Below are 54,382 nucleotides of genomic sequence, written 5' to 3' on the forward strand. Positions count from 1 at the left end.
GCTGGTGGCTGGCGCCAATGCCGGTGCTGCCGCCGCCGCCGCTGCGCAAATCGCCGGTGTGGCCAAGGTACTGCATGCCGATGGCGACGCCTTCGCCCATGGCCTGGCCGAAAACGTGGCCGCCCAAGTGCTGGCCGTGGCCGGCAACTACAGCCACATCCTGTTTGCTGCTACCGCATCGGGCAAGAACATCGCCCCCCGCGTGGCTGCCAAGCTGGACGTGGGCCAGATCTCCGACATCACCAAGGTGGACAGCGCCGACACGTTCGAGCGCCCCATCTACGCCGGCAACGCCATCGCCACCGTGCAAAGCGCCGAAGCCACCAAGGTGCTGACCGTGCGTACCACCGGTTTCGACCCCGCTGCTGCCACTGGCGGTAGCGCTGCCGTGGAAACACTGACAGCCGTTGGCGCCAGTGCCAAGGCCACTTTCGTCGGCTCTGAAATTGCCAAGAACGACCGCCCCGAACTGACCGCTGCCAAGATCATCGTCTCCGGTGGCCGCGCTCTGGGTTCCAGCGAAAAGTTCATGGACGTCATGACCCCGCTGGCCGACAAGCTGGGCGCCGCACTGGGTGCATCCCGCGCGGCCGTGGACGCAGGCTATGCGCCCAATGACTGGCAAGTGGGCCAGACCGGCAAGATCGTCGCGCCCCAGCTGTACATCGCCGCCGGCATCAGCGGCGCCATCCAGCACTTGGCCGGCATGAAGGACAGCAAGGTCATCGTCGCCATCAACAAGGACCCCGAAGCGCCCATCTTCAGCGTGGCCGACTACGGTCTGGAGGCGGACCTCTTCGTCGCCGTGCCGGAGTTGACAGCGGCGCTGTAAGCGCGAAGCTGCTGAAAAGGGCATCCGAAGTGATGCCCTTTTTTTGTCTTGTTGTGTTTGTTTTTTCTGTTTGAAGTAATCCCCGGAGTACCCCATGAGCTACGTCGCGCCCGTCAAGGACATGCTGTTCAACATTCAGCATTTGGCCAAGATCGACCAGATCGCACAAATCCCCGGCTTTGAAGACGCCGGCTTTGACACCGCGCAGGCCGTAGTGGAAGAGGCGGCCAAGTTCAACGAAGGCGTGCTGGCACCGCTGAACCGCGCCGGCGACCTCAACCCCTCCAGCTGGAAAGACGGTGTCGTCACCGCCACGCCTGGCTTCAAGGAGGCCTTCAAGCAATTCACCGAAGGCGGCTGGCAGGGTCTGCAGCACCCCACCGACTTCGGCGGCCAGGGCCTGCCCAAGACCATTGGCTCCGTCTGCGGCGAGATGCAGAACTCCGCTAACATGAGCTTCGCGCTGTGCCCGCTGTTGAGCGATGGCGCGATTGAAGCGCTGCTGACCGCTGGCTCCGATGAACTCAAGGCCACCTACCTGGAGAAGCTGGTCAGTGGCCAGTGGACCGGCACCATGAACCTGACCGAGCCCCAGGCCGGCAGCGACCTGGCCGCCGTGCGCACCCGCGCCGAGCCCCAGCCCGACGGCAGCTACAAGATTTTCGGTACCAAGATCTTCATCACCTGGGGTGAGCATGACATGGCCGAGAACATCATCCACCTGGTGTTGGCCCGCGTGCAGGGCGCTCCCGAAGGCGTGAAGGGCATCAGCCTGTTTGTGGTGCCCAAGTTCATGGTCGGCGCCGATGGCGCACTGGGCGCGCGCAACGATGTGCACTGCGTCAGCATCGAACACAAGCTGGGCATCAAGGCCAGCCCCACCGCTGTGTTGCAGTTCGGCGACCACGGCGGTGCTGTGGGTTACCTGGTTGGTGAAGAAAACCGCGGCCTGGAATACATGTTCATCATGATGAACGCCGCCCGCTACGGCGTGGGCGTGCAGGGCATTGCCACGGCCGAGCTGGCCTACCAGACCGCGGTGCGCTTTTCGCGCGAACGCGTGCAAAGCCGCCCCGTGGATGGCTCGGTCAAGGCCGCAGCGCCCATCATCCACCACCCCGATGTGCGCCGCATGCTGATGACGATGCGCGCTTACGTGGAAGGCTGCCGCGCCATGGCCAGCGTCGCTGCATCGGCGTACGACGCCGCCCACCACCACCCCGACGCGGACGTGCGCCAGGTCAACCAGACCTTCTACGAATTCATGGTGCCCCTGGTCAAGGGCTACAGCACCGAGATGAGCTTGGAAGTGACATCGCTGGCCGTGCAGGTGCACGGCGGCATGGGCTTCATCGAAGAAACCGGCGTGGCCCAGTTCTATCGCGACGCGAAGATCCTGACCATCTACGAAGGCACAACCGCCATCCAGGCCAATGACCTGGTGGGCCGCAAGACATCGCGCGACGGCGGCCAGACCGCCAAGGCCATCGCCACCCAGATCGAGACGACTGAGGCCGAATTGCTGAAGAGCGGAACCGCCGACGCGACCGCCGTGGCCAAGCGCCTGAAGGCTGCGCGCGAGGCGCTGATCGACGTCGTCAACTTTGTCGCGGGCAACACCAAGGCCAGCCCCAACGCCGTGTTCGCAGGCAGCGTGCCCTACCTGATGCTGGCCGGCAATGTGATGGCGGGCTGGCAGCTGGCCCGTGCGCTGTTGGTGGCGCAGGAGCAGATCGCCGCTGGCAATGACGTGGCCTTCATGCAGGCCAAGATCACGACCGCGCGCTTCTACGCGGACCACCTGCTGGTCAAGGCCGGCGGCCTGCGTGACAGCATTGTCGAAGGCGCGGATTGCGTCACCGCGCTGCCGCTGGACGCGTTCTAAGCACCGCACGCACCAGTACCTCCATGGCGTAGCACCTCCCGTTTCTGGCACCCAGGTGACAGGGGCTGGCGGTGCTTTTGCTTTAGCCTCATTGCTCCACAACAGGAATATCCGAATGTCCAAACTGCCTGGCGCCTTGGCGCACGTTCCGTTTCCCGTCATCGGCTCGCCGCTGTTCATCATCAGCAACCCCAAGCTGGTTATTGCCCAGTGCATCGCCGGTATCGTAGGCTCCATGCCCGCGCTCAATGCGCGCCCGGCCGAGCAACTGGAAGAGTGGCTGATCGAGATCACAGAAGGCCTGGCGGCCTACAACGCCGCCAACCCGCACAAGCCCGCCGCGCCCTTTGCCATCAACCAGATCGTGCACAAGAGCAACGACCGGCTGGAGCACGACATGGCCCTGTGCGTGAAGTACAAGGTGCCGATCATCATCACCAGCTTGGGCGCGCGCGAAGACATCAACGCCGCGGCCCACAGCTATGGTGGTGTGGTGCTGCACGACATCATCAACAACAAGTTCGCCCGCAAGGCGATCGAGAAAGGTGCCGACGGCCTGATCGCCGTGGCCGCGGGTGCGGGGGGCCACGCGGGCGTCAAGAGCCCGTTTGCGCTGGTGCAGGAGATTCGCCAGTGGTTCGACGGCCCCTTGGCCCTGTCCGGCTCCATCTCCACCGGCGACGCAGTGCTGGCCGCCCTGGCGCTGGGCGCGGACTTCGCCTACATCGGCTCGGCCTTCATCGCCACCGAAGAGGCCCGCGCGGCCGAGGCCTACAAACAGGCCATCGTGGACGGCAGCTCGGACGACATCGTCTACAGCAACCTCTTCACCGGCGTGCATGGCAACTACCTGGCACCCAGCATCCGCGCCGCTGGCCTGGACCCCGAAAACCTGCCGGTCAGCGACCCCAGCAAGATGAACTTCGGCGGCGCCGGCTCAGCCAAGGCCTGGAAAGAAATCTGGGGCTGCGGTCAGGGCATCGGCGTCATCAACAAGGTCCAAGGCGCGGCCGAGTTTGTAGAGCAGCTGAAGCGCGAATACACACAGGCCCGGGCGCGCCTAGCGCTGTAGGGTGATGGCACGCGGTGCTCGTTTCGGATGACTGTGTGCTATCAAAGTAATAGCGAGTTACTTAGATTTGGCGAGGGCTAGAGGCTGTTTTTCTTTGTGATGTGCCACAATAAACCCGTTTTGGGTATTTTTTGAGCTCTTTTTTAAGCCAAAGGCGAGCTACCCAGCGCGTCCAAGTCGTCCTGGCACCAGCTGCGCTCGTCTTCAGGCACCAACTGCCACTGCGCCAGTGCGGCCGCATGGCTGTGGGCAAAGGCCTCGGTCTGGCCGGCAGCCCGCTGGGCCAAGCCCAGCACGGCGTGGGCAAAGAAGAGCTCAAAGGCGGGGGCAGCGTTGCGCGTGCAGACGTCCACGCAGCGCTGAGCGGCTTCCACCGCGGCATCGGCCAGGCCGGCCTGCAGGCGGCTGCGGGCCAGGCGGTATTCGGCGCGCTCCTCTTCTAGCCAGGTGCCGGCCCGCTTCCAGTATTTCAGGCCGGCCTCGGCGCAGGTCAGCATGGCCTGGGTTTCGGCGGGCTGGCGGTGGGCCATGCCTTCCAGCGTCATGGCCAAATTGTTGCCGGCAATGGCCAGCGCGCGGATGGCGGGCGAGCCGTCGGGCAGGCCGGCTTCGGCTATCTGCAATGCCTCGGTGAATGCGGTGATAGCGCGGGCAGTTTCGCCACGGCCCGCCAGTGCAGCAGTGGCCGTGGCCAGTGCGGATATGCGTTGTGCGGGCTCCAGGCCCTGCAATGCCTGCGCGGTATCGTGGCCGCTGGCATAGCGCAGGCTGGCCACGCTCTGCAACAGGGTGATGTGGGCCGCTTCGCTGGGGCCCTCTGCGGGCAGTTGTTGGCCCAGGCGGGTCAGCAGATCGACGCCCTGCTGCCATTGGCCAAGGTGCTCGCCGTAGACGTGCACCAGCAGGCGTGCAAAGGGGATGGCCTGCTCGGGGGTCTCGACGCGCGGGCAGGCGGCCATCAATTGGTCGGCCACGGCCTGGGGTGCATCGCCGTGGTCGCGCCAGCCGGCCTTGATCAGCTCATCCAGGTCCATAGCGACGGCCCCTACGCAGAATAATTTTCGGGGTAGAAGTGGCGTTCGATCAGCTCGATCAGGATGTGCAGTACCTTGATGTGCAGCTCCTGCACGCGGTCGGCAAAGCTGCCACCGGGTGTGTTCACGTAGACGGTGCTCAGCGCTTCCAGCACGGGGCTGGGCCGGCCGCTGAGGATGATGACCTGCATGCCCAATTCTTTGGCCGCTTCGGCCGCGCGGATGATGTTCTTGCTGGTGCCGCTGGTGCTCAGGGCCACCAGGCAATCACCGGGGCGGCCGTGGGCCTCGACGTAGCGGGAGAACACCTCTTCGTAGCCCAGGTCATTACCCACGCAGGTCAGGTGGCCAGCGTCACTGATGGCGGTGGCGGGCAGGGCGGCGCGGTCTTTGCGGTAGCGGCCGGTCAGCTCTTCGGCAAAGTGCATGGCGTCGCACATCGATCCGCCGTTGCCGCAGGCATAGACGCGGCCCTTGGCGGTGAAGGTGGCGATCAGCGTGGCGGCGGCTTGTTCGACGGCGCCAAGGGCGGTGGGGTTGGAGAGCAACGCGTCCAGCGCGGTCTGGGCTTCGCGCAGGCTTGATTCGATGTGGTGCTTCACGGGATGGGATCCAGTCTGTGGGGAGGGGTGGTAATGTGCAGCAGCCTGCATTGTCCGGCAAAGCCGCGTGCGCGGCGGCGGTGGGGGTATGGGCTTGGTGGATGGTGTCTGTCAGGCTTTAACATCGTGGGCATGAAAACCAGCTATATCTTTGCCGCCATCCTCGCCAGCAACATCATCGGAATCCTGGTGGGAGGCCGCCCGGCCAAGACCGGGCTGTTTGTCATATCGGGCGTCTTGGCCGCCTATGGCGTATTCCGCCTGCTGGGCTGAGCCGCTACCGGAGCGCACGCCACGTTGTCAGAGCAGGTCTTCGTCGGACACCCAGGCCTCGGCCGCGGCACCCAGGTTACCAATGATCTGCTGCCAGTCGTAGTCCGCGTGGGACTCCAGGTATTCGAAGAAGCTGGACGTGGGGTCGTTCAGCAGCACGGCGACCGCATAGCCATCGGTGTTGTCGCCCAGCTTGAGCATGGCGTCGTACTTGGTGCCGGTGGCCAGCGCATCGTCCACCACCACGGGGGCGGGGTCAAAGTAGACCTTGGCCAGCTTGTAGGCCAGGCCGACGCCGAAGTCGTCGACAAAGGCCGTCTTGGCGGCGATCAGCGTGCGAATTTCGGAGTGGAAACCATAGGGTTGGATTTCAAAATAGTCCCGCAGCGGCGGGGCTATGCCGCGCTCTTGCGCGCCTTCAAACGCGGCCTCTACGGCCAGCCGTTCGCCCTTCTTGAGCCGCAGGCGCACCAGCAGGGCCTCGGTGATGCCGGGAAAGCCCTCGGCCTGGAAGTGGCGCACAACGCGTTCGGCCGTGGCATCCGCGGGGAGGGTGTTGGAAATGACCGCCATGGTGAAAAAGCTTCTTTCGCAAAAAGAGTGGGGCGCAGCGCAGGGAAGATGGGGCGCCTGAACCATCTAGGTTAGCACCGGATTGCGCTTATCCTCGGTGCTTCGCCTGCTAAATTTTTTCAGCTTTTTTCTCTGCGCGCGCACCTGTGTCCAGCCACCTTCACCAACTGATCGCCTACTTGGCTCACCCTCTGGCGCAAATTGGCGTCTTCATGGTGGCTTCCGCGTTGATGATCTGGCGGTTACAAGCCATAGAAAGCAAGGGTTTTGAGGGCACGGTGCTGGGCACGCTGATCATGCCTTACTGTTCGGGCTTTGCGAACCTGGTCTTTGCCTTCGTGATGGCCCGCGCCGGCGGCAAGGGCAGCACGGTGATGGAGAACTGCATTGTCAACAACGTCACCAACTTGACGCTGATTCTGGGGCTCAGCACGCTGTGCTTTGGGGCCGCCGTGGCAGGTGGCAAGAAGGCGAAAGTGCCGGTGCAGTCCGAACGCCTGAACCGGCTGGACTTGCTGTTCACGTTGGTGGCGCTGTTTCTGTTCACCGGCACCCTGTGGGCGCTGGCCAAAGATGGTGTGCTGGACCGTTATGACGGCCTGGTGCTGGTGGGGCTGTTCCTGTTTTGGCAGGTCTTGCATGTGTTTGAGATTTTGAAAAACAACGTGCGCAAGAACCGAGGCTTCCATTGGTCTATCTTGCTGGACCTGGTGCTGATTGGCATCAGCGCCTATGGCGTCTACTACAGCGTGGACTACCTGGTGGACTGGTTGACCCATGTGAAAAGCCCCTACATCGGCGCCAAGGACCTGGGGTGGCTGAGCGGCGCGCTGATGGTGGTGCCCAATGCCTTCATCGCGCTGTACTACGGCTTCAAGGGGCGGCAGGACATTGTCGTCAGCTCCCAGGTGGGTGATGGGCATATCTGTATTCCCATGTGCATCGGGCTGTTTGCGCTGTTTGACAAGATCACGGTGCCCAGCTTTTTTCAGATTGGTGTTTACACGATTGCGGCCGCCGCGGCGCTGCACTTTTTGTTTATTCTGTTGATGGGCCGATTGCCGCGCTGGCTGGGTGTGGTGCTGCTGGCGGGCTATGGGGTGTTCATCTACACGGGTGTGGTGCAGTCGTAGGGCGTGGTTAAAAAGTGAGGCGGCGTGCGAATCCAATGGCTGACTCGCCGCCTCTTGTGTGCTGGGAATGTTCCCATGCAACCTGCACACAGCAACCATGTCACCCTACCAGCAAGACCTCGCCCTCGCCCCCGAACTGATGCGCCTGGCGCCTGCAGAGGCCCGAGCCTTTCTCAACCTCAAGGCCACGGCCGAGCGCAAGGACGGCGCCATCCCCGACAAGTACCGCGAGTTGATGTCCATCGCAGTGGCGCTGACCACGCAGTGCGGCTACTGCGTTGAGGCCCACACCAAGAACGCGGTGGCCGCGGGCGCCACGAAAGAGGAGCTGGCCGAGACCGTGTTCATCGCCTCTGCGCTGCGCGCTGGTGCGGCGGTGGGGCATGGCCTGATGGCTTTGCGGATGTTTGGGGAGTTTGAGGCCCAAGCCGTCTAGGCTTTGACCTTCAGCTTGGCCAAGGCTTTGATGGCCGCGCGTATCTCGTCGGGCTGCAGGGCCGCAAAGCCCAGCAGCCAGCCGTCGGATGTGCTGTTGTCGCGCTGCGCTTGCAGGTACAGCGCGCTGAGGCTGGGCGTTGCAATGCCGCAGGCGGCGGCCTGGCGGCTCAGGTCTGCCTCACTGCCACGGGGTAGCGCCGCACCGATTTGCAGGCCACCGGAGCTGTCCAGTGCCTGTGCCCACGGCAGGTGGCGTTGCAGTAGCTCCAGCAACAAGTCTCGGCGACTGCGGTACAGCTGACGCATCAGCCGCAGGTGGGCGGCAAAGTGGCCCTGGGTCATGAAGTCGGTCGTGACGGCCTGCGCCAATTGCGCCACGTGTCCGTCGTAGACCGTGCGCACTGTCACCATGGGCGCGACCAGGGATGGGGGCAACACCGCGTAAGCCATGCGCAGCGAGGGAAACAGCGCCTTCGAAAACGTGCCGATGTAGACCACGCGTTCGCCATGGTCCAGGCCCTGCAGGCTGGGCGTGGGGCGGCCGTCGTAGATGAATTCGCTGTCGTAGTCGTCCTCCACCAGCCAGGTGCCGTGGCGCTGTGCGTAGGCAATCAGGGCCATGCGCCGTGCCAGACTCAGGGTGTGTCCGGTGGGATATTGGTGTGACGGCGTCAGGTAGATCAGGCGCGGGGGTGCTGCTGCGGGGTTCTTATCGAGCAGGTCCACCTGCATGCCCTGGGCATCCACTGGCACGGGAAGAATATGCGCACGGCTGGCCGCGAAGGCGGTGCGCGCGCCACGGTAGCCGGGGTCTTCCATGCACACGGTGTCCGCGGGGTCCAGCAGCAGCGTGGCCAACAGTTGAAGCGCCTGCTGCGAGCTGGTCAGCACCAGCACCTGCTCGGGCGTGCAGCGCACACCGCGCGCATGCACCAGGTAGTGGGCGATGGCGGTGCGCAAGTCCAGCCGGCCTTGCGGGTCTCCGTAGCGCATCAGCGCGTCGGGCTGCTGGCGCAGGCGTCGGCTGGTCAATTGCCGCCACAGTGCGTGCGGAAAAGCCCGCAGATCCGGGCTGCCCGCGGCAAAGGCCTGCAGGCGCAGCGGCTCCTGGCAGCCGCCCGTGTCCACCATGCTCTGGCCGCGTTGGGACAAGCGGGCGGGTTGCTGCAGCCGCGCAGAATGGTGCGCGGTGGGCCGCTTGCCGCCGGGCTCGACAGATGTTGGTGCTACTGCCATATCAATGGCGACAAAGCTGCCCTGGCCGGTGTGGCGCACCACGTAGCCCTCGGTCTCTAGTTGAGCGTAGGCAGCCTCCACCGTGACGCGGGACAGGGCCAGGTCTTGCGCCAGCACCCGCGTGGCCGGCAGGCGCGCACCATGGGCCAGGCTGCCATCGCGAATGGCCTGGCGCAGAGCCGCGCACAGGCGTTCGCGCAGGCCCAGCCCCAAGCTGGCACTGGCGTCGAACAGGTTCAGCCACAGGCTGGACTGGGTCGTTGGCATGATTGGTCTTATTGGAATGTGATTATTGGTATTAATGATAAGTCCGCCGGGTTTTAAACTTCCATTCAATGCAGTGATGCACCCGCACCGTACCCAAGCCACTTACGAAAGGATTTCTCCCCATGTCCGAGCCAACAACCTCTTCCGCTGCTGCGGCCGCTGCCTCGCAAGTGCTGGCCTTCCCACCCGCCAGCCCCGCACAGACCAGCGACTTCTTCCTGCACAAGCTGAGCTACCACACTGATGCCTGGGACGTGGCCGAGGACCTGCGCAACGGCGTGACCAGCATCGTGGTCATCGACACCCGTAGCGAAGCCTTGTATGCGCAGGGCCATGTGCCCGGGGCCATCAACTTCCCGCACCGCCAGATGGATGCGGCCAGCACCGCCAAACTGGACCGCAGCAAGGTCTATATCACCTACTGCGACGGCATCGGCTGCAACGGCTCCACCAAGGGCGCCTACAAGCTGGCCAAGCTGGGTTTCACCGTCAAAGAGATGCTGGGTGGCCTGGACTTCTGGCGGCGTGATGAACAACCCATAGCCACCGGCAGCGAGCCCGGCGTCATGCCGTCCACGGCCATGGGCATTGAATGCGCGTGCTAGAGCTGTTTGCGCCGGTGCGTAGCGTGGTGCGCCCCGCCAAGCCCGAGGATGCGGCTGCTCTGGCCGCGCTGTGCGAGGAGCACGCCGCCTACGAACGCCTGGACTATACGGCCCAGGGCCATGCAACGAGGCTGCGGCAGGCGTTGGAAGCCAACCGTTTGCGGGGCTGGTTGGCGGAGCAGGCCGGGCAGGCCGTGGGCTATGCCAGCGTGACGCTGGACTTTGCAACCCTGAGCGCGCAGCCCTATGCCCACATGGACTGCCTCTACTTGCAACCCCTGGCCCGCGGGCAGGGCCTGGGGCGGGCGCTGATGCACAGTGCCATCGCCTTTGCCAAGCAGCAGGGCTGCGCCAACCTGCAGTGGCAAACGCCGGATTGGAACGGCACCGCCATCGCGTTCTACGCGCGCGCTGGGGCGATGGCGGTGGCTAAACAGCGGTTTACGCTGATGCTATCGAGTTGATAGCATAGTGACTAAATGTGGCGAGGGCTGGGCGTCAAATGGTGCCCAGCGCGCCATTAGCGTGGGACTTGTGTATACCCTTGCGGATATTCCAGGGTGTTGGTTCTAAACTGGTAGTGGTTGGTGCCATCTTGCCAGAACAGACTCGCTGCATTGGCCGTTGGAGCTGGGGTCAACCGCGCGTCTGCCGTCACGACAAATTGCTGCCCACCAATGGTGGTGAACAGAGCGCTACCATCCGTTTGTATGACCATCCACCCCCCGCCAAAATTGGTGGAAAGGCGTGAATACAGGCCGTCAATGTTGTAAAAAGCGGGTCGCAGCACCTGGGTGTAGCCAGCACTGTCGGTAAAGCGGAAGAGTCCGTCGGATCCCTGCACCAGTCCGGGCTTGCTGCCTGCTGCGGGAGGGCTCACCATATAGTCTGGCCGCACCATATAGACAGAACCTTCTCCTGCAACCAGCGTTATCACACCCTGCGCATTCATTTCTGCGCCCAAGCCCATGCTGGACAGCATCGCCCCGAACTCGCTGGGGTTGTACAGTGCGGGCAGAACATTGAAGTTGCCGCAACTGGTACCGACGTTCAAAATATTGGATCCACCCAGATGGATGTCCGCACTTTGGTCTGTGGAGGTACTGGCTGCCAAGGGGTAGAAGGAAATGATGCGTCCCCCTTGGGCAATACGTGCGTTGCCGTAGGGAGTCTGTCCTTGGTAGCTTGCACCAGCGCCCAGGAGGTTGCTGACCGTGCCCACCAGGCAGTCCACCATGGCAGGACCTTTGTTTTGGCTCAATTCCAAAGCATTTAGCGGGTTCTTGAGGCCAGGTGTCAGCGGCAAACCGGCAACAAATTTGGGAATAGGGTCGTTTTCGCAGATGGCGCCACCGATAGCAATGCATCCCGGGCCGCTCATGGTGAAGATGGATTGGTCGCCGTCAGCTGACCCAATGTTGAAGGCAACCAGAACGCTGTATTGTTGTCCGGCGTTGAGCGAAAAACCGGTGAACGTGCCGACGCCACTGCCGTTGGAGAGAACTGCCACGATGTGCGCCGAAAGTGGGGTGCTGAGTGCGGCTGAGTTTGGCGCGAAGATGCCATTCACAATCCAGGTCGTGTTCACAACGTGGGTCGTGGTGGAGGTGGCGGTGTAGGTGCCAGTCGTATTGACTGTGAAGGGATAAAGGATGAACCTCCAGGGGCCACTGGTGCCGGTAAATGTGGTTTGCTGCCCGTTGGAGGGGCCGGTAATATTTGTCGTTCGAGTCGTGCCAGATCCTGCGGTCAAGGCGCCATTCACGGTGACCGTGGCGGCCTGCACCGTCTGTGCCGATAGGCAGGCGACGATAGCCAAGCAATAGGCCGCCAGAGAACTGGCGGAGAAGAAGCCATTCGTTTTGAGGGATGCTTTCATACGGATTCTCTTTACAGTGGAAGACTTCTGCGGGAGGTGTTGGGCCATCTTACCGGAAGTGAGTCCAAAGGAAATGACTTTTGAGCGCTAGAGGGACGGGTATGTAGGGGAGTCATTGCGTTTACTATTGCGCCCATACACTCCAGTACCCCTGGCCATGCCTTTTGTATGAATGAGCCCATGCAGATCACTGACCCCAGCACGCCCGATGGATTGATGGAGCAACTTTCGATTGCCCGCCAACCCATCGTCGACGCCCAGCGCATGGTGGTTGCGTACGAGTTGTTCAACCGCACGCAGTCGGCCAGTTCGCATTCCGCATCCAGCGATGTGTCGTTTGCGCTGCACGCCATGGCCGAGAGTGGTGCGCCGTTTGCCATCTCGAACTGCGATCTGTTCATCAACACTGTGCATGAAGCATTGGGTGGTTCGCACTGGGATTTTCTGGATCCGACCAAGACGGTGATTGAAGTCCCCTTGATACCAGGCCATGTGCCCGAGCAGATTGCGGAATCGGCTGTGCTGCTGGAGGGGCTGCGGTCGCGGGGCTTCAGGCTGTCGTTCCGCCATAGCGTCGTGGCGCCGGTCTACAAGTCGTGGCAGGGGCTGGCCGATTTTGTGAAGGTGGAGCTATCGCCCGCGACCGAGCCCAATATCCAGGCGCTGGTTGCCGCCATCAAGGCCCGCACTGGTGCCGTGGTGGTGGCGGAGAAGATCGAGCGCGCCGAGCAGTTCACGGCCTTCAAGGCGCTGGGCGTTGAGCGCTTCCAGGGCTTCTGGTTTTCGATTCCCGAGATTGTGCAGCCCCGAGTGCTGACACCGGGCGAGATGACGGCGCTGGAGTTGTTCAACCTGGTGCGCAAGGAGGCCCCGCTGGACGAGGTGGAACTGGTGCTGAAGAAGGACGCGGCGCTGGGCTTGAGCCTGCTGCGCATCATCAATTCGGCGGCCATGGGTCTGCGCCAGCCGGTCACTTCGCTACGCCAGGTGGTACAGCTGATGGGTTACCAAAAGCTGGCCCGTTGGGCAGCGATGCTGATGACATCGGCCAGCCAGAGCAGCACTTCGCTCTTGGGTGCGTCTGCCGTGGTGCGCGGGCGCATGATGGAATTGCTGGCCCAGCACAATATGTCGGGCGACGAGGCCGGCTCGGCTTTCTTGGTGGGCCTGCTGTCGCAGCTGGACCGCATGCTGGGCACGCCCATGGCTACGCTACTGGATCGCCTGGCGCTGGACGCCGAGGTCAGTGCTGCGCTGTTGCAGCGTAGTGGCAAGTTTGGCGACATGCTGAGCTTGGTGGTGGCCTGCGAGTCGGACGACGAGCAGGCCTTTGCCCAGGCCTTTGCGCGCCTGGGCTATACCAACCGCCAGATCAATATGGCGCATCTGGAGGCGCTGGCTTGGGGCGACAACGTAGCTTAAGTGGACCGGAGTCTGGGCGGCTAAGCGCTCTGCTCCGTGTCCCCCGCCCGCTACGCGGGCTCCTCCTTTACCTGCGCAGACCGCTTAGCCGCCCAGACTCCTAGAGCTTGTGGCTTCAGGCATTTGTCAGACCGGTGCGCTGCACCGGGACCGCCCGGGCCGGGTTGCTCCGTGCCGCACCACGCTGCAACCCACTGACAATCGCCTTCAGCGAAGCCGACACAATGTTGGCATCCATGCCCACACCGAACACGGTCTGTTGTTCGTTGATACGCAGCTCCAGGTAGGCCACTGCCTGTGCGTTGGCGCCGGCGCCCATGGCGTGCTCGTGGTAGTCCAGCACACGTACCTTGGTGCTCGAGACCGCATTCACGGCGTTCACGAATGCCTCGATGGGACCGGAGCCATGTCCTTGAATGGGTTGTCCTTGCCATGTTGCCTTCAACGCCACACCGTCACCGGATACGGCTTGCTCGACCACCGGGTTGGTAATGCGCGCGGTGCCGTATTCACGCTGGAACAGCTCCCACAAATCCTGCGCGCTGAGCTCCTTGCCTTCGGTATCCATGACGGCCTGCACGACCTGACTGAACTCGATCTGCAGGCGGCGCGGCAGCTCCAGACCGTATTCGGTCTCCAGCAGGTAGGCGATGCCGCCCTTGCCGGACTGGCTGTTGACGCGGATCACGGCCTCGTAGCTGCGGCCCAGGTCCATGGGGTCCACCGGCAGGTAGGGGATGGCCCATGCGCCGTCGGGGCCGGTCTCTGCACGCAGGGCAAAGGCCTTCTTGATGGCGTCCTGGTGCGTGCCCGAGAACGAGGTGTAGACCAGTTCGCCTACATAGGGGTGGCGCGGGTGCACCGGCAACTGGTTGCAGTGCTCCACCATGCGGCGCACCTCGTCGATCTGCGAGAAGTCCAGTTGGGGTGACACGCCCTGCGTGTAGAGGTTGAGCGCGATATTGACGATGTCCACGTTGCCGGTGCGCTCGCCGTTGCCAAACAGGCAGCCTTCCACGCGCTGGGCGCCGGCCATCATCGCCAGTTCTGCGGCTGCCACACCGGTGCCGCGGTCGTTGTGCGGGTGCACCGACAACACCACGGCATCGCGTCGCGCGATGTTGCGGTGCATCCACTCGATCATGTCTGCAAATACATTGGGCGTGGAGTGCTCCACGGTGGTCGGCAGGTTGATGATGCAGGGGTGGGCGGCCGTGGGCTGCCACACGTCGGTCACCGCGTCGATGACGCGCTTGGAGAATGCCAGCTCGGTGCCGGAGAAATGCTCGGGCGAATACTGGAAGGTCCAGTGCGTGCCGGGTTGCTCGCGGGCCAGGTCCTGGATCAGCTTGGCATGGCTGGTGGCCAGCTCCACGATGCCGTCTTCGTCCAGACCCAGCACCACGCGGCGCATCACCGGCGATGTGGCGTTGTACACGTGGACGATGGCGCGCTTGGTGCCTTGCAGGGCTTCCATGGTCCGGCGGATCAGACCGTCTTTGGCAGGGGTCATGACCTGGATGGTCACGTCATCGGGGACGAGGTTCTGCTCGATCAACTGGCGCACGAAATCGAATTCGATTTGCGATGCGGCAGGGAAGCCGACTTCGATCTCCTTGAAGCCGATCTCCAGCAGGTGGGCAAACATTCGCAGCTTGCGTGCCATGTCCATGGGCTCGATCAGCGCCTGGTTGCCGTCGCGCAGGTCGGTGCTGAGCCAGATCGGGGCCTGGGTCAGGACGGCGTTGGGCCAGGTGCGGTCTGTCAAGCCAATAGGCTGGAAGGCGGGGTACTTGCGGCTGGGATCTTGCAACATGCTGGAGGACTCCTGTGGGGTAAGAAGAAAACCAGCAACCCAATGAAAAACGGCCCGTTGCTGGTAGCTACGGGCCGTGTGACTTGCGCTAACGCGTGCGCTACCGTCTCCGCCCGAAGGGGATTAGTAGTAGCACTAGCGCAAATGTGTTCATGGCCGAATAGTAACCTAAAAATTCAGGCCAGGGCTTCGCGCACGAAATCCAGCCGGTCCTGGCCGAAGAACATGGCGTCGCCGACAAACACCGTAGGTGCGCCAAACGCGCCACGCTTCACAGCCTCTTCGGTGTTGGCCTTGAGAGCAGCTTTGACATCCGCATCATTGCTCAAAACGAACACGGCCGCCGGGTCGAAGCCGGCCTCCACCAGCATGGCCGCTGCCACTGCAGGGTCGTTCAGATTGACGCCGGTGGCCCACATCGCGGGGTAGACCGCCGCCAGGAACGCCTCGAAGCGGTCGGGATGGTGCAACTGCATGCCAACCACCGCGCGCATCAGCTGCAGGGTGTTGATGGGAAAGTGCGGGTTGATGCGAAAGGGTACGCCGTAGCGCTGTGCAAAGCGGCCCAGGTCCACCGCCATATAGCTGCCCTTGGCGGGCACCATCATCGGCGAAGCATTACCGGTGGCCTGGAAAACGCCGCCCAGCAGCATGGGGCGGTAGACCAGGTTTGCACCGGCCTGCGCGCACAGCGCTGGCATTTGCGTCCACGCCAGATAGGCAGCGGGGCTGCCCACATCGAAGAAGAATTCTGCAGTTTTTTGCATGGTTAATTGAATAGGTGAATGATCGTTTGGTAAACGAACGTCATTCTATGGTCTAATTCTTGTCAACCCATTCCACACCGAAACCTCCCATGCGTTACACCAAGACCCACAAGGAAGAGACCCGCCAGAAGCTGCTGAGCAGCAGCCGCGCCATTGCCAAGAAGGGCGGCTTCAATGCCACGGGCGTGGATGCGCTGATGGCATCCGTGGGTCTGACCGGTGGCGCCTTTTACAGCCACTTTCCATCCAAGCAGGCCTTGTTTGCTGAGCTGATTGCACAGGAGATGGACAACAGCAGCGCCATGCTGGCGGTCGACAAGGACTCGCCCGACAACCATGTCGCCAAGTCCGTACGCAACTACCTGAGCAGCTTCCACGCGATGAATCCAGAAGTGGGCTGCGTGTTGCCCACGTTAGGGCCCGAGATCGCCCAGGCCGGCCCCGAAGTGCGGGCTGTCGTGGAGGCCGCGCTGAAGCGCACACAGAAGAGCTGGAGCGCACGCACCGGCGACCCGGACGCCGGCTGGGCGCTGATCGCCCAGTGTGTGGGTGCGCTGGTGCTGGCGCGCGCCGTGGAGAGCGAGCGCACGCGCAAGGAAATTCTGGCGGCCAGCCGCCGCTTTCTCGATCAGGCGCTGCCCTCCGGCGCCAAAACGTAATCACTCAGCAGAAGGAGCTCTCGCATGACTTCAACCGATTCCCCCTCCCAAGCCAAAGTCGCGCTGGTCATTGGCGCTGGCGACTCCACCGGCGGCGCCATCGCCAAGCGCTTTGCCAAAGAAGGTTTCGTCGCCTGCGTGACGCGCCGCTCGGCCGACAAGCTGCAGCCGCTGGTCGACAGCATCCGCGCTGACGGCGGTCAAGCCTTTGGCTATGCCAGCGACGCGCGCAAGGAAGAAGAAGTGGCCGCGCTGTTCGAGCAGATCGAGGCCGAGCATGGCCCCATCGAGGTGCTGGTGTTCAACATCGGCGCCAATGTGCCGTGCAGCATTTTGGAAGAGACGGCGCGCAAGTACTTCAAGATTTGGGAGATGGCTTGTTTGAGCGGTTTCTTGACGGCGCAGGCCGCCGCCAGGCGCATGGTGGCGCGGGGCCGCGGCACCATCCTGTTCACCGGGGCCACGGCGGCCCTGCGCGGGTCGGCGAACTTTGCCGCCTTTGCCGGTGCCAAGCATGCCCTGCGTGCGCTGGCCCAAAGCATGGCGCGTGAATTGGGCCCCCGCAACATCCATGTGGCCCACGTCGTCGTGGACGGCGCCATCGACACCGACTTCATCCGCACCCAGTTCCCGGAGCGCTATGCACTGAAGGAGCAGGACGGCATCCTGAACCCAGATCACATCGCCGAGAACTACTGGTATCTGCACAGCCAGCCGCGCGATGCTTGGACCTTTGAGTTGGATCTGCGGCCCTATATGGAGCGCTGGTGAGCCAGTTGCGTTTTGTAAAATAGGTCGCTAGCCCTCGTCGAATATGAATAATGCGCTACTGAAATAGTAGCGTTTCGTTTGAACTCTTTCAGCCTGAAAACAATTGCAGCGCCTGGCCTTCTGTCCACGCGGCGAACTTGCCCATGACCTTCTCATAGCGCTCAGACGCCTCAAATGCCTGCAACCACCGCAGCAATGCCAGCCAGGGCTGGCTGGCAAACCAGGTGGGATCGGTATGGGCGAACTGACGCACAAAGGGGGCAATGGCGGCGTCCGCCAGGCCAAAGCGCTCACCCATCAGGTAGGGTTGCATGCGCAGCTGTTCATCCAGCAGTTGCAAAAATTGTGAACCCGCGCTGCGGTGTGTCAGCCCATTGGGCAGGGCATAGCGGTTGGGGTATTTGTAGCGGTCCAGGTTGGCTTTGAAGTCCCCGTCGCACTGGGCAATCAAATGCAAGGCTTCGGTCAAGCCCAGTTCGGTGGCGGGTAGCCACTGTTGGGGATCGTTCTGGCGCAGGGCCCACAGCATGATGTCCAGGCTTTGCTCCAGTATCTGCCCGTCTGGCATTACCAAGACCGGCACCGTGCCCTTGGGCGAGGCAGTCAGCAGCGCCGCAGGCTTGCGGGCCAGCACGACCTCACGCAGTTCGCAGGCCGTGCCGCTGGCCGCCAACGCGAGGCGCGCCCGCATGGCATAGGGGCAACGCCGAAACGAGTACAGAACGGGGTAGGGTGCGGGGGCTGCCACGGCGAGTGGCATTAGGCGACGGTGGCGCCGTCGTCGCTGCTGTCGTCGGCTATCGCTGCGACTGGTTTAGGCGGCGTGGTCTCGCCGATATGGGCCTTGCCGCGGGCCTTGGACAGTTCCCACTGGCGCTGCCGTTCGCGGGCGCGGTTCTTCTGCACCTCGCTGGTGCTGGCATGGCAGCGCGGGCAGCTAACCCCCAGCTCAAACAAGGGCGATTCCAGCGCGCCATCTTCCAGCGGCATGCGGCAGCCGCGGCACAGCTTGTGCGTACCTGGTGTCAGGCCGTGGTCCACCGACACGCGCTCGTCGAACACAAAGCAGGTGCCCTCCCACAGGCTTTCCTCGGCCGGCACGGTCTCCAGGTATTTGAGGATGCCGCCCTCCAGGTGGTAGACCTCGTCATAGCCATGGGCCTTCATGTACGCGGTGGATTTTTCGCAGCGTATGCCACCGGTGCAGAACATCGCGACCTTGGGCTTTTTGCCGCTGGCATCGGGTTGCAGCACCTGGGCCTTCTCGGCCCAGGCGGGCAGTTCAGAGAAGGTATGGATGTGTGGGTCGATGGCGCCGCGGAAGGTGCCAATCGCCACCTCGTAGTCGTTGCGCGTGTCTACGACGACAACGTCGGGGTCGGAGATCAGTGCATTCCAGTCTTCGGGTTTGACGTAGGTGCCGACGATGTGCGTGGGGTCCGTGCCGGGCACGCCCATGGTGACGATTTCTTTTTTGAGCCGCACCTTCATGCGGTAGAAGGGAGCCGTTTCTGCGTAAGATTCCTTATGCTGCAGGTCGGCCAGCCGCGGGTCGCTGCGCAGATAGGCCAGCACCGCATGCACATCGTCGGGCGCGCCGGCGATGGTGCTGTTGATGCCTTCGCGGGCCAGCAGAATGGTGCCCTTGACATGACGCTGTTCACACAAGGCCAATAGCGGCTCCTTGCGGGCCTCAAAGTCGGGCAAGTCAACGAATTTGTAAAAGGCGGCGGTGAGAAAGCGGGGGCTGAGCATGGCCCTATTGTAAAAGCTGGCTTCCTTCTTGCTTGATGCGGGGCTTGTGTGCGGTGCCCAAAGGGAAGGCTGTTCCATTCGAGTGCCGTGTTTTTGTCCCTTTAGAATGCTGCTCATAAGGCGCGCTAATACCTCCGAAATGTTCCCAGAACCCCGGTAAAACCCTCGCGGTGTCGGGGACCGGGCTGCCCTACAGTGTCACTATTGCGCTAAACCTGCATCCATCCAACCCACAAACGACCGAGCACACCACCATGTCCTTATCGACCTCCCGCCGCAATGCCCTGCGAGCCCTCGCAGTGGCCACCGCCAGCCCCAGCTTGCTGCTGCAGGGCTGCAATACCGCGCCTTCCGTCGTCAAGATCGGCGTGGCCCAGCCGCTGAGCGGCAATCTGGCAGCCCTGGGCCAGGACTTGCTCAATGGCGTGAACCTGGCGGTTGCCGAGTTGAACAAAGAGGGTGTGCGCGTCAAAGGCAAGCTGGTGACGCTGGAAGTGGTCGCCGTGGACGACAAGGCCAGCCCCGACACCGGCAAGGAAGTTGCCAAGCAATTGGTGGATGCCGGCGTGGTGGCGGTCATCGGGCATTTGAACTCGGGTGTCAGCATTGCGGCCGCGCCCATCTATGCCGAGCACAACATTGCGCAGATGGCGATTTCCACCAATCCCAAGTTCACCCAGCTGGGTTTTCCCACAACCTTCCGCCTGGTAGCCAACGACAACCTTCAGGCCAAGGCCATCGGCAGCTTCTCGGCCTCCAAATTCCAGGCGACCAAATTCGCCGTCGTCGACGACAGCACGCCCTATGGGCGCGACCTGGCAGCCGGTGCCACCAAGGAACTGATCGCGGCCAAGAAAGAGATCGCCTTCAAGCAGTCCTTTGACGACAAGACGCGGGCTTTTGATGAATTGGCCGCCAAGCTCAAGGCGAGCGGTGTCGAGGTGGTGGTCTCCACGCTCAGCGACTTCCAAAACCTGGCCCTGCTGCAGGGGCTGAAGAAGATCGACTACACCAAGATCTTCCTGCTGGGTGGCGACACGATCAAGACGACCGACATGCTCAAGGGCGCAGGCATTGTCAGCGGCATTTATGCCACGTCACCGATTCTGGACGCGCAAGAGTTTCCGGCTGGCAAGGCCTTTCTGGAAAAGTATTTGGCCAAGTACAAGGTGGCTCCTGCCTATGCCGGCCACTACACCTACGACGCCACCTATGTGGTGGCTGCGGCCATCCGCCGTACCGAATCGGCCAAGGCGCAGGACATTGTGCAGGTGCTGCGCAAGATCGACGGCTATGCGCCTGTCACTGGCACGATGCGCTGGGACGAGAACGGCGAGCAACGCTATGGCGTCATCGGCGTGTCGGCCGCCCGCTCTGCACAGTGGGATCCCCAGGTGCGCTCCGACAACTGGTAATGGCATTTAGCCTAATTGGCCTCTAGCCCTCGTCAAATGGACACCTAGCGCTGCAAAATTCGTAGCACTTGCGCCACCCGTGTGGAAACACCGGTGGCGTTTTTTTGCTAGCAGGGCCAGGTGGCGCCATGCTCCGGCACCAGGGCGCGCCAACCGAGGCTGTGCTCGATGCGGGCGCGCAGGGCGTCGGAGGCCGATGGGTCGCCGTGCACCACATAGACCTGGTCGGGACGCGATGGCATGCTGCGCAGCCATTGCAAGAGCTGCTCGGCGTCCGCATGGGCAGAGGCCGATTGCAGCTGCACGATTTCAGCGGTGACCTCCACGTCGCGGCCATGGATGCGCACCGTGCGGGCACCGCTGGCCAGTGTGGCGCCACGCGTGCCAGGCGCCTGGTAGCCGGTCAGTATGACCATATTGCGATGGTTGCCCACATGCTGCTGCAGGTGGTGCAAGACCCGGCCACCCGTGGCCATGCCGCTGGCCGACAGAATGACCATGGGACCGTGGCGTGTGGCCAGGGCTTTGGATTCGTCCGTATTGGTGATCATGGTTGCCACGTGGGTCAGCGCGTGGGCTTGTTGCGGGCTCAGGCGGTGGTCGCCGATGTAGTGTTCGAACAAATGCGTGGTGTGCACGGCCATGGGGCTGTCCAGAAACACCGGCAGACCTTGGGGCAGTTGCCCCTGCTCCTTCAGCTGGGCGATTGTATGCAATACGGCCTGGGCCCGGCCCACGGCGAACACCGGGACCACTGCCACACCGCCGCGTTTGGCCAGGCGGCGCAAGGCGGTGCCCAGCTCTTCCTTCAGGTTCTCAACCGGGTGCTGGCGGTCGCCATACGTGGATTCGATCAGCACAGTGTCGGCCGCGGGCGGTGCGGCTGGGGGGTACATGATGGTGTCGTCTGGCCGCCCCAGGTCGCCCGAGAACAGGATGCGCCGCCCAGCCACCTCCAGCAGCACGCTGGCCGCGCCCAGGATGTGGCCCGCGGGGCTGAGTGTGACCCGCCAGCCCGGTATGGGCTGGAAGCTCTGGTTCATCTCCGCGGCCTTGATACGGGGCAGGCAATCCAGCGCGTCTTGTCGTGTGTACAGAGGCAGTGCGGGGGCGTGCTTGGAGAAGCCATGGCGGTTCGCAAAGGCTGCGTCCTCCTCCTGCAGGTGGCCGCTGTCGGGCAGCAGAATGTTGCACAGCGCCTGCGTGCCTTTGCTGGCGTAGACCTTGCCGTCATAGCCCTCTTTGACCAACAGCGGCAGGTAGCCGCTGTGGTCCAGGTGGGCGTGGGTCAGCACGACGGCATCCACCGTGTCGGGCGCAAAGGGCAGGGGACTGCGGTTGCGCAAGCGCAGTTGCTTGAAGCCCTGGAACAGGCCACAGTCGACCAGCAGGCTGCGGCCGTCGTGGCGAACCAGGTATTTGGAGCCGGTGACCGTGTCGGCCCCGCCCAGAAATGTGATGCTGACGCCCATGGCAAATCTCCCGTGGGCGAGCATCCGCGTATGCGGGACAAGAAAAAAGCCGCCCGGTCCTTTTATAGACGGGGCGGCTGGTCTTGTGTCAGCGCAATGCAGGCAGCTTGATCTGCGTCAACTAAAGAAGCTCTTCAGGCGGTCGGTCCAGCTATCGCCGGAGGGCGAGTGCTTGTTGCCGCCTTTCTTCAGGGATTCGTCGAGTTCGCGTAGCAGGCGACGCTGGTGCTCGCTCAGCTTGACCGGTGTTTCCACGGCAATGTGGCAGTACAGGTCACCGGGGTAGCTAGCGCGCACGCCCTTGATGCCCTTGCCGCGCAGGCGGAACTGCTTGCCGGTCTGCGTGCCTTCAGGGATGTCGATGGCGGCCTTGCCCGACAGCGTGGGCACGTCGATCTCGCCGCCCAACGCGGCCGTGGCCATGCTGATGGGGACGGAGCAATGCAGGTCATCGCCGTCGCGCTCAAAGATATCGTGCTTCTTGAGGCGAATCTCGATGTACAGGTCGCCGGGCGGCCCGCCATTGGTGCCGGGCTCACCATTGCCGGTGCTGCGGATGCGCATACCGCCGTCGATACCGGCTGGAATCTTCACTTCCAGTGTCTTCTGCTTCTTGACCTTGCCCTGTCCATGGCAGGCCATGCAAGGCTCGGGAATGACCTTGCCGGTACCGCGGCAGGTGGGGCAGGTCTGCTGCACGCTGAAGAAGCCTTGGCGCATCTGCACCGAGCCGGAACCACTGCAGGTGCCGCAGGTCTTGACCTGGGTGCCAGGCTTGGCGCCATTGCCCTTGCAGACTTCGCAAGAATCCCAGCTGGGGATGCGGATTTGCGCATCCTTGCCGCGGGCCGCTTCCTCCAGCGTCACTTCCATCGCGTAGCTCAGGTCGCTGCCGCGGAACACCTGGCGTCCGCCGGCGCCGCGACCGCGCTGCTGGCCAAACATGTCGCCAAAAATATCGCCAAAGGCCTCGGCAAAACCGCCATAGCCTTCGCCGCCAGCGCCGCGCATATTGGGGTCTACACCGGCATGGCCATGCTGGTCGTAGGCCGCGCGTTTTTGCGGGTCCGACAGCATTTCATAGGCTTCCTTGGCTTCCTTGAATTTCTCTTCGGCCACCTTGCCGGAGTCACCCTGGTTGCGGTCCGGGTGGTGTTTCATCGCGAGCTTGCGATAGGACTTCTTGATGTCTTCGTCAGAGGCGTTCTTTGGAACGCCTAGGATCTCGTAAAAGTCTCTTTTAGTAGCCATGGTTACCAGACAGTGTTGGTCTCTAAATCGTTGCGCAAACTTGATGATGCAAAACGCCGCGCCGACGATTCCAGATGAATCTCTCGGGCGCGGCGCGCCAAATCAGCACGCAATGTGCGTGTGGTTTAGCCCTTCTTGACTTCCTTGACTTCAGCGTCTACCACGTTGTCATCTGCCGGCTTGGCAGACGACGCACCGCCTGCGGCATGGGCCTGCTCGCCACCTTCGGGCTGACCGCCATCGGCTGCTTGCTTGGCTTGCATGTCCGCGTACATCTTCTCGCCCAGCTTCTGGCTGGCGCTCATCAGGGCGGTGTTCTTCTCGTCGATCGCGGCCTTGTCGTCGCCCTTGATGGCTTCTTCCAGGTCCTTGATCGCTGCTTCGATCTTTTCTTTTTCACCGGCTTCGAGTTTGTCGCCGTATTCGGTCAGACTCTTGCGCACGCTGTGGACGCTGGAGTCGGCCTGGTTCTTGGATTGCACCAGGTCTACCTTCTTTTTGTCGTCGGCTGCGTTCAGCTCGGCATCTTTCACCATCTGCTGGATCTCGGCTTCCGACAGACCGGAGTTGGCCTTGATGGTAATCTTGTTTTCCTTGCCGGTGCCCTTGTCCTTGGCGCCCACGTGCAAGATGCCGTTGGCGTCGATGTCGAACGACACTTCAATCTGCGGCGTGCCGCGGGCTGCGGGAGGGATGCCTTCCAGGTTGAACTCGCCCAGCATCTTGTTGCCGACGGCGATATCGCGCTCGCCCTGGAACACCTTGATGGTCACGGCCGGCTGGTTGTCTTCAGCGGTCGAGAAAGTTTGTGCGAACTTCGTCGGGATGGTCGTGTTCTTGGTGATCATCTTGGTCATGACACCGCCCATGGTTTCGATACCCAGGGACAGAGGCGTCACGTCCAGCAGCAACACGTCCTTGCGATCACCAGACAGCACCTGGCCCTGGATGGCGGCGCCAACGGCTACGGCTTCGTCGGGGTTCACGTCCTTGCGGGGTTCCTTGCCGAACAGTTCCTTGACCTTTTCTTGCACCTTGGGCATGCGGGTCATACCGCCGACCAGGATCACGTCATGGATGTCAGTGACCTTGACGCCTGCGTCCTTGATGGCGGTGCGGCAGGGGGCGATGGTGCGCTCGATCAGTTCTTCAACCAGGCTTTCCAGCTTGGCGCGGGTCAGCTTGATGTTCAGGTGCTTGGGACCGGATGCATCGGCTGTGACGTAGGGCAGGTTGATGTCGGTCTGCGCGCTGCTGGACAGTTCGATCTTGGCCTTTTCTGCGGCTTCCTTCAGGCGCTGCAGGGCCAGCACGTCCTTGCCCAGGTCCACGCCTTGTTCCTTCTTGAACTCGGCAATGATGAAGTCGATGATGCGCTGGTCAAAGTCTTCACCGCCCAGGAAAGTGTCACCGTTCGTGGACAGCACTTCAAACTGCTTCTCGCCATCCACGTCAGCGATTTCGATGATGGACACGTCAAATGTGCCGCCACCCAGGTCATACACGGCGATCTTGCGGTCGCCCTTTTCCTGCTTGTCCAGACCAAAGGCCAGAGCCGCAGCGGTGGGTTCGTTGATGATGCGCTTGACATCCAGACCGGCGATGCGGCCAGCGTCCTTGGTGGCTTGGCGCTGTGCGTCATTGAAGTAAGCGGGCACTGTGATGACGGCTTCGGTCACGTCTTCGCCGAGGTAGTCTTCGGCGGTTTTCTTCATCTTGCGCAGCACATCGGCACTGACCTGCTGGGGGGCCAGGCGGTTGCCGCGAATCTCGACCCAGGCGTCGCCGTTATCGGCGGCAGCGATCTTGTAGGGCATCAGGTCGATGTCCTTCTGCACTTCTTTCTCGGTGAACTTGCGACCGATCAGGCGCTTGACCGCGTACAGCGTGTTCTTGGGGTTGGTCACGGCCTGGCGTTTGGCCGATGCGCCGACCAGCACTTCGCCGTCTTCCTGGTAGGCGATGATGGACGGCGTGGTGCGCGCGCCTTCAGCGTTCTCAATCACCTTGGGGGTGTTGCCTTCCATGATGGCGACGCACGAGTTGGTGGTGCCCAAGTCAATGCCAATGATTTTTCCCATGTTTCTCTCCTAAGATCAGTTGGGGGCAACGTTCAGGAGCCGCCCCGCAAAGTAATTCGACTAAAAATCCAGATGTTTCTAACTTGAAGTTGATCGTGCAATTTTCAAGTGGTGGTAATTGAGGTCTGCCGCTTTACTTGGGCGCCGACACGGTCACCAGGGCGGGACGCAGCACGCGGTCCGCAATCAGATAGCCTTTTTGCAGCAGGCTCACGACGGTGTTGGCCTCTTGCTCGGAGGGCACGACGCTGATGGCCTGGTGCTGGTGGGGATCAAATTTGGCGCCGGCCGTGGGGGCGATGGCCACCACCTTGTTGCGCTCCAACGCGGCGATCAGCTGGCGCAGTGTGGCTTGTGCGCCTTCGCGGATTTGCTCGGCGGTGGCGTCCTTGATGATCAGGCCGGCTTCCAGGCTGTCGGCCACGGGCAGCAGGCTTTCGGCAAAGCTTTCGACTGCAAACTTGCGGGCCTTGGAGATCTCGTCTTCGGCACGGCGGCGGGAGTTTTCCGCGTCGGCCTTGGCGCGCAGGTATTGGTCCGCCAGGTCACCGGTCTTCGCTTGCAGGGTCGCCAACTCCGCCTGCACTTGGGCCAGGATGTCAGGCTCGGGTACGGTCTGGGTTGCGGACAGATCCTCGTTGCCGGGGGCGCCGGCCTCGGACGGCTGGGTTGGGGGAGTAAAGGGCTGGTCAGACATGCAAGTGAAAAGGAAGTTTGACGATCGGTTCTAGGATTCAGCCTATGTATAGGTGTTCTGGCGCAGTTCAAGAGGGCACCAGGCCCTCTTCCTGCCTGGGGCTGGGGCGGCTTAGGCCGAGGTGCCCAGCAATTCCACGTCGAATTTCAGCGTGGCATTGGGGGGTATGACGCCACCGGCGCCTCGGGCGCCATAGCCCAGGTCAGCGGGGATGATCAGCGTGCGGGCACCACCCACTTTCATACCGGCGACACCCTCATCCCAGCCGCGGATGACCATGCCCGCACCCAGTTGGAAAACAAAGGGGTCGTTGCGGTCTTTGCTGGAGTCGAACTTGGCACCTTGGGTGCCGTTGTTGTACAACCAGCCGGTGTAATGCACGGTCACGCTTTGGCCCTTGGACGCCACAGCGCCGGACCCTTCGGTGGTATCGAGGTATTGCAGGCCGCTAGCGGTTGTGATCATGAGAGTTCCTTTGGTGAGAAGTGGGTGCGTTGCAACGCAAATGGAGAGGGTCAGCGGGTAGGCCCGACCCCAAACATCCATTTTGGCAAAGCCTTGAATTATGCCGCAGACGAAAAAAAACAGGCTATGCCTGTTTTTTTGTCCAGGGGCTGTGCCCCGAAGCGCAGAAGGCTCAGGCCGATTTCTTGGCCTGGCTGCTGGACCACTTGCCAGCGAAGGCTTGCAAATCGCCCAGACGTTTGAGCAAGTCGGCGCCCAGATTGGTCACGGCGTAGCCATCGCTGCCGTGGGTCATCAGGCCCGCTTCTCGCAGTTCCTTGATACGGGTGTTCAATGTATTGGGGGTGATGCCGCCCACACTGTCTTGCAGCAGGCGGAATGTCTGTGCATGGCCGTCACGCAGGGCCCACAGCACGCGCATGGCGTAGCGAGACTCCAGCAGACTCAGCAATTGACCGATGGCGGCCGATTCTTTAGCACTCATTAACTTACCTCTCCTTGACACGGGTTCTCGGCCGACCAATTGCTTGGCCACGATGGCCGCCACTGCAACTTTTGGCCCGGCCTGTTTAATCAGGTGAAACTATATCGCAGTTTTTAGGATGCTACAAGTTTCATAGCTATTGACTCGGTATTGGGTCGCTTGTCAGCGCTTGACGGAGATGCTAAGGTTGCGTCCAGAGCCGTTTGTCTAGCCCAGCCTTTTGGAGAGATTTCCATGGTGTTTAATTTTGAGCAGGTTCACAACTACTACGAGCGTCTTGTTTTTGAAGAAGTGGCTCGTCGCTCAGAGCAACACCAGGACTTTACGCCGGATATGCTGGGCGATGTCGCCTGCGTGGCCCTGAACCGCCTGCCGGCGCGCTACGTGCGCCATGACGTGGACTTGATGTTCTACCTGACCGAGCAGGAACGCCACGCCATCGAGCTGTCCCTCGAAGAAGTCCTGCAGTTTGCATTCAACTTTGTGCAGGAGCGCGCTGCCAAACCCACGGTCTGACGAGGGGACTTAAAACGTCGCCTGCACCTTGGCCAGGAGGGCAGGGGTGATCTCGGGCTGAACACCAAACCAGGCGGCAAATGCCGGGCGGGCCTGGTTGAGCAACATACCTAAACCGTTCACGGTGACGTGGCCCCGTAGCCGCGCGGCGGCCAGCAAGGGGGTTTCCAGCGGCACATAAATGATGTCCGAGACCAAGGCGTTTGCCGGCAAATGGTCCAGGCGCAGGTCAAGGGCCGGCTCGCCGTGCATGCCCTGGTTGGTGGTGTTGACCACCAAGGCTGCATTCGCCAGGGCTTCGTGCCGGTCTTCCCAGGGGATGGCTTTCACCGGGGCGCCAAACTCTTGCGCCATGTCGTGGGCTTTGGCCCAACTCCGGTTGGTGAGGCGGATTTCGGTGGCGCCGCTGTCCATCAGGCCAACAATCACTGCGCGTGCAGCCCCACCGGCCCCCAGGACGACCGCAGGCCCGGTGTCGGCGCGCCAGTCGGCTTGCACATCGCGCAGGCTCTGGATGTAGCCGAAGCCATCGGTATTGCGGCCAGTCAGCGAACCGTCTGCTTCCACCACGATGGTGTTGACGGCGCCAATACGCTGGGCTAGAGGGTCGACACGGTCGACCACCGCAAGGGCGGTAACTTTGTGCGGAATCGTCAGATTGCAGCCAGCAAAACCCAGAACAGGCAGGGCACGCAGTGCGGTCTCGATGCGGTCGGGTTGCACCGGCAGCAATACATAGCTGCCACGCAGGCCGTGCTCAGCGATCCAGTGGTTGTGGATGACCGGAGAGCGCGAGTGCGCCACCGGCCAACCCATGACCCCTGCCAGCTTGTAGGGAGTCACAGGCTTAGAGGTTGTCCGTGAAGCTCCGCAGCTTGTCCGAGCGGCTGGGGTGCTTCAACTTGCGCAGCGCCTTGGCTTCGATCTGGCGGATGCGTTCACGGGTCACGTCAAACTGCTTGCCCACTTCCTCCAGCGTGTGGTCGGATGTCATCTCGATGCCGAAGCGCATGCGCAGCACCTTGGCTTCGCGCGGTGTCAGGCTGTCCAGGATGTCCTTGACCACATCGCGCAGACCGGCCTGCATGGCGGCTTCCATGGGCGCGGTGTTGGCCGCGTCTTCGATGAAGTCACCCAGGTGGCTGTCGTCATCGTCACCGATCGGTGTTTCCATCGAGATCGGCTCTTTGGCGATCTTCATGATCTTGCGGATCTTGTCCTCGGGGATTTCCATGCGCTCGGCCAGGACCGATGCGTCGGGCTCAAAGCCGAACTCCTGCAAATGCTGGCGGCTGATGCGGTTCATCTTGTTGATGGTTTCGATCATGTGCACCGGGATACGGATGGTGCGCGCCTGGTCCGCGATGGAGCGGGTGATGGCCTGGCGAATCCACCAGGTGGCATAGGTCGAGAACTTGTAGCCGCGGCGGTATTCGAACTTGTCCACGGCCTTCATCAAACCGATGTTGCCCTCCTGGATCAGGTCCAGGAACTGCAGGCCACGGTTGGTGTATTTCTTGGCGATGGAGATGACCAGGCGCAAGTTGGCCTCGATCATTTCCTTCTTGGCCGCGCGCGATGCGTACTCGCCGGCGTTCATGCGCTTGTTGATGTCCTTGAGCTCGTCCAGCGGCACCACGACCTTGGCCTGCAGGTCGGTCAGCTTCTGCTGCAAGTCCTGCACCGGCGGGATGTTGCGGCCCATGACGGCGCTCCAAGTTTTGCCGGCGGCGGCCTGCTTCTCGATCCACTTCAGGTTCAGCAACTGGCTGGCAACGCGGTTGCCATTCTTGTCGCGGCCGCTGAAATCAGCAATGAATTGCTCTTGGGGGTAGCCGCATTTATCGACAATGATGCGGCGCAGTTCGCGCTCTTTCTTGCGGATGTCATCGACCTGGCCGCGCACCATATCGCACAGCTTCTCGATCGCCTTGGCGGTGAAACGGATCGACATCAGCTCTTCGCTCAGGCCCTTTTGGGCCGTCAAGTAGTGCGGCGTACCGTAGCCTTCCTTGTCGTAGACCTTGTGCACCTTTTCGAACAGCTCACGCAGACGGTCGAAGCGCTTGAGCGCTTCACCCTTGAGTTCTTCGAGTTTCTTGGTCAGTGCCTTGGAGCCGCCCTTGCCGTCGTCGTCGTCGTCGGCATCGAACTCGTCAAAATCTTCTTCGGCCACGTAGTCGTCAGCCTCATTGGGGTTGGAGAAGCCGTCGACGATGGTGGTGATGACAACCTTACCTTCGCGGATTTCTTCACCCAGGCGCAGGATTTCGGCAATGGTGGCGGGCGATGCACTGATCGCTTCCATCATGGCCATCAAACCGCCTTCGATGCGCTTGGCGATTTCAATTTCGCCTTCGCGGGTCAGCAGTTCGACCGTGCCCATTTCGCGCATGTACATCCGCACGGGGTCGGTGGTGCGGCCGAACTCGCTGTCCACGGTGGACAGGGCGGCTTCGGCCTCTTCTTCGGCCTCTTCCGGTGTGGCCGCGGTGGACACATTGTTGTTCAGCAGCAGTGTCTCGGCATCTGGTGTCTGTTCGTACACCGCCACGCCCATGTCGTTCAACATGGAGATCACGACTTCCAGTGTTTCGGCATCGACCAGCTTGTCGGGCAAGTGGTCGGAAATTTCGCCGTGGGTCAGGTAGCCACGGGTCTTGCCCAGTGTGATCAGGGCTTTCAGGCGCTGGCGGCGCTTGGCGATGTCTTCTTCGGACAGCACGGTCTCATCCAGACCAAATTCCTTCATCAAGGCGCGTTCCTTCGCCTTGCTGATCTTCATCCGAAGGGGTTTGACCTTTTCGCCGGAGGCAGCAGCGGCTTCCGGTTCGCCAACCAGATCGGCCTCAATGTCGGACATGTCCATGTCGTCGCCGGAGGACTCCGCTGCCGCTGCCTTGGGTTTGCGACCGCGCTTGGCGCCGGTCTTGGGAGGCGCTTCGGACTCGGCGGACGCGGCCTTGGGTGGGCGGCCGGGTTTCTTCTTCGCAGCCGCGCCGGCATTGAGCAGCGCGTCGGCAGATTCTTTCAAGAGCTGGGCCTTCGATTTGGGAACTGGGGGCTTGGATGCAGCGGGCACGGGCTTGGCTTTCTTATCGGACTTGGACGGAGACTGAACAGCTTTGACAGATTTTTGAGCGGGCATGCGAGAACCTCAGTACATCAAAAAAACGGGCGAACAGATCGGGCGCCGTCTACACCGCTGGTGGAGCGGGCGCAGTTGGCATGGCAGGAAAAAGAATTCCCTAGGGGCAAGATGGGAGGGCGAACATTTGGAATGCAGTCCTTGCGGTAAGGTGGCCGGTTGTGCTCTTGTCAACGCTTGGCCTGGCCCGGAGGTGCTGCTGTCGCTCTTGCCGAAACAACCAAGTAGTATAGCCTGAATGCGGCTTGTTTTTCAATAATATTGTCGATTTTCTGCAAATCAAGGGTATAAGGCAGCCGCAGCCTTAACTTGAACCGAGCTGCCTTGGACTAGGCTGCGGGCCGCGTTGCCAGTTCCAGTTGCTTGCGGCGCGCCTGCAGATCGCGGTAGCGGGTCAAGGCGGCAGGGTCGCTGCTGGCGGCGGCGATGGCCAGCTTCTCCTGCTCCATGATGCGGTCAATCAGCATGCGGTTGAGCAGATCGCGCAATTCCACACCGGTGTCGTCCGCTCCCTCCGTCGCCCGGTTTGCCACGGCCGGGTCCGACATCAGGCGCAGCGCCAGCTCTTCACTGGCTTGGCCCTGCAATTCGTCGCGCAAAGCACCCCAGGCCAGCGCCCCGTGTTCGTGCAGTTGGGCCTCCAGCCAGGCGATCAGCGGGCCATGGGGTGCGGGCAGATCGCACAGCAGGGCGTGGTCTTCGTTGGTCAGGGTTTCCCAGAGTTCGCTATGGGCCAGCAAAATCCGCGCTGCATGATCGGCGCGGGTGGCCAGCGGTCCGCGCAGCGGCGGGCGAAAGGGGCGGTCACGCTCCCACTTACCCTTGCCCTGCCACTTGCCCTTGGCCTTCCAGTCGCCCCCCTTGCCTTCCCATTTGCGCTTGCTCTTCCAGGCATCGGGGTCTGCACCATCCAGCGGGTGGCTCCAGCTGTGCTCGGTATCGGGGGCATGCGCGTAATCGTCATCGGGTTGCCAGTCGCTGCTTGAGGAACGTTTGGCTGCCGGGGCTTGTGTCTTGCCGCCGGTCTGGGTCGCCCACAACGTGCCCAGCTCTGCGCTGGGCAACTGCACCTGGGCGGCGATCTCACTGAGCAATTGCAGCTTCAACGCGCCATCGGGCAGCAGGCTCCACAGCGGCTTGGCATTGCTGGACATATGGGCGCGGCCCTCGGCCGTTTGCAGATCGCAACCCTCACGCGCCGCCTCCAGCAGAAAGCGGCTCAGCGGTGTGGCATCGCTCACGCATTGGGCGAAGGCTGGTTGGCCATGGGCGCGGATATAGCTATCGGGGTCATGCTCTTCGGGCAGGAACAAAAATTTGATGCTGCGCACGTCCGTGGCATAGGGCAGGGCGGCGTCCAGCGCCTTGCGCGCGGCGCGGCGGCCCGCAGCGTCGCCGTCGAAACTGAACACGACCGCATCGGTGAAGCGGAACAGCTTGTGCACGTGGTCGGCCGTGCAGGCTGTGCCCAGTGTGGCCACGGCATTGGGAAAGCCCAACTGCGCCAGCGCCACGACATCCATATAGCCTTCGGTGACCAGCACATAGCCATGTTCGCGCAAGGCATTGCGTGCCTCGAACAGGCCGTAGAGTTCGCGCCCCTTGCTGAAGACCTGCGTTTCGGGGGAGTTCAGGTATTTGGGCTTGTCATCACCCAGAACCCGCCCGCCAAAGCCTATGCATTCGCCCTTGATATTGCGGATGGGGAACATGACCCGGTCGCGGAAGCGGTCGTAGCGCTTTTCTTCGTTGCCGCCTTCTTCGGTGTTGCTGATGACCAAGCCGCTTTCCACCAGCAGTGGATCGTCGTAGTGTGGGAAGACACTTGCCAGACTGCGCCAGCCTTCGGGCGCATAACCCAGCCCAAACTGCTTGGCGATGCCACCCGAAAGGCCCCGGCCCTTGAAATAGGCGATGGCGCGTGGCGAATCCTTCAGTGCGCGGCGGTAGGCCTCACCAGCCTTCTCCAATACATCGGTCAGTGTGTTTTGCTTTTGCTTTTGTTCCTGGGCGCGGGCACGGTCTTCGGGTGAGGCCTCATCTTCGGGGATCTGCATGCCGTATTGCTGGGCCAGGTCCTTCACCGCTTCGATGAAGGTCATGCCGGCATGGTCCATCAAGAAGCTGATGGCATTGCCATTCTTGCCACAGCCAAAGCAATGGTAGAACTGCTTGGCCGGGCTGACCGAGAAGGACGGTGATTTCTCCCCGTGGAAGGGGCACAGGCCCATGAAATTGGCGCCCCCCTTCTTGAGCTGCACATAGCGGCCCACGATCTCCACCACATCGGCGCGGGCGATGAGTTCCTGGATGAAGGTTTGCGGGATGGCCATAACAAGATTGTAGAAACATGCGGCGTCTACCCTGGCAATCCTGGGGCTATAGTTCAGCCGACCAATATTCACGCAAATACACGCCAAGGGAGCAAACCTATGAAATCAGCCGCCATGTTCTGGGCGTTTGCCGTGCTCTGCGCGGGCTCTTCCGGTGTCTATGCCCAACACATGTACCGCTGCGGCAGTGTCTACCAAGACAAGCCCTGCGCGGCAGGAGCACCTGAAAAGGTGATGCGCTCCAGCGCGGGCGAAACGGCGTCGGCTCCAGCGCTCGCGCAGGCGGCAGACCCTTATTGCATCAAGCGCGGGACAGACGCGCAGCAGATCGTGTGGTCGCGGGAAAGCGGCAAGACAGCCGATGACTTGAGTCGGCTGGCTCAGAACGACCAGCAGCGGCAATTGATCGCCGAGGTCTATGCCCTGCGCGGCAGCGCGCCCCAGATACGTGACGCCATCCAGGCCAAATGCCAGCGGGACCGGGACCTCGCGGGGCCGTCAGTTCTCCCCTTCGGTTCCCAAGGTGGTGCTTACACACCTGATGCACGCCCCATGGGGAACGGCGAATCGGCGCAGGGTAGCAGCGCGTCCAAAGGCGGCACCGGATCTGGGTACAACAGTTGCGACTACTTCAAACAGCAGCAGGAATCCATTCGCAACCAGGAGCGACAGGGTGGCAGTATCCAAACCATGGAGTCTCTGAAGCAGCGGCGCTATAGCCTCGAAAAGTCGGCGCGTGCGCAGGGTTGCTGAGACGGGCTAGCCGGCCTTTCAGCACAGCGTGGCCATGGAGGTCGGTATGGTGGATGTCGGGTTGCAATTCATTGCTACTGTTTTGGTAGCGCAATGATCAGTATCGACAAGGGCTGGCGGCGTATTTTATGAATGTCATCTTGCGGCGGTTGCCCTGGCGCCTTTGCGCCAGCGTTGCGCATGGGGCAGGTTGTCGTTGAGGTAGCGCACTTCGGTATCCGTGACCAGCAGCATTTCTTCGAACTTGAGCCCTACGCCGTCGCGTGCCACATGGGGCTCGACCGCCCACAGCCCGGGCTGTATCACCGTGTCGCTCTGGCGCGTGTGGTTCCAGTTGGGCGTGGCCTCGGCCTTGCCGCGGGAAGACTGCGCGCTGGTCGCAAAGAACCAGACGCCTGCTACCGCATTCAGTCCCCACAGCGCGGTGCGCCGCGCGATGCGGCCGCCCGGCACGTAGGTGATGCGGTGGCCCAGCACCTTGCCGATGTGTTTGCGGTGGCAATTTTCGAAGCCGGCCGCGACGATGGCGGCGTCCACCTCGCGCGCGATGTCGCGCATATTGGCCCGCTCCCCGGCGCGCTGCAGGATCAGCTTGCGCATCTGCTGCAACAACATATCGCCATCCTTGAAGGCGCGCAGCGCCGCACCTTTGGCCTTGGGTGGCACCGCGTAGGAGCAGTCTATGGTGTAGCCCTCGATGACGGGTGCCGCATCCAGGATGGCGGGTTCCCCGGCCTGCAACACGCGCTGGGTCGGCAAGGCTTCGAGTTGGCCAAAGTCGCCCGGGTAGCCGGTGCGCTCGCCAAACAGTGCGACGGGTACATGGAAGTAGCTGTCCAGCTGGAAGCGGGCCTTGAAGGCCTTGTGGATGCGTTGCGCCACTTCGCGCTCGGTCTGGCCCGGCGCCAGCGTGTGGCTGAGCTCCACCAGTGTGGCGTAGACCTCGGTTTGCAGCGCGGTGAAGCGCGCAAGCTGGGCGGCGGTGAAATCGCGGGACTGTATCAGCATGGAAGTACCTTTTGGGTGTCGGTTACAGGGTCTTGGCCTTGCTGGCCTTGACGGTTTTTGCGGGCTTGGCAGGCTTGATCGGCGCCGGCAATTCACAGACCAGCGCCGCATGCTCCGTCGCTTGTGAAAACAACCGTGTCTGCTGGCAGGCCAGGCTGGTCAAACCACCGCCTTCGAGCAGGGCCAGCACCAGAAAGGCGCGGTCCTTGGCGACGGGCTTGGGCAAGCCATCCGCCTGCAGGTGGGAGCACAGGGTTTGCGCCAGGCGTGTGTAGGCATCGGCCACGGCCACGCGCACCACGGGCCGGGTATCGCCGCCCGCTGCGAATGACGCCAACAAGGCCAGCGTGCCGTCGCCGGTGCGGGTCATCCAGGTCTGGATTTGCGCACCCACCTTGCGCACACGTGCGGCCGTGGTGGGCGCTTGCGCGTGCTCGATCAAGGCAATGGCGCTGTCCGCCACCCGGCTGATGACTTCCACCGCAATCTGGTCCTTGCCGCCGGGGAAGTGGTGGTACAGGCTGCCCTTGGGCAGGGCAGCGCTCTTCAGTATGTCGCTGACACCCACGCCGTGGTATCCATTACTTCTGAACAGCAGCAGAGCGGCCTGCAACAGGCGTTCGCGGTTGTCGGGTGCTTGTGCTGGGGTGGAGGCAAGGAGGTTGTGCTGCATGGCGGTGGTGTGGTTGCCATGCAGTGTAGTGTCATCAGACCGATCGGTCTAGACTGATCGGTCTGATGAATGTCGCGACTACGACAGCGCTGGGGTCGTGCCCTCGGGTTACTTTTGCTTGGGCACGCGGCCCAGCAGATAGAACTCGGGGTTGGGCATCATGCTGGTCACATTGGCCATGCGGTTGGACAGGCCAAAGAAGGCGGTGATGCCGGCAATGTCCCAGATGTCCTCGTCATCAAAACCGTGGGCATGCAGTGCTGCGAAGTCGGCGTCCTCCACAGTGTCAGAGTGCATGCAGACCTTCATTGCAAAGTCCAGCATGGCGCGCTGGCGCGGCGTGATGTCGGCCTTGCGGTAGTTGGTCGCCACCTGGTCGGCCACCAGCGGCTTTTTCTCGTAGATGCGCAGGATCGCGCCATGGGCCACCACGCAGTACAGGCAGTGGTTGGCCGCGCTGGTGGTTGTGATGATCATCTCGCGTTCACCCTTGGTCAGTCTGCTCTCGGCGCGCAACATCAGCGCGTCGTGGTAGGCAAAGAAAGCTCGCCACTCGGCCGGCCGGCGCGCAAAGGCCAGGAACACATTGGGCACAAAGCCGGATTTTTCCTGCACCTCCAGAATCTTGGCGCGTATGTCTTCGGGCAGGGTGTTGAGGTCGGGCAGGGGGTAGCGGGGGGTATTGGTCATGGCGGGTATCTCCTCTGGCCACAGCGCGTGGCTTGGTTGTTGTTATGACCGAGGAATCATAGGCCACGCCAGTGTCACAAGGGGCAAGCACCATGTTTGCTAGATGACCCGATGGCTTGGGCGCGAGCACCCTCATTGGGTATCACTATAGATTAAATTAATAAAACCTACTTGTTCGATAGAGATTGCAAACCTAAACTGGCCAGCACACGTAATTGCAAGCTACCTAAGGAGATGACCATGACAACCGAAGCCAAATGCCCCTTCCACCACGCCAGCGGCGCCGGCACCACGAACAAGGACTGGTGGCCGAACCAGTTGCGCGTGGACCTGCTGAACCAGCATTCCAACAAGTCCAACCCGCTGGGCGAAACCTTCAGCTACGCCGAGGCCTTCCAGTCGCTGGACTACACCGCGCTGAAAGCCGACCTGGTCCAGCTGATGACCGACTCACAAGACTGGTGGCCGGCCGATTTTGGCCACTACGGTCCGCAGATGGTGCGCATGGCCTGGCACAGCGCCGGCACCTACCGCACTACCGATGGCCGTGGTGGCGGCGGGCGTGGTCAGCAGCGTTTTGCGCCGCTGAACTCCTGGCCCGACAACGTCAACATCGACAAGTCGCGCCGCCTGCTGTGGCCCATCAAGCAGAAATATGGCCAAAAAATTTCCTGGGCCGATTTGTTCATACTGGCCGGCAATGTGGCGCTGGAATCCATGGGCTTTCGCACCTTCGGCTTTGCCGGTGGCCGCGAGGATGTGTGGGAACCCGACATGGACGTCAGCTGGGGCGCCGAAACCAAATGGTTGGCGGATGACAAACGTTTCGAAGGCGACCGCGAGCTGGTCAACGGCCTGGGCGCCACCCACATGGGCCTGATCTACGTCAACCCCGAAGGCCCCAACGCCAGCGGCGACTACCTGGCTGCCGCCAAGGACATCCGCGCCACGTTCTACCGCATGGCCATGGACGACGAAGAAATCGTCGCCCTGATCGCCGGCGGCCACACCTTTGGCAAGGCCCATGGTGCCGCGCCCGAATCTCACAAAGGCGCTGAGCCTGAAGGTGCGGTTATCGAAGCGCAAGGCTTGGGGTGGAACAGCAGCTTTGGGCAAGGCCATGGCAAGGACACGGTCTCCAGCGGCCTGGAAGTAACCTGGACCACGACACCCGCGCAGTGGAGCAACAACTTCTTTGAAAATTTGTTCCAGTACGAGTGGGAGCTGACTCGTTCGCCAGCCGGCGCCAAGCAGTGGGTGGCCAAGAACGCGCCGGACATCATCCCCGACGCCCATGTGCCTGGCTTGAAGCACAAGCCCACAATGCTGACCACCGACCTGACGCTGCGCTTTGACCCCGCGTTCGGCAAGATTTCCAAAAAATTCCACGAAGACCCGCAATCTTTTGCCGAGGCCTTTGCCCGCGCCTGGTTCAAGCTGACCCACCGCGACATGGGTCCCAAGGCGCGTTACCTCGGCCCCGAGGTGCCGAAGGAAGATTTGATCTGGCAAGACCCACTGCCGGCTGCCACGCACCAGCCGACAGCCGCAGACATTGCAGATATCAAGGCCAGGATCGCCGCATCGGGTCTGTCCGTGGGCGATTTGGTCTCGGTGGCCTGGGCCTCGGCCTCCACCTTCCGCGGTGGTGACAAGCGCGGCGGTGCCAATGGTGCGCGGCTGGCCCTGGTTCCACAGAAGGATTGGGAGGTCAACAAGATTGCGGTCCAAGCATTGGCCAAGCTGCAGGAGGTGCAGAAGGCATCCGGCAAGGTATCGTTGGCTGATGTGATCGTGCTGGCCGGTGTGGTGGGTGTGGAGCAGGCCGCCAAGGCAGCGGGCGTCGTGGTCGCGGTGCCGTTTGCTGCGGGCCGCGTTGATGCCACACAGGCACAGACCGATGTCGAATCTTTTGCCGTGCTGGAGCCGCTGGCCGATGGCTTGCGCAATTACAAGAAGAAGGGCAAGGTCAGCGCGACCACGGAAGCCTTGCTGATCGACAAGGCCCAATTGCTGACCCTGACCGCCCCCGAACTGACCGCGCTGGTCGGTGGCCTGCGCGTGCTGGGCGCCAATGCGGATGGCAGCCCGCACGGCGTGTTCACGCAACAAGTGGGCGTGCTCAGCAACGACTTTTTTGTCAACCTGCTGGACATGGCCACGGAGTGGAAGGCGGTGGATGCAGAGGCTGAGCTGTTCGAGGGCCGGGACCGCAAGACCGGCGCCGTGAAGTACACGGGCACCCGCAACGATTTGATCTTCGGCTCCAACTCGGTGCTGCGCGCCTACGCGGAGGTCTATGCCGGTGCAGATGGCAAGGAAAAACTGGTCCAGGATTTCGTAGCGGCCTGGACCAAGGTGATGAACCTGGATCGGTTTGACATGTGACGCAATGAAGAAGCGCAGTTGGCATTGCGTGCTCCCAATGATGGTGGCGCTGGATAACATGGGAATCTTCACAGGAGTACCCCATGCCACCATCTCTTTCCGGCCCCGCCGCGTCACCACCCGCGTCCAATGCCTATGACCAGGGCCTTGCTACCCGCAAGGCCGTCATGGGCGAGGACTTTGTGGCGGCCGCGTTTGCCAATGCCACGCCCTTTACCCAGCCCATCCAGGAGCACATCACCCGGGCCGCCTGGGGGGATGTGTGGCAGCGCCCAGGGCTGGACTTGAAGACCCGCAGCCTGGTCACCGTCGCCATGCTGACGGCTCTGGGCAAGCAGAACGAACTCAAAGGCCATGTGCGCGGTGCACTGAACAATGGCGCCAGCGTGCAGGAGATCCAGGAGGTGCTGTTGCACGCCACCATCTACTGCGGTGTGCCAGCGGCCGTGGAGGCCTTTCGCACGGCCAATGAGGTCGTTGCTGCCGTCCGCCATTCGTAAAATTGGCCGATAGCCCTCGCCAGCTTTATCTGAGTAGCTGCAAAAAATATAGCAATTTAAGCTCACACGGGTGTTGCTGTCCCCGGCGACCGACGTGCCGGGAAGGCATTGATTTTTTGCCCAATCGGCGGAGAATTGGGCGACAGCGTGCAGCGATGCCGCCTGACCGATCTCTGGAGGTGCCGGCATGTTCAGCTTCTTCAAACGCTCCGACCATGGGCATGAGCCTGCACAGACACGGGCGCGGCCCCTGGCAAAAAAACCGTCGCGCAATCCCGCACTGGATGTGCGCGAGCCCTTGCCCCTGCCCCAGGTGACAGAAGGCAATGAAGATTCGGACTGGGCGATGTGGGAAGACTCCGTGCTGGAGCAGGACAGCCAGATCATGCATGGTCAATTCTGCGATACCGTGCCCAGCCATTTCCCTGCCGAAGCCCATGCCGAGATAGACCCCGATGCCGATCCATTCGCCAAGGTCGACAAACACGCGCCGTAAGCAAAGCAGGGCCGGTCCTCGGTGACAATCTGCGGTCCATGAAAACCATACTGCCGCTGCAACTGCTATTCGCCCCGGACCGCAACGACCCGGACCCGCTGGTCATCTACCACGGTCACAGTTGCCCGGACGGTTTTGCGTCTGCTCTGGCCGCATGGCTGTTCTACGAAGGCAAGGCCGAGTTTCTGGGTCTGGACCATGGCAACGTCCGCTCTTTGGACGACCTGCCCGCGCTACACGGCCGCGCGGTTTACATCCTGGACTTTTCTTTCTCTGCCGACATTCTGCGTGGCATCGAAGAGCAGGCGGCCAAGCTGGTTCTGCTGGACCACCACAAGAGCGCCGCCGAGCAACTGACAGGTTTTGCCTGCCGCTGTGGCGTCGTGCATTTCGACATGGACAAATCCGGCTCACGCCTGGCCTGGGAGTTCTTCCAACCCAAGACGCCGTTACCCGACCTGGTGCGCTACATCGAAGACCGCGATATCTGGACCTGGCAATACCCCGAAAGCCCCGGCTTCCTGGCGGCATTGGACATGGAACCTTTTGACTTTGCCCATTGGGCGGCCATAGCGGCTTTTGATGCGGAGCAGGTGGCGGCCTTCATGGCGCGGGGCCAGGCCATGGACGACAAGTTCAACAAGCTGGCTGCCGATATTGCCGAGGGCGCACAGCCGATTTGCTTCAACGGCCAGAACGGGCTGATGGTCAACGCACCGGGTGTCTTCCACAGCGTGGTGGGGGACATGCTGTCGCGCAAGAGCGGTAGCTTTGCCCTGCTGTGGTGCGTGTCCAAAGAAGGAGTGATCAAGGCCGGGCTGCGTTCGCAGCGCAACTTTGACTGCATTGCGCTGGCACGCAGCATGGGCGGTGGTGGCCACGCCCAGGCCTGCGGCTTCAAGATGGGCACGGCGCGCCTGCCCGAGTTGCTGAGCGGCGTGTTTACTTCGTCTTAATCTTGCCGCGTGGGATCACCGCAGTGACCGGCGGAGTGGGGCGGTCAGACGATGAGGGCTTGGGTTCGGAATTGTCTTTTTTGGGTTTCTTCACCATTTTTTCTTTGTGTTGATCGCCTTTGGCCATATGCCCTCCAGAGTTAACCCCGACATGGGGTTTTATGGCGCGATATTACGGCAGAAATAGGCCAAACTTCGGGAAGCCACCGCTTGTTGTGTGGGGCACTTGCGTCTACCATGCCCTTCCCAATCACTACCGGAACGCACGCCATGGCCAAAGACCTGACACCCAGCACCCAATGGCAGGAAAACGTGGCACCGGATGAGGCCGAACGCTTTGCAGGCTATGGCCAGCAGTTCGCCGCCATACAGGCCCGAAAGTCCAAGAAGTATGGCAATGGCCGGGCCTTGCACCGCAAGCAATTGACAGCGGCCAAAGGTACGCTGGAAGTCTTGGGGGATCTACCGGAGTTCGCACGCCATGGCCTGTTTGCCAAGCCCGGCACGTTTGAGACCTGGGTGCGTTTGTCCAATGGCGGCTTGGACAAGGCCAGTGACCGTACACCCGATATCCGGGGCTTTGCCTTGCATGTACTGGGTGTGCAAGGGGACTCCGCATTGGGCAACGGGCCTGCAGTCAGCCAGGACTTTGCTTTGATCAACCAGGAGGTGTTTGGCTTTACCAGTTCGGATGATTTTGTGCAGTTCGTCGTCGCCGCATCACAAGGGGGCGGTGCATTGCTCAAGCATCTGTTCAAGCGCTACGGTGTCTTCGGTGCGCCGGCCCGCCTGTTCAGCATGGTCAAGACGGTAGGAAAACCGTTTGGCGGTTTCGCGACCGAGACCGTGTTCAGCGCAGCCCCTATTGCTTGCGGTCCCTATGCGGTGCGGGTGCGCATGGTGCCTGCCGGCAGCAACGGCCCGGCCAGTGCCGATGCCAAGCAGGACTGGGGTGCAGACTTCAGCGCCAAGTTGCGCGAAAAGAGTTTGCAGTGGGATCTGCAATTGCAGCCCTATGTGGATGCCCAGCGTACGCCGATCGAAGACGCTTCGGTCAACTGGCCCAGCCCCTACACCACGGTTGCGCGCTTGACACTGCCCAAGCAAGACAATGCCTCGGCAGAAGGCAAGGCCTTGGCGCAGCAGGTCGAGGCCGCCACCTTCGACCCCTGGCAGGCCCTGGCCGCGCACCGCCCGCTGGGCGACGTGATGCGTGCGCGTAAGGTGGTGTACTTTGTCAGCCAGCAGGCGCGTGGGGCTAACTAGGGTGCCAGACCCGTGTTGCGACATGGGTTCTTGCATGGGGCCACAATGAAGTGCATAAGCGAAATTGCGTCGTTGGTAGTGGCATGCAGCACATCAATGCCTTTGACTTGACCTAGCGCAAGGAGGCTAGGGCTCAGCAAGTGCAACATGCACAGATCATTACTCTTTCTTGAGGAGGATTCTCATGTTCAAGCACATTGTTATCGCAACCGACGGTTCCCCCGCGTCCGAGCACGCAGCCCAATTGGCCGTCAGCCTGGCCCGCACACACGGGGCCAAGCTGACCGCAGTGTATGTAGTAGACCCCTACCCGTATCTGGGTGTGGGTGAAATCAATCCCATGGGCTTCCAGTCCTATATGTCGGCCGCACAGGCACAGGCTTCACAAGCCCATGCGCATGTCGAGAAATTGTGCAGACAGGAGGGGGAACAAGCCGTGGCGCTGGACGTGCGCCTGGTGGAAGAGGTGGGCGCCGCCGCCGGCATCGTGCAGACGGCTGCGTCCATAGGTGCAGATTTGATCGTATTGGGTTCGCATGGGCGCAGCGGCATCGCACGCCTGATGCTGGGCAGCGTGTCCAACAAGGTAGTTGCAGAGTCCAAGGTACCGGTGCTGGTGACACGCTAGCACCAGCCAAGCTGGGGTTATTGCCTGCGCACCGATAGCGCCGCCCATTGGCTTGAATTTTGCGACTTCGCGCCCAGCTAGTTTGTCTGATAACGACATATCGATGGGAGCGTGTGCTGTGGCGTTTATTCTGTTGTGTAGCCTGGCCCTGCTTCTGGTGGCGGGGCTCTTAGGGCAGCCTTATTGGCAGGCCTACCGCCGCAGCCGCGTCCGTGCGGTCGCTTTCCCGGCGGCATGGCGCAAGATCTTGCGCCGCCGCGTGCCCCTGGTGCAGAAGCTGCCAGCCCACCTGCAGATGCAGCTCAAAAAGCATATGCAGGTCTTCATTGCCGAGAAGTCATTCCTGGGGTGTGCGGGCCTGCGCATCACCGAAGAGATGCGCGTCGTCATTGCGGCCCAGGCCTGCCTATTGATACTGAACCGTGCAACCGACTACTTTGCCAATGTGCGGCAGGTGTTGGTCTACCCCGGCGCCTTCTTCGTGAACCGCACCTCCATGGACGGCGCCGTACAGCAGGAAAACCGCCAGGCACTGGCTGGCGAGTCCTGGTCGCAAGGGCAGGTGATTTTGTCGTGGCAAGACACGGTGGAAGGCGCGGCCGTGCCAGACGATGGCCGCAATGTGGTAATCCATGAATTTGCCCACCAATTGGATCAGGAGAACGGCGCGGCGCGTGGTGCACCGCCGCCCACGCTGGGTGACACGCAATACGATGCAGCGCGCTGGTCGCGGGTGTTCCACACCGCCTACGCGCAATTGCAATCCGAGGTGTACCACGGCGTGCAGGGGCTGATCAACCACTACGGTGCGAAAGACCCGGCGGAGTTCTTCGCCGTGGTGTCCGAGGTGTTTTTTGAGCAGCCCCTGGCCTTGGCTGCGGAATACCCGGCCCTGTACCGCGAACTGAGTGGCTATTACAAGGTGGACCCGGCCTGCTGGTGAGGGTGATGGCCTGCCTACAGGCCTTCCAGCATGATCATGGTTCTGCGTGCCGATTGTCGGCTGATGGGCAGAATGGCCTGGTACTCGGCAGAGTCGTAGAAGCGGTTGGCTGAGGCCGTGTCCGGAAAGCGGATCAACACCATGCGGCTGGGCGACCACAAATCGGTTTCCTTCAGCGTCAACGCACCGCCGCGGGCCAGGTATTCGCCGCCATAGTGTTCGACCAGGGGCTTGGCCTTGAGCTTGTACGCTTCGTATAGTTCGGGCTTGTCGAGCAAGGTGTCAACGATGAGATAGGTTGCCATGGGGGTTGTCTCCTGAGAGTTGGTAAAACCTGTAAATGTAGAAGGGCCGCTGCGGTGGGCGGGCTGGGTTATTCGAGGGGAAATGCGTCGCGGGGCACATGGTAGGCGTCAAAATAATAGCGTTTGAACAAGGCTTTGACGGTGCCGTCTTTCACCATGGCAGCCATCGCCGTTTCGAACTGCGCCAGGTGCGCTGCGTGGGCCGACTTTTTGGAGAAGCCTACGGAGCGTGGTGTGCGGTCGGGTTCCCGGTAGTCGGCCTTGTCCAACTGCCCTTGCAATTGCTGGCTGTACACGAAAGACTCGCCCTGGTCTTCGGCCATCACCACGGCATCCACACGGCCGCGCAGCAGCTTCTTGAAATTGGCCTCCGCATCTTTGGCACCGTCCTTGATCAACTGGGTGTCGTCGTCAAAGCGGTCGAAGTATTGGGTGCCGTTCTTGATGCCGACGCGCTTGCCTTGCAGATCGCCGTAGCTGCGTATCGTCGTGGCCTTGCCCTTGGGCACGTAGAACACCTTGTCGGAGCTGAGCCGGCGGTAGGGCGTATGCAGAAAGTGGATGTAGGCGTCCCGCTCGGGGGAGGCCTGTATGCCAATGATGACGTCGGCCTCGCCATCCTGGATCATCTTCAGGCAGCGCTTGATGGGGCATTGGAAGATTTCCAATTCGTTGCCTGTGCGCCGTGCCAGTTCGCGCAGGATTTCGGTGTAGGCACCGCCGAAGTGCCTGTTGTTGTCGACCGTCTTCCAAGGTGGTAGCTCGCTGAAGGCAAACACCAGAGGGCCTGCCGCAGTGGGTGTTGCCACGGTACCGCAGATCAGCGCCATTGCGCATACCCGCACGGCCCGATGCACCACGGTCAATTGCAAGCGGTGCCAAGCTTCCAAACGGTATCTCCTAGAGAAGCCTGTTGCGGCCGCAAGCTGGGTGGTCGCAAGGCCGGCGGGTCTGGCGGTCGCGGATCAGTATAGGCCGCGCACCCGCGCTTGCAAGCGGCTCAGGCCCAGCAAGGCGTCGGTGAATGGCGTGGCGACGCCGGTCAGCGTGCCCAGTTCCTTGACCACGGTGACCAGGGCATCCAGCTCCACGGCCTTGCAGGCTTCCACATCTTGCAGCATCGATGTCTTGAAGGCGCCCAACTTGAGTGTGACCTGGTGCCGATCCGACGGTTGTTGCTCGATGGGGATGCCGATGCGGTTGCCGATTTCCTTGGCTTCCAGCATCACCGTGGAGACGAAGTTGCGCACCAATTCATCGCCCAAAATCAGGTCGGTGGTGGCGCCGGTCAATGCGCTGATGGGGTTGACCGTCATATTGCCCCACAGCTTGTACCAAACGTCTTTCTGAATCTGCGGCGATACGCTGGCGGCAAAGCCGGCCTCGGCCAGCAAAGCCGCCAGGGCCTGCACGCGGGGGCTGGACTGGCCCGAGGGCTCGCCCAGGATCAGGCCACTTCCAAAATGGTGGTGGATGACGCCCGGTGCGTCGACCGAGCAACTGGCGTGCACCACGCAGCCGATGACTGTGGCTGCGGGAATGGCTGCGGCAATCTCGCCGCCGGCATCGACGGCCTGCAATTGGGTGCCGTCCAGTACACCACCAAAACCCTGAAAGAACCACCAGGGGACGCCATTCATGGCCGTCAGCACCACGGTGTTGGGACCAATCAAGGGGCCGATCTGGCTCACTACGCCCCGCAGCGCAGGGGCCTTGACCGCGACTACGACCAGGTCTTGCACGCCCAATTCAGCGGCCTGGGCACTGGCTTGTACGGTGTGCTGCTCGTCGCCCAGCCGCAGACCTTGCGTTTGCAGGGCGGTCAAAGTGGCGCCCCGCGCAAACACGCTCAGTTGGCAGCCGGCCCGCGCCAGTCCGGCGCCTATCCAGCCACCGATGGCGCCGCAGCCGACGATGCAGACTTTGGAGAATCGCCCGTGTGCTGTCATAGCACCTCCGCGTTGGAACGGGTTTGGAAGCACTGCAGTTGCGCCGTGCGAATGCCAGATTGCATGGGTTGTCCTTCTCTCTATCAAAACCTTGCCGGTATTTTGGCAGTGTAGCCAGCCGGGGGGTGGTCATTTAGGTAGCAGGCTGTCACGGCCCAGTGTTGGCGCGGGTCGGGCGGCTTGTGAACATAGTTATCCACAAAGAGACCCACAGAAACGGGGGGTAACTGGTGGTCGGGAGACGCTGCATCGCAGTGCTTGCCCGCCACACAATTTTTGCTATCACTGCGGGTTTCACCATTGGTAAAGGCGCCTGTTCAGCTTTGGGGTTTACCCTTTATTCAATACCATCGTAGGCGCTATGGCCCGGGAACGGACCGTGGGTGGTGCTTGAAAGGGCTGCAATGTTATCCACAGCGCGGCTGGTAGCCAGCGGGCCCATGGAGTGTCAACAAAACTGGATGGAGTAGAGGGTGCTGGTGCTGCCTGCGGTCAGACGTTTGGGGCGCTATCTTAGACCGGTTGGCGGCAGTGCTCATATGGGAAATTGGGCGCTAGTCCTCGCGAAATATGCGTATATCGCTACCAAATGAATAGCAAGCCGGCGTCAGAACGAAGAACCGGGCTGGTTGAGGAACTCCAGCTCTTCGGCCGTGGACGGCCGGCCCAGGATGGCATTGCGGTGCGGGAAGCGACCAAAGCGGTCGATGATGGCCTTGTGGCGTTGCTCATAGGACAACGTGCCCTCCATGCCGGTTTGTGAAAACAGGGCGACGGCTTGGGCGTGGATCAGCGGGGACTCGCTGTGCATATAGGGCATGTAGGCGAAGCTGCGGCGCCCGGCCTCCAGCACATAGTCTTGTCCGCTGGCCACCAACTCCTGCGCCAGCGTCAGGGCTTGGGCGTCTTGCGCGAAGGCGGCTGCTGTGTCGCGGTGGATGTTGCGGGAAAACTGGTCCAGCACAATGATTTCCGCTAGACGGCCTTGGGGCGTCGTACGCCATTTGAACAGCTCGCCTCGCGCGGCGGCTGCCAATACGGGTCCAAAGCGCTCACGCATCAATACATCCAGGGCGGTATCTTTGGCAAACCGCTGCTGGTCGCTGAGTTCCACGAACCAGAATTGGAGGATGTCTTGTGCTTGCATGAGGGCCCCAGGTTGCTGCGTGCTTTTGGGGGCTAGTCTACCCAGAGTGGGGTAGACCCACAGGCGCTCAGGGTTGAAAAATATCCTCGATGCGGGTCTTCAGAAATTGGGCGATCTTGAAGGCCAGCGGCAGGCTGGGATCGTATTTGCCGCTTTCGATGGAGATGACGGTCTGGCGGCTGACGCCCAGCACCTCGGCAAGCTGCTGTTGCGTCAACTCGCGCGCGGTCCGCTGTTGTTTGAGCGTATTGTTCATGGCGCGTCCGCCAGCAGACCGTCGCGCAGCAACTGCTGGATCGGGACCGATTCGTACCGCATAAGGAAGGCTTCTTGATGTTGAACAAACTTTACATATGGTATTTGCAGTGAATCGAATATGTAAAGCATGCTTTGCATGCCAATGTTGCAAAAAACAACAGCAAGCGATGCACTGTGTTTGGCTTGCATGCAGAGTGGCTTTTTTGGTGCGCGTCAACTATTGCACCAACTTATGCGTTGCTATAGCTAGACACAGCACTGCTTTGTTGCCCAGGATTCTGTAACTCCTTGGTATACTGGTTTTTGACAGCCCTTTCGCTCGGACAGTCACTGTGTTTTTTCAAGAAGTTATCAACTTTCACATTTTGGAGTTTTCATATGAATAAAGTTCTCGTCGCCCTCCTCGCGGGTTTGGTCGCTGCTGGTGCGTACGCTGCTGACGACGCAAAGAAGACACGCGCTGAAGTGAAAGCTGAAGCCGCTGCCGCCAACAAGAAGGGCGAAGTCGCCATGGGTGAAGCCAACGCTTCCGCTTCTGCTGCTGAAGCCAAGCTGACCAAGGAAGAATTGGCTGCAGTGCGCGCCAGCGTCAAGGCCGAAGCCAAGGCTGCCAACAAGAAGGGTGACACCGCCGGCGGCGAAGCCAATGGTCTGGTAGCTTCCGCCGAAGGCAAGCTGTCCAAGGAAGAAATGGCTGCTTTGCGCGCCAAGGTCAAGGCAGAAGCCAAGGACGCCGTCAAGAAGGACGCCGTCAAGAAGGGCGACAAATAATATAGCCAGTCAAAGCTCGGTTACTGCCGAGCTTGCACTTGCAAACAAAAAGGGCCCTAGTGGCCCTTTTTGCATTTAAAGCTGTTCTTCGGGCACCAGCGGACTCAGTATCCAGGCCTTGAACCGCAGCCACAGCGAGGTATCGGGTTCGGTCGTCAACACGACTTCCTTGTCGTCGTCCATCCCCAACCATTCGATGCCCGTACCATCCTTGCCCAAGCGTAGCCGGTACGCGCTTTGCAGCCGGTCGATGTCGATGACGCGGATGATCTCGCGGGCAATTTCAGGGCAATCGATGACGGCGCCAAATTCGGTGTTGACGGTTGCAGAGCGCGGGTCCAGATTCATGGAGCCGATGAAGGAAGTCTTGCGGTCCATGACGAATAGCTTGGCGTGCAGCCGCCCCAGCGATGAGCCAAACAGGAAGGGGCGCTTGTTGTACTTCACGCGGGTCGTGCTGAGCTCGTACAACTCTATGCCCTCGGCCAGCATCTGCTCGCGGTAGCGGCTGTAGCCGGTATGCACGATCGGTTCGTCGGTGGACCCCAGTGAATTGGTCATGACCGTCACCTTCACCCCCCGTTCCCGCAACTGCTTCAGGAACTTCATGCCCTTGACCCCTGGCACAAAGTAGGGCGAGGAAGCGACAACCTCCCGTTGCGCCTGGGCCACGGCTTCCAGCACGTTATAGGTCACGCTGGTTTCCAGCAGTTCACCGCCGGCAACGCCTTCGAATGGTTTATCGGGGTGGTCCGCAAACACATAGGCCGTGCCCCAATGCAAGCCCAATCGGCCATCTTCCAGGTCGTCGGCAATGGGCGGGTAGCCCAGCACATCGGTAGTGGCCAGCGGCTGGGGCGCAGGTGTCTTGGCGGGGCCGGTTTCTTGTTCGAAGAAATCGAGCAGTTGTCCCTTGCTCCATTCGCTGTGGGCGATGGTTTCCAGCGGGTAGACGGCGCGGCTGTTCCAGTACCGGTCAAACAGGGCCGCCATGGCGGGCAGCACATCACCGACGACGAAGGCATCCAGGTCAATGAAGTTCTCAGACGATCCGCGCAGGTAGTATTCGTTGGCCACGTTGCGCCCGCCAATCACAGCCATGGCCCCGTCGGCAATGAAGAGCTTGTTGTGCATGCGGTGGTTGACCCGCGAGATGTCGCCCAGCGATGCCAGAAAGCGCCCGGTCTGCCCCGCTTGCCGAGAGCAACAGAAAGGGTTGAAGAGCCGAACCTGGATATTCTTGTGGGCGGCAAAGGCCAGGAACAGCGGGTCTTGGCCACCGGTGTAGAGGTCGTCAATCAGCAACCGTACGCGCACGCCGCGGTTGGCCGCATCGCGCAGCGCGCGCAGCAGCCAGCGCCCGGTTTCGTCGTTCTCCAGGTGGTAGTACTGCACATCCAGCGACTCTTCGGCGCGCTGCGCCAATTGCACGCGGGTGTCAAACGAAAACGTACCCAAGGGCATCAGCCGAAAGCCGGACAAACCCTTCTCGGGTAGGGATTTTTGCGCAATCCGCCCCAGCGTCGTCTTGTCAGATGCTTCTATGGCCTCGGTAGCAATGGCATCGCGGTCCACATGGGGCAGGGCGGTCGCGCAGCCACCCAGGGCGGCGCTCAGGCTCACCAGAGCCAGGAGCACCATCAGTCGCCGGGACAGCGTGGCTGGCAGGCTTGGAACTTTGTGTGTAAAGACATATCCCACCCAGCGCAACAGGCCGCTAAAAAACAGCGTTCCGCTATACTGGTTTTGAAACATTTGGGATGTGAGGTTGCGAGATGGGTGCATGGTCAAAAGGGATTGTGGCAGTGGCCTTGGTGGCAAGCAACGTCTGCGTACAAGCGGCTCTTGATGTTGGTGAGCTTGCACCGAAGTTTACGGCACAAGCTGCAATGGCGGGGAATGTCATCAAATACTCGTTGGCCGACGAGTTGAAAAAGGGCCCCGTGGTTTTGTACTTCTTTCCCCTGGCGTTTTCCGAGGGCTGTTCCATAGAAGCCCACAACTTCGCCGAGGCCATTGAACAGTACAGCGCCCTGGGCGCGACAGTTATCGGCGTGTCGCGCGACGATATCGAAACCCAGAAAAAATTCTCGGTTTCGGAATGCCGCGGCAAATTCGCCGTGGCATCCGATGCGGACCAAAGCATCATGAAGTCGTATGACGCGGTGCTCTTCTTTCGCAGCGACTACGCCAACCGCGTGTCCTTCGTAATCTCGCCAGCCGGCAAGATCATTTACCAATACAACAGCCTCAACCCCGCCAAGCATGTGAGCAACACCATGGCCGCATTGAAGTCTTGGCGTGAGACGGGTGTTGTGAAGTGACCGATCAGGCTATTTGAAGGATTTGGCCGTACTGGTGTATTCGGCCGATTCGCGCACCTTGCCGATGGCGTCCCAGACCTCTTGCACATAGGCCGTGTTCTTGGTGGCAAAGGGCTTGGAGAAGATCAGGAAATAGGGTTTCTCCACCAATACGGGCTTGATTTTCTCCACCTTGCCTTTGAACTCGGGGTTGCTCTCGATACTGATATCACCCTCATCCGTTTGCAAGGCCAGGGCCACAAAGCGACCGGCGACCAGTTTCTTCAAATTGTCGTCCGCTGAACGTGTGGCATCGTCCACCTTGGCACCCAGTCCCTTGAGTTGGTCCACGACTGAGAACCCGGACTGCGCCCCCACGCTGCCTGCCACCTTGAGCACCTTGCCATCCCACTCCACCGGGGTGCCTTTCAGGCGGTACAGGCTGTAGCTGTCGGTCAGCAGGCGTTTACTGGCGTCGGGCTTGTCGCCGGCCATGGGGTAGTTGCCCAGCTCTGCTGCCCGTTGCGCGCTGTAGCTGATCTTGAAAGCAGCATCCACGGCGCCCGTCTTCACGTCGTCCAGGCAGCGCTTCCAGGGCAGCGGTACCACCTCGATCTTGCCGCCAACCTGCTTTTCCACCATGCGCAGCATCAGCACCGTCAGGCCTGGCCGGTCTTTCAACACCCAGGGGAAAGAGTCCTCGTTCTCGGTGCAGGCCTTGATCGGCGGCTTATCGGCTGCAAAGCCTAGAGGATGGGTGAGCAGAACGGCGAGAGCGATGCTGAGGGTGCGCATGAATGGGTCTCCTGTTCGGTGTTGATGGTCGTCCCATCATAGGCAGAACCCCATTGGGGCACAAGCGCTGTGCCTGTCCATTTCTCCTCTATTTCTTGCCGCGGTACAGGCTGCCAAACAACCAGTCCCCAATGGGGTAGCTGATGTTGAAATTGTGGTGTGCCATCAACTCGGGGTCGTGGTGCGCGGTGTGCAAGCGGCGCAGAACCGGCATGCCAGGAAGCCGCGCGACGAAGTGCTGCGGCGGCAGGTGGTACGAAAAGTGCAGCAGCTCGTAATTCAAAAAATACGCCGTGACCGTCAGCGCAAACAAGTAACCCACATTGGGTGTAGCCGCCCACGCCAGCAACAGCGCAATGGGTGTGCCGAAGGCCAGTAGAAAGAAGCTCACCAACAGTGGGGGAAACAGCACAGCCTTGAAATCCCGCGCGTCCCTGAACGCCATATGGGACTCGTTGAAGAAGCGGTGGTGCTGCCGCGTGTGGCGCTCATAGACCATGCGTAGCCCCTTGCGCGGGTGGTGCATGGGGCCACGGTGGCCAAAGTACTCGGAGAAGTTGGCGTACAGGAATGTCAGGGGCACAGTGCACCACTCCCAGGCGGATATGCCATGCAAGTGCAGGGCGCAGAACGCGATGATGCCGCTGGCCATGCTGACGGTGAACGCAAAGTGCAGCCAGCCGTTGTAGCCCGGGCTGATGAAGGCCTGGCGGTACTCTTGGCGGTAGGTTTCCGGTGATTCGCTCATCGCATGCCCCGCACTTTTTCTGAGCCTTTGAGAGGCTGCGTTTCCAGCGCGCGTTTCAGGTTGGCCAGAGCCACGGTGGATTGCTGCTGCATGCGGGCCAGCACAAAAAAGCGCTCGATCCAGCGCAGCCAGCCCTTGACCCGGTAGTGGAAGGTGCGGCGAAACAGTGTGCCGTCCATAGGGTCCAGCTCGTAGCGGGCCTTGACCTCTATGGTGTCGGATGAGCCGTGGGCTTCCCAGACGTGCGGTGCTTGGGATGCTCGGACCGTCCAGCTCAGCTGGCGCCGCATGCGCAACGGCAAGAAGGCGAAGGGACGCATGCTCACCGTCTCATCAAAACGGTCTCCCACCTGGAGCGCCTGTTGCCGCTCGGTGGCAGACTCGGATGCCGGGTGCCATTCATGCCAGCGCCACGGTTGGGTCACGTAGTGGAAGACATCTTGCTGGTCTCGGCGGATATGGATCTCGTTCACCAGTCGGTGCTCTTGCATTGCGGGGTCTCCAAATCATTGTGTTTGTTGCTGCAGCAGCCATTGTTCTGCGTAGGGCCGCACTTGACATTGACCCGAATGGGTCGCAGTATTGACATTTGATGCCAATGTGATGCCCATTCCCAATGCTCGACCCCCGCACTGTTTCCACCGCTTATGTCCGAGCATTACTGGGTACTGTGGAGTCGGCCGGCGTACCTGCTGCACGGATGCTGCAAGGCCTGCCCGTGGACGCCCAGCAGATTGCGCAGGCCAATGGCCGTGTGGGAGTGGGCGTCTCGCGCCTGATCTGGGACCGTGCGCTGGCCTTGACGGGTGACACGCTGTTGGGGCTCAAAGTGGCCCAGAGCATGAAGCCCACCACCTTCCGTGTCTTGGGTTTGGCCACCATGAGCTGCGCCACGCTGGAACAGGCCGTGGGCGTGATGCTGCGCTACCAGCGGCTGGTCAGCGAGTCCGGCACATTGGCAGCGCAAACACAGGGTGATGGCCATGTGGCCCTGATCCACACCGAGCAAACACTCAAATTTCACATCTTGCCGCAGCAAGTAGAAGCAGTCATTGCGGGCCTGTTCTGCCAGGCGCGCTGGCTGGCCGCTCGCCCCATCCTGCCCTTGGCGGTCAGCTTTCGACATCCTGCGCAGGGAGATCTGCATAGCTACCGTGAATGCTTTGGCGTCGAGCCGCAGTTCAATGCCGATGCCAACAGCATCGTGCTGTCACTGACCGATCTGCGCGCGCCTCTGCCCTCGGCCGACGCCGAGCTGTGCCGCATGCATTGCGAGATGGCAGACCAACAGTTGGCCGGGCTGCCGCAGGTGGGCTATGTCACCAGTTTTGCCGTGCAGTGGCTAACCCAGCAGGCGAGTGGCGCCGTGCGCATTGAGGATCTGGCCGCCACACTGGGCATGAGCCTGCGCAGCTTGCAACGCGCGCTCAAAACCGAGGGCAAGAGTTGGACCACGATGGTGGACGAGGCGCGTCGCACATCCTTGCAGGCCTTGTTGCAGCAGGGTCTGTCCATTGAAGCTGCGGCCCAGAAGATGGGCTACCACGATGCCAGCAGCCTCAGCCGCGCCGCGCGCCGCTGGTTCGGCGTGACGCCTGGCCAATGGCGCGCTGGTGCTTCTTAGTCGGTCACTGCACTGTTGCGGGGTAGCGCTGACCTATCCAGCGCTCAAATTGCTGGCACATGGCCTGGTCGGACTCGCTGTTGTCGGCAATCAATTCCGCACCGTGCACAACACGGATGGTTGCGTCCAGATCAGGCAAGGGGGCGGGTGGGTAGCTGCGCACATTGGCCTCTGCCATCTTGGCCTGCGCCTCGGTCCAGGCTTCTTCCACGGTCTGGTTGCAGCTGTCGGCCAGGTATTTGGCATTGAACGGCTCGCCCGTCAGGCTCAGCAGCGTGTCGTTGTGGCTGATGCTGTTGCCCCGTGACCAGTAGTGTTGCGACAGCGCCGGGCCAATGGCGGGGTTGTCCGTCAGGTAGCCGTAGGTGCGCTCGAAGAATGCGCGCGTCTGGTACACAGCCATGTTCGCCAGCAGGTAGCCATGGTAGGCCGCAGCCGACTCCTGGTTCAGTAGGTGCGGAATCGCCAGCAGCGGGCGGGGGCCAACGGCAACACCCAGAATGCGCAACTCGGTGGCGCGGGCCAGCGCCAGCACGCCCTCGGGTGTCAGTTCGTCGTCGCTCAGGCGGTAGAGGGCGCGCTCAAAGTAGGGAACGACCAAGATGCTGCGCTCACCAAACGCGGCAAAAGGTTGCGTGGTCTTGATGCGGGCATGGATCAGCTCGTCAGGGATGGCCTCGCCCTTGGCGTTGTGTGCGTAGCGCTTGAGCCAGTCGGCATCGTCCAGCAGGCTGTCGCAGAACATGGACTGGGTCTCGGCATAGGCCATGGACGTGGGCGCGAACTCCTGCGAGAAGCAGGGCGCGTTTTGTGTCACGTTGGCAAAATGCGCTGCATGGCCGCCTTCGTGGAACAGCGTGTTGATGGCGCGTGCGCCGCTACCCACCTGGTCGGGCTGTGCGCCGGCCGTGAAATTGATTTGGCCGGCCACCCATTTGTTTTGGGCGTCGAAAAAGGTCGGGATGGGGCCGTGGCAAAAACCATTCTGGTATTTGCCCTTGCGTTCCAGCAAATCCAATTGCATCGTGGCACCGCGGTAGGCAATGCCCAGGCGGCGGAAGCTTTGCAGCCAGCGCTCCAGCCCCTTGGCAAAGGACAGATAAGGGTCAAACTGGCGCGTCACATCGCCGCTGACAAAAAAGCGCAGGTTCCAGGGCTCCAAGGCGGTCGCGCCATGGGCCTGTGCAAGCTCGGTCAAGGCGCGCGTATTGGCCGCGTGGGTGCGTTCTTCAAAGTCGTCCAGTATCGTGAACAACTGGTCGGCCGACATCTGCTCATTCTTCTGGACCTTGTAGTCGAA

Annotated in this window: 56 protein-coding genes (2 of these 56 only partly in view); 24 read left to right on the forward strand and 32 right to left on the reverse strand. The window is 61.6% G+C overall.

Translation table 11 applies throughout. From position 1 onward, the window contains the following. The 3 genes from AC07OO_RS17535 to AC07OO_RS17545 form a co-directional block, all read left to right on the forward strand. Positions 1–832: the 3' portion of an electron transfer flavoprotein subunit alpha/FixB family protein gene (locus AC07OO_RS17535; RefSeq protein WP_495083418.1), read on the forward strand. The gene continues 101 nt to the left of window position 1, outside the view; the window shows 832 of its 933 coding nt (coding positions 102–933); the start codon falls outside the window, past its left edge; the stop codon is at positions 830–832. Positions 833–926: 94 nt separating this feature from the next. Further along, positions 927–2,717, forward strand: coding sequence for an acyl-CoA dehydrogenase (locus AC07OO_RS17540; protein ID WP_495083419.1), 1,791 nt, complete (start codon positions 927–929; stop codon positions 2,715–2,717). Positions 2,718–2,832: 115 nt separating this feature from the next. Beyond that, a complete protein-coding gene (locus AC07OO_RS17545; RefSeq protein WP_495083420.1) occupies positions 2,833–3,789 on the forward strand; it encodes an NAD(P)H-dependent flavin oxidoreductase in 957 nt (318 codons plus the stop codon). A 143-nt stretch (positions 3,790–3,932) separates the two neighbouring features. Here the strand turns inward: AC07OO_RS17545 and AC07OO_RS17550 are convergent, their stop codons facing one another. Then, on the reverse strand, positions 3,933–4,823 hold the full coding sequence (locus tag AC07OO_RS17550) for a hypothetical protein (protein ID WP_495083421.1): 891 nt from the start codon (positions 4,821–4,823) through the stop codon (positions 3,933–3,935). 11 nt (positions 4,824–4,834) lie between these two features. Then, on the reverse strand, positions 4,835–5,425 hold the full coding sequence (locus AC07OO_RS17555) for an SIS domain-containing protein (protein ID WP_495083422.1): 591 nt from the start codon (positions 5,423–5,425) through the stop codon (positions 4,835–4,837). 132 nt (positions 5,426–5,557) lie between these two features. Here AC07OO_RS17555 and AC07OO_RS17560 point away from each other — a divergent pair, with 132 nt between their 5' ends. Continuing rightward, positions 5,558–5,698 carry a hypothetical protein gene (locus AC07OO_RS17560; RefSeq protein WP_495083423.1) on the forward strand — a complete coding sequence of 47 codons (141 nt, stop codon included), beginning with the start codon at positions 5,558–5,560 and terminating at the stop codon, positions 5,696–5,698. 27 nt (positions 5,699–5,725) lie between these two features. Here the strand turns inward: AC07OO_RS17560 and AC07OO_RS17565 are convergent, their stop codons facing one another. Then, positions 5,726–6,271, reverse strand: coding sequence for a hypothetical protein (locus tag AC07OO_RS17565; RefSeq protein ID WP_495083424.1), 546 nt, complete (start codon positions 6,269–6,271; stop codon positions 5,726–5,728). A gap of 146 nt (positions 6,272–6,417) precedes the next feature. Here AC07OO_RS17565 and AC07OO_RS17570 point away from each other — a divergent pair, with 146 nt between their 5' ends. Together AC07OO_RS17570 and AC07OO_RS17575 are read left to right on the forward strand one after the other, a co-directional pair. Continuing rightward, positions 6,418–7,404, forward strand: a complete 987-nt coding sequence (locus AC07OO_RS17570) for a calcium:cation antiporter family protein (RefSeq protein WP_495083425.1) — start codon at positions 6,418–6,420, stop codon at positions 7,402–7,404. Positions 7,405–7,501: 97 nt separating this feature from the next. Beyond that, on the forward strand, positions 7,502–7,840 hold the full coding sequence (locus AC07OO_RS17575) for a carboxymuconolactone decarboxylase family protein (RefSeq protein ID WP_495083426.1): 339 nt from the start codon (positions 7,502–7,504) through the stop codon (positions 7,838–7,840). Here the strand turns inward: AC07OO_RS17575 and pdxR are convergent. Further along, entirely contained in the window at positions 7,837–9,345 is a 1,509-nt protein-coding gene (gene pdxR / locus AC07OO_RS17580; RefSeq protein WP_495083427.1) for a MocR-like pyridoxine biosynthesis transcription factor PdxR, read from the reverse strand. The genes AC07OO_RS17575 and pdxR overlap by 4 nt on opposite strands. A gap of 122 nt (positions 9,346–9,467) precedes the next feature. On the opposite strand from pdxR, the gene AC07OO_RS17585 reads away from it, so the two are divergent. Further along, positions 9,468–9,950 carry a rhodanese-like domain-containing protein gene (locus AC07OO_RS17585; protein ID WP_495083428.1) on the forward strand — a complete coding sequence of 161 codons (483 nt, stop codon included), beginning with the start codon at positions 9,468–9,470 and terminating at the stop codon, positions 9,948–9,950. Then, positions 9,938–10,414 (forward strand): GNAT family N-acetyltransferase, encoded by a 477-nt coding sequence (locus tag AC07OO_RS17590; RefSeq protein ID WP_495083429.1) that lies wholly within the window; start codon positions 9,938–9,940, stop codon positions 10,412–10,414. The genes AC07OO_RS17585 and AC07OO_RS17590 overlap by 13 nt, the downstream gene beginning before the upstream one ends. A 56-nt stretch (positions 10,415–10,470) precedes the next feature. Here AC07OO_RS17590 and AC07OO_RS17595 read toward each other — a convergent pair whose 3' ends face one another. Continuing rightward, positions 10,471–11,829: a hypothetical protein gene (locus AC07OO_RS17595; RefSeq protein WP_495083430.1), complete on the reverse strand. Its 1,359-nt coding sequence runs from the start codon at positions 11,827–11,829 to the stop codon at positions 10,471–10,473. 180 nt (positions 11,830–12,009) lie between these two features. Here AC07OO_RS17595 and AC07OO_RS17600 point away from each other — a divergent pair, with 180 nt between their 5' ends. Continuing rightward, a complete protein-coding gene (locus tag AC07OO_RS17600; protein ID WP_495083431.1) occupies positions 12,010–13,251 on the forward strand; it encodes an EAL and HDOD domain-containing protein in 1,242 nt (413 codons plus the stop codon). A gap of 115 nt (positions 13,252–13,366) precedes the next feature. On the opposite strand, the gene leuA is transcribed toward AC07OO_RS17600, so the two are convergent. Both leuA and AC07OO_RS17610 read right to left on the reverse strand, forming a co-directional pair. Then, entirely contained in the window at positions 13,367–15,067 is a 1,701-nt protein-coding gene (leuA, locus tag AC07OO_RS17605; RefSeq protein ID WP_495083432.1) for a 2-isopropylmalate synthase, read from the reverse strand. Between the two features lie 176 nt (positions 15,068–15,243). Then, positions 15,244–15,834 carry a 2-hydroxychromene-2-carboxylate isomerase gene (locus tag AC07OO_RS17610; protein WP_495083433.1) on the reverse strand — a complete coding sequence of 197 codons (591 nt, stop codon included), beginning with the start codon at positions 15,832–15,834 and terminating at the stop codon, positions 15,244–15,246. 89 nt (positions 15,835–15,923) lie between these two features. On the opposite strand from AC07OO_RS17610, the gene AC07OO_RS17615 reads away from it, so the two are divergent. Next, positions 15,924–16,493 carry a TetR/AcrR family transcriptional regulator gene (locus AC07OO_RS17615; RefSeq protein ID WP_495083434.1) on the forward strand — a complete coding sequence of 190 codons (570 nt, stop codon included), beginning with the start codon at positions 15,924–15,926 and terminating at the stop codon, positions 16,491–16,493. Between the two features lie 24 nt (positions 16,494–16,517). Continuing rightward, positions 16,518–17,264, forward strand: a complete 747-nt coding sequence (locus tag AC07OO_RS17620) for an SDR family oxidoreductase (protein ID WP_495083435.1) — start codon at positions 16,518–16,520, stop codon at positions 17,262–17,264. 88 nt (positions 17,265–17,352) lie between these two features. Here the strand turns inward: AC07OO_RS17620 and AC07OO_RS17625 are convergent, their stop codons facing one another. Next, entirely contained in the window at positions 17,353–17,955 is a 603-nt protein-coding gene (locus AC07OO_RS17625) for a glutathione S-transferase (RefSeq protein ID WP_495083772.1), read from the reverse strand. A gap of 68 nt (positions 17,956–18,023) precedes the next feature. Then, positions 18,024–19,019 (reverse strand): oxygen-dependent tRNA uridine(34) hydroxylase TrhO, encoded by a 996-nt coding sequence (gene trhO / locus AC07OO_RS17630; protein ID WP_495083436.1) that lies wholly within the window; start codon positions 19,017–19,019, stop codon positions 18,024–18,026. 254 nt (positions 19,020–19,273) lie between these two features. Between trhO and AC07OO_RS17635 the strand changes: the two genes are divergently transcribed. Next, the gene (locus tag AC07OO_RS17635; RefSeq protein WP_495083437.1) at positions 19,274–20,434 is read left to right on the forward strand and encodes a branched-chain amino acid ABC transporter substrate-binding protein; all 1,161 of its coding nucleotides are present in this window, start codon (positions 19,274–19,276) and stop codon (positions 20,432–20,434) included. Positions 20,435–20,541: 107 nt separating this feature from the next. Here the strand turns inward: AC07OO_RS17635 and AC07OO_RS17640 are convergent, their stop codons facing one another. From AC07OO_RS17640 to AC07OO_RS17665, 6 genes are all read right to left on the reverse strand, one after another. Further along, a complete protein-coding gene (locus AC07OO_RS17640) occupies positions 20,542–21,906 on the reverse strand; it encodes an MBL fold metallo-hydrolase (RefSeq protein WP_495083438.1) in 1,365 nt (454 codons plus the stop codon). A gap of 117 nt (positions 21,907–22,023) precedes the next feature. Next, on the reverse strand, positions 22,024–23,157 hold the full coding sequence (gene dnaJ / locus AC07OO_RS17645) for a molecular chaperone DnaJ (protein WP_495083439.1): 1,134 nt from the start codon (positions 23,155–23,157) through the stop codon (positions 22,024–22,026). 125 nt (positions 23,158–23,282) lie between these two features. Continuing rightward, positions 23,283–25,238, reverse strand: a complete 1,956-nt coding sequence (dnaK, locus tag AC07OO_RS17650; RefSeq protein ID WP_495083440.1) for a molecular chaperone DnaK — start codon at positions 25,236–25,238, stop codon at positions 23,283–23,285. 133 nt (positions 25,239–25,371) lie between these two features. Beyond that, entirely contained in the window at positions 25,372–25,935 is a 564-nt protein-coding gene (grpE, locus tag AC07OO_RS17655; protein WP_495083441.1) for a nucleotide exchange factor GrpE, read from the reverse strand. A gap of 111 nt (positions 25,936–26,046) precedes the next feature. Next, positions 26,047–26,400, reverse strand: a complete 354-nt coding sequence (locus tag AC07OO_RS17660; RefSeq protein WP_495083442.1) for an FKBP-type peptidyl-prolyl cis-trans isomerase — start codon at positions 26,398–26,400, stop codon at positions 26,047–26,049. Between the two features lie 172 nt (positions 26,401–26,572). Further along, the gene (locus AC07OO_RS17665) at positions 26,573–26,884 is read right to left on the reverse strand and encodes a winged helix-turn-helix transcriptional regulator (RefSeq protein WP_495083443.1); all 312 of its coding nucleotides are present in this window, start codon (positions 26,882–26,884) and stop codon (positions 26,573–26,575) included. Between the two features lie 234 nt (positions 26,885–27,118). On the opposite strand from AC07OO_RS17665, the gene AC07OO_RS17670 reads away from it, so the two are divergent. After that, positions 27,119–27,400, forward strand: coding sequence for a late competence development ComFB family protein (locus AC07OO_RS17670; RefSeq protein ID WP_495083444.1), 282 nt, complete (start codon positions 27,119–27,121; stop codon positions 27,398–27,400). A gap of 9 nt (positions 27,401–27,409) precedes the next feature. Here the strand turns inward: AC07OO_RS17670 and AC07OO_RS17675 are convergent, their stop codons facing one another. The 3 genes from AC07OO_RS17675 to dnaG form a co-directional block, all read right to left on the reverse strand. After that, positions 27,410–28,243, reverse strand: a complete 834-nt coding sequence (locus AC07OO_RS17675; protein WP_495083445.1) for a shikimate dehydrogenase — start codon at positions 28,241–28,243, stop codon at positions 27,410–27,412. Positions 28,244–28,247: 4 nt separating this feature from the next. Next, on the reverse strand, positions 28,248–30,548 hold the full coding sequence (rpoD, locus tag AC07OO_RS17680) for an RNA polymerase sigma factor RpoD (RefSeq protein ID WP_495083446.1): 2,301 nt from the start codon (positions 30,546–30,548) through the stop codon (positions 28,248–28,250). 329 nt (positions 30,549–30,877) lie between these two features. Further along, a complete protein-coding gene (gene dnaG, locus AC07OO_RS17685) occupies positions 30,878–32,881 on the reverse strand; it encodes a DNA primase (RefSeq protein ID WP_495083447.1) in 2,004 nt (667 codons plus the stop codon). A gap of 99 nt (positions 32,882–32,980) precedes the next feature. Between dnaG and AC07OO_RS17690 the strand changes: the two genes are divergently transcribed. Next, on the forward strand, positions 32,981–33,634 hold the full coding sequence (locus tag AC07OO_RS17690) for a hypothetical protein (RefSeq protein WP_495083448.1): 654 nt from the start codon (positions 32,981–32,983) through the stop codon (positions 33,632–33,634). A 135-nt stretch (positions 33,635–33,769) separates the two neighbouring features. On the opposite strand, the gene AC07OO_RS17695 is transcribed toward AC07OO_RS17690, so the two are convergent. The 3 genes from AC07OO_RS17695 to AC07OO_RS17705 form a co-directional block, all read right to left on the reverse strand. Next, the gene (locus AC07OO_RS17695; RefSeq protein ID WP_495083449.1) at positions 33,770–34,642 is read right to left on the reverse strand and encodes a M24 family metallopeptidase; all 873 of its coding nucleotides are present in this window, start codon (positions 34,640–34,642) and stop codon (positions 33,770–33,772) included. 22 nt (positions 34,643–34,664) lie between these two features. Then, positions 34,665–35,315 (reverse strand): TetR/AcrR family transcriptional regulator, encoded by a 651-nt coding sequence (locus AC07OO_RS17700; RefSeq protein WP_495083450.1) that lies wholly within the window; start codon positions 35,313–35,315, stop codon positions 34,665–34,667. 108 nt (positions 35,316–35,423) lie between these two features. Continuing rightward, complete coding sequence (locus tag AC07OO_RS17705; RefSeq protein WP_495083451.1) at positions 35,424–36,005, reverse strand: peroxidase-related enzyme; 582 nt, start codon at positions 36,003–36,005, stop codon at positions 35,424–35,426. Between the two features lie 240 nt (positions 36,006–36,245). Here AC07OO_RS17705 and katG point away from each other — a divergent pair, with 240 nt between their 5' ends. The 7 genes from katG (at position 36,246) to AC07OO_RS17740 (ending at position 43,182) form a co-directional block, all read left to right on the forward strand. Continuing rightward, entirely contained in the window at positions 36,246–38,393 is a 2,148-nt protein-coding gene (gene katG, locus AC07OO_RS17710; protein ID WP_495083452.1) for a catalase/peroxidase HPI, read from the forward strand. A gap of 83 nt (positions 38,394–38,476) precedes the next feature. Beyond that, positions 38,477–38,893 (forward strand): carboxymuconolactone decarboxylase family protein, encoded by a 417-nt coding sequence (locus tag AC07OO_RS17715; protein WP_495083453.1) that lies wholly within the window; start codon positions 38,477–38,479, stop codon positions 38,891–38,893. 187 nt (positions 38,894–39,080) lie between these two features. Continuing rightward, positions 39,081–39,389, forward strand: coding sequence for a hypothetical protein (locus tag AC07OO_RS17720; RefSeq protein WP_495083454.1), 309 nt, complete (start codon positions 39,081–39,083; stop codon positions 39,387–39,389). A gap of 38 nt (positions 39,390–39,427) precedes the next feature. Then, positions 39,428–40,345, forward strand: a complete 918-nt coding sequence (locus AC07OO_RS17725) for a DHH family phosphoesterase (protein ID WP_495083455.1) — start codon at positions 39,428–39,430, stop codon at positions 40,343–40,345. Positions 40,346–40,615: 270 nt separating this feature from the next. Further along, positions 40,616–41,611, forward strand: a complete 996-nt coding sequence (locus AC07OO_RS17730; protein ID WP_495083456.1) for a catalase family protein — start codon at positions 40,616–40,618, stop codon at positions 41,609–41,611. 184 nt (positions 41,612–41,795) lie between these two features. Next, complete coding sequence (locus tag AC07OO_RS17735) at positions 41,796–42,239, forward strand: universal stress protein (RefSeq protein WP_495083457.1); 444 nt, start codon at positions 41,796–41,798, stop codon at positions 42,237–42,239. A gap of 118 nt (positions 42,240–42,357) precedes the next feature. Next, on the forward strand, positions 42,358–43,182 hold the full coding sequence (locus AC07OO_RS17740) for a M90 family metallopeptidase (RefSeq protein ID WP_495083458.1): 825 nt from the start codon (positions 42,358–42,360) through the stop codon (positions 43,180–43,182). 14 nt (positions 43,183–43,196) lie between these two features. Here the strand turns inward: AC07OO_RS17740 and AC07OO_RS17745 are convergent, their stop codons facing one another. From AC07OO_RS17745 to AC07OO_RS17770, 6 genes are all read right to left on the reverse strand, one after another. Continuing rightward, on the reverse strand, positions 43,197–43,487 hold the full coding sequence (locus AC07OO_RS17745) for a DUF1330 domain-containing protein (RefSeq protein ID WP_495083459.1): 291 nt from the start codon (positions 43,485–43,487) through the stop codon (positions 43,197–43,199). A 68-nt stretch (positions 43,488–43,555) separates the two neighbouring features. Further along, a complete protein-coding gene (locus tag AC07OO_RS17750; RefSeq protein WP_495083460.1) occupies positions 43,556–44,377 on the reverse strand; it encodes a substrate-binding periplasmic protein in 822 nt (273 codons plus the stop codon). A gap of 75 nt (positions 44,378–44,452) precedes the next feature. Then, positions 44,453–45,436, reverse strand: coding sequence for a 2-dehydropantoate 2-reductase (locus tag AC07OO_RS17755; protein ID WP_495083461.1), 984 nt, complete (start codon positions 45,434–45,436; stop codon positions 44,453–44,455). Positions 45,437–46,043: 607 nt separating this feature from the next. After that, entirely contained in the window at positions 46,044–46,583 is a 540-nt protein-coding gene (locus AC07OO_RS17760; RefSeq protein WP_495083462.1) for a DUF924 family protein, read from the reverse strand. A gap of 67 nt (positions 46,584–46,650) precedes the next feature. Continuing rightward, positions 46,651–46,839 carry a helix-turn-helix transcriptional regulator gene (locus AC07OO_RS17765; RefSeq protein ID WP_495083463.1) on the reverse strand — a complete coding sequence of 63 codons (189 nt, stop codon included), beginning with the start codon at positions 46,837–46,839 and terminating at the stop codon, positions 46,651–46,653. Continuing rightward, positions 46,836–47,030, reverse strand: coding sequence for a hypothetical protein (locus tag AC07OO_RS17770; RefSeq protein WP_495083464.1), 195 nt, complete (start codon positions 47,028–47,030; stop codon positions 46,836–46,838). The genes AC07OO_RS17765 and AC07OO_RS17770 overlap by 4 nt, the downstream gene beginning before the upstream one ends. Before the next feature lie 189 nt (positions 47,031–47,219). Here AC07OO_RS17770 and AC07OO_RS17775 point away from each other — a divergent pair, with 189 nt between their 5' ends. Then, on the forward strand, positions 47,220–47,612 hold the full coding sequence (locus AC07OO_RS17775) for a DUF4148 domain-containing protein (RefSeq protein WP_495083465.1): 393 nt from the start codon (positions 47,220–47,222) through the stop codon (positions 47,610–47,612). Between the two features lie 75 nt (positions 47,613–47,687). Here the strand turns inward: AC07OO_RS17775 and AC07OO_RS17780 are convergent, their stop codons facing one another. Next, positions 47,688–49,253, reverse strand: coding sequence for a phospholipase D family protein (locus AC07OO_RS17780; protein ID WP_495083466.1), 1,566 nt, complete (start codon positions 49,251–49,253; stop codon positions 47,688–47,690). 134 nt (positions 49,254–49,387) lie between these two features. On the opposite strand from AC07OO_RS17780, the gene AC07OO_RS17785 reads away from it, so the two are divergent. Continuing rightward, positions 49,388–49,936, forward strand: a complete 549-nt coding sequence (locus AC07OO_RS17785) for a peroxiredoxin (RefSeq protein ID WP_495083467.1) — start codon at positions 49,388–49,390, stop codon at positions 49,934–49,936. Positions 49,937–49,945: 9 nt separating this feature from the next. Here the strand turns inward: AC07OO_RS17785 and AC07OO_RS17790 are convergent, their stop codons facing one another. From AC07OO_RS17790 to AC07OO_RS17800, 3 genes are all read right to left on the reverse strand, one after another. Continuing rightward, complete coding sequence (locus AC07OO_RS17790; RefSeq protein WP_495083468.1) at positions 49,946–50,710, reverse strand: substrate-binding periplasmic protein; 765 nt, start codon at positions 50,708–50,710, stop codon at positions 49,946–49,948. 88 nt (positions 50,711–50,798) lie between these two features. After that, the gene (locus AC07OO_RS17795; protein ID WP_495083469.1) at positions 50,799–51,458 is read right to left on the reverse strand and encodes a sterol desaturase family protein; all 660 of its coding nucleotides are present in this window, start codon (positions 51,456–51,458) and stop codon (positions 50,799–50,801) included. Further along, a complete protein-coding gene (locus tag AC07OO_RS17800; protein ID WP_495083470.1) occupies positions 51,455–51,949 on the reverse strand; it encodes an SRPBCC family protein in 495 nt (164 codons plus the stop codon). The genes AC07OO_RS17795 and AC07OO_RS17800 overlap by 4 nt, the downstream gene beginning before the upstream one ends. 125 nt (positions 51,950–52,074) lie before the next feature. Between AC07OO_RS17800 and AC07OO_RS17805 the strand changes: the two genes are divergently transcribed. Further along, entirely contained in the window at positions 52,075–53,082 is a 1,008-nt protein-coding gene (locus AC07OO_RS17805; protein ID WP_495083471.1) for an AraC family transcriptional regulator, read from the forward strand. A gap of 4 nt (positions 53,083–53,086) precedes the next feature. Here the strand turns inward: AC07OO_RS17805 and AC07OO_RS17810 are convergent, their stop codons facing one another. Further along, positions 53,087–54,382 carry the 3' portion of a M3 family metallopeptidase gene (locus AC07OO_RS17810; protein ID WP_495083472.1) on the reverse strand. Its footprint extends 573 nt past the window's final position, so the window shows 1,296 of its 1,869 coding nt (coding positions 574–1,869); the start codon falls outside the window, past its right edge; the stop codon is at positions 53,087–53,089.

The sequence above is a fragment of the Rhodoferax sp. GW821-FHT07G04 genome, assembly GCF_059418585.1.

Bases quoted from the DNA above. Each gene is read 5' to 3' on its own strand.
- AC07OO_RS17615 (WP_495083434.1), top strand. From the start codon at position 15,924: ATGCGTTACACCAAGACCCACAAGGAAGAGACCCGCCAGAAGCTGCTG.
- AC07OO_RS17755 (WP_495083461.1), bottom strand. From the start codon at position 45,436: ATGACAGCACACGGGCGATTCTCCAAAGTCTGCATCGTCGGCTGCGGC.
- AC07OO_RS17785 (WP_495083467.1), top strand. From the start codon at position 49,388: ATGGGTGCATGGTCAAAAGGGATTGTGGCAGTGGCCTTGGTGGCAAGC.
- AC07OO_RS17730 (WP_495083456.1), top strand. From the start codon at position 40,616: ATGGCCAAAGACCTGACACCCAGCACCCAATGGCAGGAAAACGTGGCA.
- AC07OO_RS17690 (WP_495083448.1), top strand. From the start codon at position 32,981: ATGAAATCAGCCGCCATGTTCTGGGCGTTTGCCGTGCTCTGCGCGGGC.
- AC07OO_RS17770 (WP_495083464.1), bottom strand. From the start codon at position 47,030: ATGCAAGCCAAACACAGTGCATCGCTTGCTGTTGTTTTTTGCAACATT.
- katG (WP_495083452.1), top strand. From the start codon at position 36,246: ATGACAACCGAAGCCAAATGCCCCTTCCACCACGCCAGCGGCGCCGGC.
- grpE (WP_495083441.1), bottom strand. From the start codon at position 25,935: ATGTCTGACCAGCCCTTTACTCCCCCAACCCAGCCGTCCGAGGCCGGC.
- leuA (WP_495083432.1), bottom strand. From the start codon at position 15,067: ATGTTGCAAGATCCCAGCCGCAAGTACCCCGCCTTCCAGCCTATTGGC.
- dnaJ (WP_495083439.1), bottom strand. From the start codon at position 23,157: ATGGCTACTAAAAGAGACTTTTACGAGATCCTAGGCGTTCCAAAGAAC.
- AC07OO_RS17695 (WP_495083449.1), bottom strand. From the start codon at position 34,642: ATGCTGATACAGTCCCGCGATTTCACCGCCGCCCAGCTTGCGCGCTTC.
- AC07OO_RS17670 (WP_495083444.1), top strand. From the start codon at position 27,119: ATGGTGTTTAATTTTGAGCAGGTTCACAACTACTACGAGCGTCTTGTT.
- AC07OO_RS17610 (WP_495083433.1), bottom strand. From the start codon at position 15,834: ATGCAAAAAACTGCAGAATTCTTCTTCGATGTGGGCAGCCCCGCTGCC.
- AC07OO_RS17780 (WP_495083466.1), bottom strand. From the start codon at position 49,253: ATGGTGCTCCTGGCTCTGGTGAGCCTGAGCGCCGCCCTGGGTGGCTGC.
- AC07OO_RS17660 (WP_495083442.1), bottom strand. From the start codon at position 26,400: ATGATCACAACCGCTAGCGGCCTGCAATACCTCGATACCACCGAAGGG.
- AC07OO_RS17635 (WP_495083437.1), top strand. From the start codon at position 19,274: ATGTCCTTATCGACCTCCCGCCGCAATGCCCTGCGAGCCCTCGCAGTG.
- AC07OO_RS17735 (WP_495083457.1), top strand. From the start codon at position 41,796: ATGTTCAAGCACATTGTTATCGCAACCGACGGTTCCCCCGCGTCCGAG.
- AC07OO_RS17590 (WP_495083429.1), top strand. From the start codon at position 9,938: ATGCGCGTGCTAGAGCTGTTTGCGCCGGTGCGTAGCGTGGTGCGCCCC.
- AC07OO_RS17745 (WP_495083459.1), bottom strand. From the start codon at position 43,487: ATGGCAACCTATCTCATCGTTGACACCTTGCTCGACAAGCCCGAACTA.
- AC07OO_RS17790 (WP_495083468.1), bottom strand. From the start codon at position 50,710: ATGCGCACCCTCAGCATCGCTCTCGCCGTTCTGCTCACCCATCCTCTA.
- rpoD (WP_495083446.1), bottom strand. From the start codon at position 30,548: ATGCCCGCTCAAAAATCTGTCAAAGCTGTTCAGTCTCCGTCCAAGTCC.
- AC07OO_RS17725 (WP_495083455.1), top strand. From the start codon at position 39,428: ATGAAAACCATACTGCCGCTGCAACTGCTATTCGCCCCGGACCGCAAC.
- dnaG (WP_495083447.1), bottom strand. From the start codon at position 32,881: ATGGCCATCCCGCAAACCTTCATCCAGGAACTCATCGCCCGCGCCGAT.
- AC07OO_RS17665 (WP_495083443.1), bottom strand. From the start codon at position 26,884: ATGAGTGCTAAAGAATCGGCCGCCATCGGTCAATTGCTGAGTCTGCTG.
- pdxR (WP_495083427.1), bottom strand. From the start codon at position 9,345: ATGCCAACGACCCAGTCCAGCCTGTGGCTGAACCTGTTCGACGCCAGT.
- AC07OO_RS17560 (WP_495083423.1), top strand. From the start codon at position 5,558: ATGAAAACCAGCTATATCTTTGCCGCCATCCTCGCCAGCAACATCATC.
- AC07OO_RS17765 (WP_495083463.1), bottom strand. From the start codon at position 46,839: ATGAACAATACGCTCAAACAACAGCGGACCGCGCGCGAGTTGACGCAA.
- AC07OO_RS17760 (WP_495083462.1), bottom strand. From the start codon at position 46,583: ATGCAAGCACAAGACATCCTCCAATTCTGGTTCGTGGAACTCAGCGAC.
- AC07OO_RS17545 (WP_495083420.1), top strand. From the start codon at position 2,833: ATGTCCAAACTGCCTGGCGCCTTGGCGCACGTTCCGTTTCCCGTCATC.
- AC07OO_RS17640 (WP_495083438.1), bottom strand. From the start codon at position 21,906: ATGGGCGTCAGCATCACATTTCTGGGCGGGGCCGACACGGTCACCGGC.
- AC07OO_RS17575 (WP_495083426.1), top strand. From the start codon at position 7,502: ATGTCACCCTACCAGCAAGACCTCGCCCTCGCCCCCGAACTGATGCGC.
- AC07OO_RS17620 (WP_495083435.1), top strand. From the start codon at position 16,518: ATGACTTCAACCGATTCCCCCTCCCAAGCCAAAGTCGCGCTGGTCATT.
- AC07OO_RS17800 (WP_495083470.1), bottom strand. From the start codon at position 51,949: ATGCAAGAGCACCGACTGGTGAACGAGATCCATATCCGCCGAGACCAG.
- AC07OO_RS17720 (WP_495083454.1), top strand. From the start codon at position 39,081: ATGTTCAGCTTCTTCAAACGCTCCGACCATGGGCATGAGCCTGCACAG.
- trhO (WP_495083436.1), bottom strand. From the start codon at position 19,019: ATGCTCAGCCCCCGCTTTCTCACCGCCGCCTTTTACAAATTCGTTGAC.
- AC07OO_RS17700 (WP_495083450.1), bottom strand. From the start codon at position 35,315: ATGCAGCACAACCTCCTTGCCTCCACCCCAGCACAAGCACCCGACAAC.
- AC07OO_RS17565 (WP_495083424.1), bottom strand. From the start codon at position 6,271: ATGGCGGTCATTTCCAACACCCTCCCCGCGGATGCCACGGCCGAACGC.
- AC07OO_RS17585 (WP_495083428.1), top strand. From the start codon at position 9,468: ATGTCCGAGCCAACAACCTCTTCCGCTGCTGCGGCCGCTGCCTCGCAA.
- AC07OO_RS17595 (WP_495083430.1), bottom strand. From the start codon at position 11,829: ATGAAAGCATCCCTCAAAACGAATGGCTTCTTCTCCGCCAGTTCTCTG.
- dnaK (WP_495083440.1), bottom strand. From the start codon at position 25,238: ATGGGAAAAATCATTGGCATTGACTTGGGCACCACCAACTCGTGCGTC.
- AC07OO_RS17600 (WP_495083431.1), top strand. From the start codon at position 12,010: ATGCAGATCACTGACCCCAGCACGCCCGATGGATTGATGGAGCAACTT.
- AC07OO_RS17625 (WP_495083772.1), bottom strand. From the start codon at position 17,955: ATGCGGGCGCGCCTCGCGTTGGCGGCCAGCGGCACGGCCTGCGAACTG.
- AC07OO_RS17550 (WP_495083421.1), bottom strand. From the start codon at position 4,823: ATGGACCTGGATGAGCTGATCAAGGCCGGCTGGCGCGACCACGGCGAT.
- AC07OO_RS17795 (WP_495083469.1), bottom strand. From the start codon at position 51,458: ATGAGCGAATCACCGGAAACCTACCGCCAAGAGTACCGCCAGGCCTTC.
- AC07OO_RS17715 (WP_495083453.1), top strand. From the start codon at position 38,477: ATGCCACCATCTCTTTCCGGCCCCGCCGCGTCACCACCCGCGTCCAAT.
- AC07OO_RS17775 (WP_495083465.1), top strand. From the start codon at position 47,220: ATGAATAAAGTTCTCGTCGCCCTCCTCGCGGGTTTGGTCGCTGCTGGT.
- AC07OO_RS17805 (WP_495083471.1), top strand. From the start codon at position 52,075: ATGCTCGACCCCCGCACTGTTTCCACCGCTTATGTCCGAGCATTACTG.
- AC07OO_RS17705 (WP_495083451.1), bottom strand. From the start codon at position 36,005: ATGACCAATACCCCCCGCTACCCCCTGCCCGACCTCAACACCCTGCCC.
- AC07OO_RS17540 (WP_495083419.1), top strand. From the start codon at position 927: ATGAGCTACGTCGCGCCCGTCAAGGACATGCTGTTCAACATTCAGCAT.